The organism is Vescimonas sanitatis (assembly GCF_049060325.1).
Taxonomy (GTDB): domain Bacteria; phylum Bacillota; class Clostridia; order Oscillospirales; family Oscillospiraceae; genus Vescimonas; species Vescimonas sanitatis.
The window spans coordinates 1-54,613 of record NZ_JBMGPW010000009.1 but is presented as its reverse complement, the minus strand read 5'-3'; the positions used below and the strand labels follow the sequence as shown (position 1 = coordinate 54,613).

63 protein-coding genes and 1 tRNA gene (1 of these 64 cut by a window edge) are annotated in these 54,613 nt (G+C 56.2%); 26 read left to right on the top strand and 38 right to left on the bottom strand.

Features of this window, described 5'->3' with window-relative positions:
- From ACOMDU_RS11350 to ACOMDU_RS11335, 4 genes are all read right to left on the bottom strand, one after another.
- Positions 1-507 carry the 5' portion of a sodium-translocating pyrophosphatase gene (locus ACOMDU_RS11350; protein ID WP_421130417.1) on the bottom strand. Its footprint begins 1,581 nt before the window's first position, so only the first 507 of its 2,088 coding nucleotides appear in the window; it begins with the start codon at positions 505-507; the stop codon falls past the left edge of the window.
- Between the two features lie 773 nt (positions 508-1,280).
- The gene (locus ACOMDU_RS11345) at positions 1,281-1,901 is read right to left on the bottom strand and encodes a VanZ family protein (RefSeq protein WP_421130416.1); all 621 of its coding nucleotides are present in this window, start codon (positions 1,899-1,901) and stop codon (positions 1,281-1,283) included.
- A gap of 142 nt (positions 1,902-2,043) precedes the next feature.
- Positions 2,044-3,342, bottom strand: coding sequence for a tyrosine-type recombinase/integrase (locus tag ACOMDU_RS11340; RefSeq protein ID WP_117822224.1), 1,299 nt, complete (start codon positions 3,340-3,342; stop codon positions 2,044-2,046).
- 109 nt (positions 3,343-3,451) lie between these two features.
- Positions 3,452-4,126 (bottom strand): helix-turn-helix domain-containing protein, encoded by a 675-nt coding sequence (locus ACOMDU_RS11335; protein WP_242997298.1) that lies wholly within the window; start codon positions 4,124-4,126, stop codon positions 3,452-3,454.
- Between the two features lie 174 nt (positions 4,127-4,300).
- Here ACOMDU_RS11335 and ACOMDU_RS11330 point away from each other — a divergent pair, with 174 nt between their 5' ends.
- The 4 genes from ACOMDU_RS11330 to ACOMDU_RS11315 all read left to right on the top strand — a co-directional run bounded on the left by ACOMDU_RS11330 (position 4,301) and on the right by ACOMDU_RS11315 (position 7,734).
- Positions 4,301-4,516 (top strand): helix-turn-helix domain-containing protein, encoded by a 216-nt coding sequence (locus tag ACOMDU_RS11330; protein ID WP_117822226.1) that lies wholly within the window; start codon positions 4,301-4,303, stop codon positions 4,514-4,516.
- Positions 4,517-4,773: 257 nt separating this feature from the next.
- On the top strand, positions 4,774-6,195 hold the full coding sequence (locus ACOMDU_RS11325; protein WP_421130415.1) for a MobA/MobL family protein: 1,422 nt from the start codon (positions 4,774-4,776) through the stop codon (positions 6,193-6,195).
- 185 nt (positions 6,196-6,380) lie between these two features.
- Positions 6,381-6,656 (top strand): autorepressor SdpR family transcription factor, encoded by a 276-nt coding sequence (locus tag ACOMDU_RS11320; protein ID WP_117822228.1) that lies wholly within the window; start codon positions 6,381-6,383, stop codon positions 6,654-6,656.
- Positions 6,649-7,734, top strand: a complete 1,086-nt coding sequence (locus ACOMDU_RS11315) for an SdpI family protein (protein ID WP_181983873.1) — start codon at positions 6,649-6,651, stop codon at positions 7,732-7,734. Before ACOMDU_RS11320 ends, ACOMDU_RS11315 begins: the two co-directional genes overlap by 8 nt.
- A 252-nt stretch (positions 7,735-7,986) precedes the next feature.
- Here the strand turns inward: ACOMDU_RS11315 and ACOMDU_RS11310 are convergent, their stop codons facing one another.
- A complete protein-coding gene (locus ACOMDU_RS11310; RefSeq protein ID WP_117822230.1) occupies positions 7,987-8,367 on the bottom strand; it encodes a TnpV protein in 381 nt (126 codons plus the stop codon).
- Between the two features lie 407 nt (positions 8,368-8,774).
- On the opposite strand from ACOMDU_RS11310, the gene ACOMDU_RS11305 reads away from it, so the two are divergent.
- Positions 8,775-8,900: a hypothetical protein gene (locus tag ACOMDU_RS11305; RefSeq protein ID WP_421130414.1), complete on the top strand. Its 126-nt coding sequence runs from the start codon at positions 8,775-8,777 to the stop codon at positions 8,898-8,900.
- A gap of 72 nt (positions 8,901-8,972) precedes the next feature.
- Here ACOMDU_RS11305 and ACOMDU_RS11300 read toward each other — a convergent pair whose 3' ends face one another.
- The 5 genes from ACOMDU_RS11300 to mtaB form a co-directional block, all read right to left on the bottom strand.
- Positions 8,973-9,452: a GNAT family N-acetyltransferase gene (locus ACOMDU_RS11300; RefSeq protein ID WP_421130413.1), complete on the bottom strand. Its 480-nt coding sequence runs from the start codon at positions 9,450-9,452 to the stop codon at positions 8,973-8,975.
- Position 9,453: 1 nt separating this feature from the next.
- The gene (locus ACOMDU_RS11295; RefSeq protein WP_421130412.1) at positions 9,454-10,812 is read right to left on the bottom strand and encodes a PFL family protein; all 1,359 of its coding nucleotides are present in this window, start codon (positions 10,810-10,812) and stop codon (positions 9,454-9,456) included.
- Between the two features lie 11 nt (positions 10,813-10,823).
- On the bottom strand, positions 10,824-11,093 hold the full coding sequence (locus ACOMDU_RS11290; RefSeq protein WP_022136402.1) for an ACT domain-containing protein: 270 nt from the start codon (positions 11,091-11,093) through the stop codon (positions 10,824-10,826).
- Between the two features lie 160 nt (positions 11,094-11,253).
- Positions 11,254-11,826 carry a 5'-deoxynucleotidase gene (gene yfbR / locus ACOMDU_RS11285; RefSeq protein ID WP_421130411.1) on the bottom strand — a complete coding sequence of 191 codons (573 nt, stop codon included), beginning with the start codon at positions 11,824-11,826 and terminating at the stop codon, positions 11,254-11,256.
- Between the two features lies 1 nt (position 11,827).
- Positions 11,828-13,111, bottom strand: a complete 1,284-nt coding sequence (gene mtaB / locus ACOMDU_RS11280; RefSeq protein ID WP_421130410.1) for a tRNA (N(6)-L-threonylcarbamoyladenosine(37)-C(2))-methylthiotransferase MtaB — start codon at positions 13,109-13,111, stop codon at positions 11,828-11,830.
- Between the two features lie 136 nt (positions 13,112-13,247).
- Here mtaB and ACOMDU_RS11275 point away from each other — a divergent pair, with 136 nt between their 5' ends.
- The 4 genes from ACOMDU_RS11275 to ACOMDU_RS11260 are packed head-to-tail and all read left to right on the top strand — an operon-like array spanning position 13,248 to position 17,554.
- Positions 13,248-14,381 (top strand): cysteine desulfurase family protein, encoded by a 1,134-nt coding sequence (locus ACOMDU_RS11275; RefSeq protein WP_421130409.1) that lies wholly within the window; start codon positions 13,248-13,250, stop codon positions 14,379-14,381.
- A gap of 28 nt (positions 14,382-14,409) precedes the next feature.
- A complete protein-coding gene (locus tag ACOMDU_RS11270) occupies positions 14,410-15,801 on the top strand; it encodes an MATE family efflux transporter (protein ID WP_421130408.1) in 1,392 nt (463 codons plus the stop codon).
- Positions 15,798-16,625 carry a putative RNA methyltransferase gene (locus ACOMDU_RS11265; protein ID WP_421130407.1) on the top strand — a complete coding sequence of 276 codons (828 nt, stop codon included), beginning with the start codon at positions 15,798-15,800 and terminating at the stop codon, positions 16,623-16,625. Before ACOMDU_RS11270 ends, ACOMDU_RS11265 begins: the two co-directional genes overlap by 4 nt.
- A gap of 2 nt (positions 16,626-16,627) precedes the next feature.
- Entirely contained in the window at positions 16,628-17,554 is a 927-nt protein-coding gene (locus ACOMDU_RS11260; protein ID WP_421130406.1) for a GH25 family lysozyme, read from the top strand.
- Positions 17,555-17,587: 33 nt separating this feature from the next.
- Here ACOMDU_RS11260 and ACOMDU_RS11255 read toward each other — a convergent pair whose 3' ends face one another.
- Together ACOMDU_RS11255 and typA are read right to left on the bottom strand one after the other, a co-directional pair.
- Positions 17,588-17,761, bottom strand: a complete 174-nt coding sequence (locus ACOMDU_RS11255; RefSeq protein WP_421130405.1) for a hypothetical protein — start codon at positions 17,759-17,761, stop codon at positions 17,588-17,590.
- Between the two features lie 175 nt (positions 17,762-17,936).
- Complete coding sequence (typA, locus tag ACOMDU_RS11250; protein WP_421130404.1) at positions 17,937-19,766, bottom strand: translational GTPase TypA; 1,830 nt, start codon at positions 19,764-19,766, stop codon at positions 17,937-17,939.
- 239 nt (positions 19,767-20,005) lie between these two features.
- Between typA and ACOMDU_RS11245 the strand changes: the two genes are divergently transcribed.
- Positions 20,006-20,082 (top strand) — tRNA-Arg (locus ACOMDU_RS11245).
- Between the two features lie 189 nt (positions 20,083-20,271).
- Here the strand turns inward: ACOMDU_RS11245 and ACOMDU_RS11240 are convergent.
- A complete protein-coding gene (locus ACOMDU_RS11240; protein WP_421130403.1) occupies positions 20,272-20,613 on the bottom strand; it encodes a site-specific integrase in 342 nt (113 codons plus the stop codon).
- Between the two features lie 422 nt (positions 20,614-21,035).
- The gene (locus ACOMDU_RS11235) at positions 21,036-21,704 is read right to left on the bottom strand and encodes a Crp/Fnr family transcriptional regulator (RefSeq protein ID WP_421130402.1); all 669 of its coding nucleotides are present in this window, start codon (positions 21,702-21,704) and stop codon (positions 21,036-21,038) included.
- A 98-nt stretch (positions 21,705-21,802) separates the two neighbouring features.
- Between ACOMDU_RS11235 and ACOMDU_RS11230 the strand changes: the two genes are divergently transcribed.
- From ACOMDU_RS11230 to ACOMDU_RS11185, 10 genes are all read left to right on the top strand, one after another.
- Positions 21,803-22,516 (top strand): ATP-binding protein, encoded by a 714-nt coding sequence (locus ACOMDU_RS11230; RefSeq protein ID WP_421130401.1) that lies wholly within the window; start codon positions 21,803-21,805, stop codon positions 22,514-22,516.
- Positions 22,517-22,546: 30 nt separating this feature from the next.
- Entirely contained in the window at positions 22,547-22,702 is a 156-nt protein-coding gene (locus ACOMDU_RS11225; RefSeq protein ID WP_212818966.1) for a rubredoxin, read from the top strand.
- A 367-nt stretch (positions 22,703-23,069) separates the two neighbouring features.
- Positions 23,070-23,303: a hypothetical protein gene (locus ACOMDU_RS11220; protein WP_421130400.1), complete on the top strand. Its 234-nt coding sequence runs from the start codon at positions 23,070-23,072 to the stop codon at positions 23,301-23,303.
- Positions 23,304-23,333: 30 nt separating this feature from the next.
- Positions 23,334-24,452: a peptide-methionine (R)-S-oxide reductase MsrB gene (gene msrB, locus ACOMDU_RS11215; RefSeq protein WP_421130399.1), complete on the top strand. Its 1,119-nt coding sequence runs from the start codon at positions 23,334-23,336 to the stop codon at positions 24,450-24,452.
- Between the two features lie 390 nt (positions 24,453-24,842).
- A complete protein-coding gene (locus ACOMDU_RS11210) occupies positions 24,843-25,238 on the top strand; it encodes a Fur family transcriptional regulator (protein ID WP_421130398.1) in 396 nt (131 codons plus the stop codon).
- 21 nt (positions 25,239-25,259) lie between these two features.
- Positions 25,260-25,556, top strand: coding sequence for a hypothetical protein (locus ACOMDU_RS11205; RefSeq protein ID WP_421130397.1), 297 nt, complete (start codon positions 25,260-25,262; stop codon positions 25,554-25,556).
- Positions 25,557-25,681: 125 nt separating this feature from the next.
- On the top strand, positions 25,682-27,190 hold the full coding sequence (locus tag ACOMDU_RS11200; RefSeq protein ID WP_421130396.1) for a metal ABC transporter solute-binding protein, Zn/Mn family: 1,509 nt from the start codon (positions 25,682-25,684) through the stop codon (positions 27,188-27,190).
- Positions 27,191-27,202: 12 nt separating this feature from the next.
- The gene (locus ACOMDU_RS11195; RefSeq protein WP_421130394.1) at positions 27,203-27,916 is read left to right on the top strand and encodes a metal ABC transporter ATP-binding protein; all 714 of its coding nucleotides are present in this window, start codon (positions 27,203-27,205) and stop codon (positions 27,914-27,916) included.
- A complete protein-coding gene (locus ACOMDU_RS11190; RefSeq protein ID WP_421130392.1) occupies positions 27,913-28,767 on the top strand; it encodes a metal ABC transporter permease in 855 nt (284 codons plus the stop codon). The genes ACOMDU_RS11195 and ACOMDU_RS11190 overlap by 4 nt, the downstream gene beginning before the upstream one ends.
- Entirely contained in the window at positions 28,764-29,240 is a 477-nt protein-coding gene (locus ACOMDU_RS11185; RefSeq protein ID WP_421130391.1) for a hypothetical protein, read from the top strand. The genes ACOMDU_RS11190 and ACOMDU_RS11185 overlap by 4 nt, the downstream gene beginning before the upstream one ends.
- 104 nt (positions 29,241-29,344) lie before the next feature.
- On the opposite strand, the gene ACOMDU_RS11180 is transcribed toward ACOMDU_RS11185, so the two are convergent.
- The 12 genes from ACOMDU_RS11180 to ACOMDU_RS11125 form a co-directional block, all read right to left on the bottom strand.
- A complete protein-coding gene (locus ACOMDU_RS11180; protein WP_421130390.1) occupies positions 29,345-29,779 on the bottom strand; it encodes a hypothetical protein in 435 nt (144 codons plus the stop codon).
- Between the two features lie 136 nt (positions 29,780-29,915).
- The gene (locus tag ACOMDU_RS11175; RefSeq protein ID WP_421130389.1) at positions 29,916-30,770 is read right to left on the bottom strand and encodes a helix-turn-helix domain-containing protein; all 855 of its coding nucleotides are present in this window, start codon (positions 30,768-30,770) and stop codon (positions 29,916-29,918) included.
- A 281-nt stretch (positions 30,771-31,051) separates the two neighbouring features.
- Positions 31,052-31,474 (bottom strand): flavodoxin, encoded by a 423-nt coding sequence (locus ACOMDU_RS11170; RefSeq protein ID WP_421130482.1) that lies wholly within the window; start codon positions 31,472-31,474, stop codon positions 31,052-31,054.
- Positions 31,475-31,510: 36 nt separating this feature from the next.
- The gene (locus tag ACOMDU_RS11165) at positions 31,511-32,062 is read right to left on the bottom strand and encodes a DUF3793 family protein (RefSeq protein WP_421130388.1); all 552 of its coding nucleotides are present in this window, start codon (positions 32,060-32,062) and stop codon (positions 31,511-31,513) included.
- Between the two features lie 137 nt (positions 32,063-32,199).
- Positions 32,200-34,287, bottom strand: a complete 2,088-nt coding sequence (locus ACOMDU_RS11160; RefSeq protein WP_421130387.1) for a heavy metal translocating P-type ATPase — start codon at positions 34,285-34,287, stop codon at positions 32,200-32,202.
- Between the two features lie 3 nt (positions 34,288-34,290).
- A complete protein-coding gene (locus tag ACOMDU_RS11155; RefSeq protein WP_421130386.1) occupies positions 34,291-34,560 on the bottom strand; it encodes a DUF6110 family protein in 270 nt (89 codons plus the stop codon).
- Between the two features lie 94 nt (positions 34,561-34,654).
- Entirely contained in the window at positions 34,655-35,431 is a 777-nt protein-coding gene (locus ACOMDU_RS11150) for a ZIP family metal transporter (RefSeq protein ID WP_421130385.1), read from the bottom strand.
- Between the two features lie 27 nt (positions 35,432-35,458).
- The gene (locus tag ACOMDU_RS11145; protein WP_421130384.1) at positions 35,459-36,160 is read right to left on the bottom strand and encodes an L-2-amino-thiazoline-4-carboxylic acid hydrolase; all 702 of its coding nucleotides are present in this window, start codon (positions 36,158-36,160) and stop codon (positions 35,459-35,461) included.
- 15 nt (positions 36,161-36,175) lie between these two features.
- The gene (locus ACOMDU_RS11140; protein WP_421130383.1) at positions 36,176-36,781 is read right to left on the bottom strand and encodes a class I SAM-dependent methyltransferase; all 606 of its coding nucleotides are present in this window, start codon (positions 36,779-36,781) and stop codon (positions 36,176-36,178) included.
- Between the two features lie 4 nt (positions 36,782-36,785).
- Positions 36,786-37,400 carry a class I SAM-dependent methyltransferase gene (locus ACOMDU_RS11135; protein ID WP_421130382.1) on the bottom strand — a complete coding sequence of 205 codons (615 nt, stop codon included), beginning with the start codon at positions 37,398-37,400 and terminating at the stop codon, positions 36,786-36,788.
- A gap of 353 nt (positions 37,401-37,753) precedes the next feature.
- Entirely contained in the window at positions 37,754-38,263 is a 510-nt protein-coding gene (locus tag ACOMDU_RS11130) for a ferritin (RefSeq protein WP_421130381.1), read from the bottom strand.
- Positions 38,253-38,654, bottom strand: a complete 402-nt coding sequence (locus tag ACOMDU_RS11125) for a Fur family transcriptional regulator (protein ID WP_421130380.1) — start codon at positions 38,652-38,654, stop codon at positions 38,253-38,255. The genes ACOMDU_RS11130 and ACOMDU_RS11125 overlap by 11 nt, the downstream gene beginning before the upstream one ends.
- Positions 38,655-38,849: 195 nt before the next feature.
- Between ACOMDU_RS11125 and ACOMDU_RS11120 the strand changes: the two genes are divergently transcribed.
- From ACOMDU_RS11120 to ACOMDU_RS11105, 4 genes are read left to right on the top strand one after another with little or no spacing between them, the layout of a single operon-like run.
- The gene (locus ACOMDU_RS11120; RefSeq protein ID WP_421130379.1) at positions 38,850-39,266 is read left to right on the top strand and encodes an RrF2 family transcriptional regulator; all 417 of its coding nucleotides are present in this window, start codon (positions 38,850-38,852) and stop codon (positions 39,264-39,266) included.
- A 12-nt stretch (positions 39,267-39,278) separates the two neighbouring features.
- Positions 39,279-39,599, top strand: coding sequence for a thioredoxin family protein (locus tag ACOMDU_RS11115; RefSeq protein ID WP_421130378.1), 321 nt, complete (start codon positions 39,279-39,281; stop codon positions 39,597-39,599).
- A gap of 10 nt (positions 39,600-39,609) precedes the next feature.
- Positions 39,610-40,533, top strand: a complete 924-nt coding sequence (gene trxB, locus ACOMDU_RS11110) for a thioredoxin-disulfide reductase (protein WP_421130377.1) — start codon at positions 39,610-39,612, stop codon at positions 40,531-40,533.
- An 11-nt stretch (positions 40,534-40,544) separates the two neighbouring features.
- A complete protein-coding gene (locus ACOMDU_RS11105; RefSeq protein WP_421130376.1) occupies positions 40,545-41,063 on the top strand; it encodes a ClbS/DfsB family four-helix bundle protein in 519 nt (172 codons plus the stop codon).
- Positions 41,064-41,229: 166 nt separating this feature from the next.
- Here the strand turns inward: ACOMDU_RS11105 and ACOMDU_RS11100 are convergent, their stop codons facing one another.
- From ACOMDU_RS11100 to ACOMDU_RS11045, 12 genes are all read right to left on the bottom strand, one after another.
- Positions 41,230-42,411, bottom strand: coding sequence for an FprA family A-type flavoprotein (locus tag ACOMDU_RS11100; protein WP_421130375.1), 1,182 nt, complete (start codon positions 42,409-42,411; stop codon positions 41,230-41,232).
- Between the two features lie 95 nt (positions 42,412-42,506).
- The gene (locus tag ACOMDU_RS11095; RefSeq protein WP_421130374.1) at positions 42,507-43,370 is read right to left on the bottom strand and encodes a nitroreductase family protein; all 864 of its coding nucleotides are present in this window, start codon (positions 43,368-43,370) and stop codon (positions 42,507-42,509) included.
- Between the two features lie 169 nt (positions 43,371-43,539).
- Positions 43,540-44,751 carry an FprA family A-type flavoprotein gene (locus tag ACOMDU_RS11090; RefSeq protein ID WP_421130373.1) on the bottom strand — a complete coding sequence of 404 codons (1,212 nt, stop codon included), beginning with the start codon at positions 44,749-44,751 and terminating at the stop codon, positions 43,540-43,542.
- Positions 44,752-44,769: 18 nt separating this feature from the next.
- The gene (locus tag ACOMDU_RS11085) at positions 44,770-46,683 is read right to left on the bottom strand and encodes an acyl-CoA dehydrogenase family protein (RefSeq protein ID WP_421130372.1); all 1,914 of its coding nucleotides are present in this window, start codon (positions 46,681-46,683) and stop codon (positions 44,770-44,772) included.
- Positions 46,684-46,701: 18 nt separating this feature from the next.
- Positions 46,702-47,139: an RrF2 family transcriptional regulator gene (locus tag ACOMDU_RS11080; protein WP_421130371.1), complete on the bottom strand. Its 438-nt coding sequence runs from the start codon at positions 47,137-47,139 to the stop codon at positions 46,702-46,704.
- Between the two features lie 384 nt (positions 47,140-47,523).
- On the bottom strand, positions 47,524-48,207 hold the full coding sequence (locus ACOMDU_RS11075; RefSeq protein ID WP_421130370.1) for a zf-HC2 domain-containing protein: 684 nt from the start codon (positions 48,205-48,207) through the stop codon (positions 47,524-47,526).
- On the bottom strand, positions 48,204-48,689 hold the full coding sequence (locus tag ACOMDU_RS11070; RefSeq protein ID WP_421130369.1) for an RNA polymerase sigma factor: 486 nt from the start codon (positions 48,687-48,689) through the stop codon (positions 48,204-48,206). Before ACOMDU_RS11070 ends, ACOMDU_RS11075 begins: the two co-directional genes overlap by 4 nt.
- A gap of 243 nt (positions 48,690-48,932) precedes the next feature.
- Complete coding sequence (locus ACOMDU_RS11065; protein ID WP_421130368.1) at positions 48,933-49,457, bottom strand: YcxB family protein; 525 nt, start codon at positions 49,455-49,457, stop codon at positions 48,933-48,935.
- A gap of 85 nt (positions 49,458-49,542) precedes the next feature.
- Positions 49,543-50,109: a hypothetical protein gene (locus ACOMDU_RS11060; protein ID WP_421130367.1), complete on the bottom strand. Its 567-nt coding sequence runs from the start codon at positions 50,107-50,109 to the stop codon at positions 49,543-49,545.
- Positions 50,110-50,241: 132 nt separating this feature from the next.
- Complete coding sequence (locus ACOMDU_RS11055; protein ID WP_421130366.1) at positions 50,242-51,465, bottom strand: sensor histidine kinase; 1,224 nt, start codon at positions 51,463-51,465, stop codon at positions 50,242-50,244.
- Complete coding sequence (locus ACOMDU_RS11050) at positions 51,462-52,163, bottom strand: response regulator transcription factor (protein WP_421130365.1); 702 nt, start codon at positions 52,161-52,163, stop codon at positions 51,462-51,464. Before ACOMDU_RS11050 ends, ACOMDU_RS11055 begins: the two co-directional genes overlap by 4 nt.
- 91 nt (positions 52,164-52,254) lie before the next feature.
- A complete protein-coding gene (locus ACOMDU_RS11045) occupies positions 52,255-52,992 on the bottom strand; it encodes a hypothetical protein (protein WP_421130364.1) in 738 nt (245 codons plus the stop codon).
- Between the two features lie 295 nt (positions 52,993-53,287).
- On the opposite strand from ACOMDU_RS11045, the gene ACOMDU_RS11040 reads away from it, so the two are divergent.
- Together ACOMDU_RS11040 and ACOMDU_RS11035 are read left to right on the top strand one after the other, a co-directional pair.
- Positions 53,288-53,842, top strand: coding sequence for a hypothetical protein (locus tag ACOMDU_RS11040; protein WP_421130363.1), 555 nt, complete (start codon positions 53,288-53,290; stop codon positions 53,840-53,842).
- 486 nt (positions 53,843-54,328) lie between these two features.
- On the top strand, positions 54,329-54,613 hold a 285-nt coding region (locus tag ACOMDU_RS11035; RefSeq protein WP_421130362.1), incomplete at its 3' end, for a hypothetical protein.

Genomic DNA, 54,613 nt, shown 5'->3' with positions numbered 1-54,613 from the left:
CAGCATGGCACTGGTGATGTCAGCGGCCTCCAGCTTAAACACGAAGCGCAGAAGCATGAACCACACGCTGATATCCAGCAGGCCGAGGCCGACCACAGTAAAGCCCATAACGGAGCCGGCGGAGAAGGCCACGCGGAGGCCGCGGTTCAGGCCGTCGCGGCAGGCGTTGGCGGTGCGGCAGTTGGCCTTTGTGGCGATACGCATACCCACGAAGCCAGACAGGCCGGAGAAGAAACCGCCGGTCAGGAACGCGAAGGGCACGAACCAAGTCAGCAACTTTAAGGCCGCCATAATGCACAAAACCACGATCATACAGGCAAAAAACACACCTACAACGGTGTATTGCCGCTTCAGGTAGGCGTTGGCGCCCGCACGGATAGATTGCGAAATTTTGCTCATAAGCGGGGTGCCTTCGTCAAAACTCAGCACTTTTTTGCCGGTGGCGAAGGCGAAGATAAGTGCGATGACAGACCCCATAAAGGTTGCCAAAACAAGGTATTTTTCCATGTTTTTCTCTCTTTCCGTTCCGAATTGTTGTGAAATTCGAAATCTTCTTTTTGTTCCTGAAATATTATAAAGAAAAACAGCTCGCACGTCAAATTTTCACACTTTTTTTGGGTACGCCTGAAAAAGTGTCCGGTTCTTTTCGTTATTTTGCCCGCAACTTTTTTATGAAAAAACTTCCCATTTTGTGGCATTTACATCCGGTTTTTCCCCAGCCGTGGAAGATGTACCATACGTTTAGAATGTATTTTTCGCCACGATATCCCACGGTATTTCAGGTACAAAAATTTTTTTATGCAACTTTTTCACTTGTATTGGTACCATTTCCTTAAAAAATATAGCAGAAATCCTTTTTCGCACTTTTTGCTGCGTTTTTTTGCTTTTCCGAATTCGCACGCCGGGGGCGTTTGCTAAATTGCACAACGGCAATTTGCAACATTTTCCCCGCAAATGTCCACGGCGGGAGAACGCGAAAGCTATGAAGCTTTGCGTTCAAACTATATACATTTACTTTCCCTTTTTGATACCTCAGCGGTACATCTGGGTAAAAAAGAAAGCCCTTTCGGGCAATGTCATTAAGTTAAGCAAATCCGCGCACACGAAAAAAAGCCCACCTCGACTTTTCGAGGTGGGCTTTTTTTATGCTTTCGTTATGTGGATTGCTTGTGCTTACTTCGCGGGCAGGACAATGACCTGTCCCTCGTAAATGGTGTTGGCGTTCACAAGACGGTCGGCGTTGCGCTCGAAGATGGCCTTGTACTTCATCAAACTGGAAGTTATCTGTCTTTAGATTTAGCTTTCAAAATGGCATATGCAATCAAAGCACCGATAATTATACCGATAAAGTTACAAATCAAATCATCCACATCAAAACTTCTGCCAAAGAACAGTTGTGCCATTTCAAAACAAATCGGAATTACAATAGCAAGCAATACCAGCTTTCTTCTGTTCCTAATTTCTGTAACAAGCGGAAGAAAAAAGCCAAACGGAACAAACATCGCGATATTGCCAATCAACATTGTTTTATCCCAACTCCCCAGTGAAAGTTCTCCATTTAGGCATTTTATAACTGAAGGAACAAGATTTACTACACCGAATTGAAATACTTGTCTCATTTCATTCCACCATCCAAAAAATATGCCATCATAAAAAGATAACCAAAAGTTTGCAGGAAGGACAACAAGGCTTACAAGACCAGTGAGATAGCAAATGAAAACAGTTTGCAAAGCTTCCTTCTTCCACTTAATTTGTATTTTCTTTTTCTTCAGAATTATGGAACGAATTGCCAAGAACACCAAGCCTACAATACAAGCACTTGGTAGAGCTTGCAAAAAGTATCCCAAAACACTTCCGCTATTCATTTCCATTCTAAAAAAATTGTATATATCTAAAAACATTTCTTCCTCTCCAAATTCCGATTTTTCTATTTAACCCTCTGAAAACTCTGTATTTTCAAGGCTTTTCGCCAGTGTAATTCTCAAACCTTATGTATTTTCCCTTGTTTTTGCCCTTATGAGCGAAAACAAGGGAAACTTTTTGTTATTCGCCGCCGACTACCTTATCCAGCAGCCTTGCGGAAGTACGCTTCGCTTCCCTTGTAGCGTGAGCGTAGATATTCATTGTGGTACTGACATCAGCGTGTCCGAGAAGCTCCTGCACATCCTTTGGGGCAGCCCCATTTGAGAGCAGATTGCTTGTGAATGTGTGACGAAGCTGGTGGAAATGGAAGTCCTCCAACCCATCGACCTTTTTCCTTGCCGCCCTGCACATAATCCCTACCGTACTCGGCGATTCAAACGCCCCGTCCGGTCTGAGGCAGACAAAGGATATTTCCTTGTATCCCTCCGGGACTTCTTCCGTTCTCGGCAGACTGTAAACCTCGTAATAAGTACGGTCTTTTTCTTTGACCTCACTGTAATAGTTGAGGCTGTACAACTCTCCGTATCGGAAGCGGTTTTTATGCTGTTCGGCTTTGGCTGTTCTAAGAATTTCTGCCAGTGTGTCGCAGAAGTCCACAGTACGGATTTTCTTTCGCTTGGTCGCTCCGATTTCCGTCTTGTGCCTTGCCCCGTTGTAGCGCATACTGCGGCGTACTGTAAGGTACTGACCTTCAAGGTTAATATCCTGCCAGGTCAAGCCGCAAACCTCGCCGATTCGAAGCCCCGTGTAGTAGGCAATCTGAATGGGCAGCAACGCCGGATTGTCTTTCTTTTTCAGAAAGTCCTCCAGCTTCAGATACTGCTCATGGCTGATTGTGGGGGCGGAAGTCACATTCCCGTCCTCGTCTGAGAACAGTTCGTATTCTTCCTTTTTGCCCCTCCACACTACATACTGCATCGGGTTAAAGGAAATCAGCCTTTTCGGGAACACCGCAAAACGGAACGCCCCTTGCAGGACTGCCGAGAACAATCGCAGATACCCCTTGCTGAGAGCCTTTGCCTGTGTGCCATCGGGATTTGTGCCACCGAAACTGAGGAAGTCGATATATGCCTGTAAATGGTCAGCAGTTACAGTTTTCAGCTTGCGTTCCCCAATCGGGTACTGCTTGATACGGTTTACCGTACCCTGATATGCCATTACTGTACCATTGCTCAGATTGCCGGGCTTCAGTTCTTCTTCCACCCATTGATCCAGCAACGTTCCCACCGTAACATTTTCGGACTTGGCTACGAATTTCTTTTCCTCGTAGTCTTCCATTGCCTTTCGCATAAGGGCTTCTGTTTCAGCCTTGCTTTCAGTGCCGGGAAACTCCTTCTGCACACGGTTTCCGCTTTCATCTTCGATATAGAAGCGGTAGTACCACTTTTTGCCTTTCTTTCTTACAGAACCTTTTGCCATAGATAAAATCTCTCCTTTCTATCCGTGGCAATCGGAACTGTGACATATGGTGTGCGTAAAGTAAATAGTGTCACTTCTGCCGATTGGTTTCAATCGGCTTTTTTAATTGTCAAGGTGCCACGGAATTGTTCTTTTCGGATAGCCTTTTTTCAGCTTCCGTCACTATCTCGAAGAGATCGCCCATCTTTACAGCGGTACGACCTTCATCGTAGATATGTAAAATCCCGTCAAGAAATCGTTTCATATCTTCGATAGGTAATTCCATTTCGTTGCGATAGACCTTTTCGGTAATCGCTCCCGACTCGATAGCGTATCGCATAAGCGATTGCTTCAAGCCTTCATCGTTTGCCACACGGTCAACCTCTGTCATAGCATCGGAAAAGTAGTGGCAAAGCACAGAGTACAAATCAATTATCTTCCCGAGAAATGTAGTGAGCATCTGTTGGTGCGGCTCACCCTTTACGGTAGAGGACACCGTATCAAGATATTTCTTGATGTGCTGCTCAATGTCCTTTTGGCAGAGTGTATAGCTGTCATATTCCTTATCATCAGAAAGACCTGTCAGCCATTCGGGAGTGGTAAGAAGTGCTTCGGCAAGACCGTTGATAATCATTGTTCGCTTCGGATCAACGCCGTCAGCTTCATACCTTTGAATGGTAGACTTGTTCACGCCGATACGCTTGCCAAGTTCCGGCATAGAAAGTTTGAGTTCTATTCTACGCTCTTTAATGCGTTCCCCGACTTGTTTTGGGGTAAACATTGTTTCTTCTTCCAAGGTATTCACCTCCTGTTTGAGTACAGTATAGCACAAACAAGCTCAATTTGCAACCCCTATTTCCGAAAAATATTAAAAATAATCCTTAAAAGGTTGCAAAACAGGTTGACAAGTGATGGCAAAATAAGTATAATGATAATACCAAAGTTGCATTTTGAGTATTTAAGAAAGGAGAACAGCACTATGAACGCAATCAAAATGGGAATGACAATCGAAGAAGCGGCAGAAACCAGCGGCATCGGCAGAAACACAATGCGAAAGTTGGTGGACTGGGGCAAGCTGCCTGTTCTGAAGGTCGGACGTAAAACCATTATCCGCAGGGATACCTTAGAGCGTTTTATGACCGTCAATCAGGGCAGAAACCTACTGTGTCAGGATGATGTCCGTAAGGTAGAGTAAACCGTTCTCAAAGCCCTCGGCGTTTGAGAGCGAAATACACCCCTCGCACAAATCTACGATTTGTTCAAGTGATATTTCGCCCTTGCAGGGAGCCTGTATCACAGCTTGTCGGCATATACCGCCGCTATGATACAGAGAAAATTGCTGCCGCAATTTTCATTGGCTGTCTCGTCAGCACCCGCCGCCAAAACAGCCGCAACCGACAAGTCGGTTGCAAAATGAGAACGCACCTTTACAACACAGAACGGAGATGATTTATGACACGCCACAGCTTTATTCAGATGTCAAAGCTGTATAATGTCAAGGGAAGAATATCGTATATTACAAGCCATGCAAGACAGGAAAACCTCTATGCCACTTACCGCACCGCAGACAATTCCTTTTGGCGAAACCTTGCAAAAGAATGTCAGCAGGAATTTAAGCGAAGCAACTCGCCGGGGAAGTGTATCGAAGCAAGGGAATTGATAATTGCCCTGCCCGAAGTTTACACCACCTATGAGCCGCAACAGGTACTTGAAGATTTCACAGAGGAATTTCGCAGACGGTACAATGTGGAATGTGTATCGGCACTCCACCACAACAAGAGAAAGACCAATTACCACATCCACCTTATATTCAGTGAAAGGCGGCTACTTGCCGAGCCGGATATAAAGATCGCCACCCGAAGCGTATTCTATGATGAAACGGGCAAGCGGGTACGCACCAAGAAAGAGATCACCGATGAAAGCGGCAAAGTCCGTGAGGGCTGTACCGTTATCCCCAAAGGCGGCATATACGAACAGCACCTTTTCACCGTAAAGGATGACCGCTTCAAAAGCGACCCTTTTCTTCGGGAAGTAAAGGAAATCTATACCGCCCTTATCAATCGGCATATCTCAGACCTCGAACAGCACCTAAAGGTGTTCAATCCCGACAGTATCTATCTGCCAACCAAGAAGATTGGCAAGAACAATCCCAAAGCCGCAGAAATTGAAGCAGACAATGCCGCAAGGCAGGAATGGAACAGAACGGCGGATATGGCACTCATATCAGGGATTGAAGAAGCCAAGATACTGGAAATCAAGAAAGATGAGATCCACCAAAAAGCAAGTCAATCCATTAAAGCGAATGGATGGCTGCCAAATCTGTTCCGCAGTATTGTGGGCAAGGCAAAGGAATTTTTGCAGAACCTGATAAGGCAGACGGCACTACCGCCCAAACCGGTACTCAATATGGATATGGCAGAGTTCCGCACAATGCAGAAGCTGATGATACGGGTGCAGGACAGGGCAAGAGAAATCCGCAGCTTGCAGGATGAAGTACCCAAGTTAAAGGCACAGCTTGCCGAAACAAAGGGTATATTCAAGGGCAAGGAGCGAAAGGCGTTGGAAACGCAGATACAGCAGAGGGAAGAAAAAATCTCCGCTATGCTTGAAACAATACCCGATATTCTGAAAGATGACGGTTATCCCGACGTGCAAGCATTTATGGCAACCTACTGCAAGGCAGAAGTCATAGTTAATAACTACAACCGAGAGCTTGCAGAATGGGAACGCAAGGTCAAAGAAAAAAGCAGACCCGCCGAAAAAGAACGGTATGCACCGCCAGAAAAGCAAAGTGTCCGTGACCAGCTAAGACGGTTGCAGGCAGAGGGCAGACAGACCAAACCCAAGCATCGATCCCACGACAGAGAAAGATAGCTTTAACACCGAAAACAACACCGCAGGGCAGTTTCCCTGCCTTGCGGGATTACATATTACGGGCGGCAAAGAGAAAGCCGCCCCTTTCAATTTGTATGAAAATCTTAGCGAACCTATTGACAATTATAGTCTCTATGCGTATAATATAATTAACAATTTGGTTAAATGTTAAGGGAGGATGTCAAATGGGACTGCAACAGACATTAAAAGCTCTTGCTGACCCAATTCGCCGTGAAATACTAAATATGCTGAAAAAGGGGCGAATGTCTGCGGGAGAGATTACCAACCATTTCTCTGTAACAGCACCTTCGATTTCAAGACATCTATCGGTGTTGAAGGATGCTGACTTAATCAGAGATACAAGAGAAGGAAAGTTCATTTTCTATGAAATCAACACCTCTGTTTTGGAGGAAACTATGCTATGGATTGCAGATTTGAAAGGGGATAATGATAATGCTTAAAAAGAACAAGATTAAGGTTATAATATCGTCAATTATTATTTTACTTCCGGCTTTATTCGGGATCATTATGTGGAATGATTTGCCTGACATTATTACAACCCATTGGGGAGCTGACGGCAATGCGGACGGATTAAGCGGAAAGGTCTTTGCTGTCTTTGGTACACCTATCATACTTTTGATTTTCCATTTTGTTTGTTTGCTTTTTACTTCATTGGATAAAAAACAAAAAGATCAAAATCAAAAAGCATTGGGAATGGTTTTTTGGATTCTTCCGATTATATCCCTTTTCGCAAACGGAATAATGTATCGTGCAGCTTTTGGCAAAGAATTTGATTTAGCATTTTTTATGCCGGCTATGCTCGGAGTAATGTTCATCTTTATAGGCAATTACTTACCCAAAGTTAAACAAAACAGAACGCTGGGTATCAAGATTTCTTGGGCGTTGAATAACGAGGAGAATTGGAATAAAACGCATAGATTTGGCGGTAAGGTCTGGGTAGTTGGAGGACTTATTTTATTGCTCTCCATTTTTCTTCCTCTAAAAGTGATGGTATGGGTTGTAGTATGTGTGATTGCTGCTTTGGCGATTATTCCTATAGTTTACTCTTATTTCATTTACAAACAGCATCAAAAGGAAGGAATTGTATATGCTGAAGCGCCCAAAAGCGGTGCGGAAAAAATTGCGCTTAGAATAACCGCAGTTATAGTACCCATCATTTTATTAGGTGTTGCTCTTTTAATGTTTACTGGTAACATCGAGGTAAAGTGCGAAGATACAGCATTAACGATCAATGCAACCTATTGGACAGACCTGGAGATCGATTATTCCGAAATTGAGACCATTGAATACCGTAAGAATTTAGATGTAGGAGTGCGAACAAGCGGTTTTGGTTCTCCCAAACTATCTATGGGCATTTTCCAAAATGATGAATTTGGATCATACACCTTATATTCCTATACAGGTGCTAAAGAGCATATTATCTTGACTTCCGGCGAGAAAACTCTTGTCATTGGAATGAGCGATCCAAAAGAAACACAGGCAATTTATGATGCGATGTTAGAGAAAGTAGACAAGTAACGAAAATGGGATGAAAAGCCATATTTCAAGCTATTTTCTGACCGCAAAAACAGAGGGGTAAGGTGTTTGTACCTTACCCCTCGATTTTGTGTATTTTGGCGTTACAGTCTCATTTTGCGAACTTTATCATAACCTCGTCAACGGCATCCGTATATCTGCCTTGTGCTATCAGTCTGTTGCTGAAAGCAAGCAAAGCATTGAAGATATACCGCCGCTCTTCTGCTGTGAGGTAAAGGTAATACTTCCGTTTTCTCATACGAAGATCACCTCGGCATTGACAGTTTCCGTAACCGCAGACCGCAGATTGCTCATTCTGCCAACCCATTCCATTTGGTTGTCTGCTTTCAGTTTTTCGGTAATGCCCTCACGCTCTGCCCGTTGTTTCATAAGATGGTCAAACAGTTCCTGTGCCTGTTCTTCAACATCGGCAAGGTGGGATTGCAGTTTGCCGCTTGTCAACAGCTTGATGTAGAACACTTTTCTATGCTCACGGATATACCGCAAATGCCGCTGTCCCCATACTCCGATATGCCTTTCTTCTTTTTCGGCAGGTAATACCAAACAGGGGATGTAATAATCTCCCTGTAATTCATACCATAAGCCGTTGCTGTTATCGTAAATGTACTTGTCCATTATAAAATCCTCCAGTATAATATATTCGCACATATGTCACAGTTTCCTGATTACCACATTTTGTTATATTGTGTTACGAGTTTTTTCTTCCCTTGATTTTTCCCTTATGAGGTCACGAGGGAAGCATAAACAATAGTGAAATCGTATAAAGGGATAAGGCGAGCACACAGCGAAAAATCCTTTATTTCCAAGGCTTTTGGAGGATTTTATTGATAACCTATAACCTCTGTTAAGAGGTCATAATTTATAGAAATTCAAATTCCGATTTGCCGGTTTCTTTCACCGCTGCCAAATCCATCATATCATGCGTTTCCATACAGAGCAATAAAAAAGATGGACCGCAGAAAATCCGTGATGGAATTTTCAGAGCATTGGCAGGACTTGTTGACGGAGGGCGGCTTTGGTTGGTGGCGGTTGACGCCGCCGGGGAGTTTAAGACGCCGCCTGCGCGGCGGGACGAGGGCTTTACGCCGCTGCGCGGCTACACCTCATCCGTCAGCTTCGCTGACACCTGTCTCCCTGCGGGTCGGTAGGTTCGCGGGTCTGACAGGCCACCGGCCTGTCATTCAACACCGCGGACCCCCCAAGGGGAAGGCTAACGGGGGTCATATGCGCTCGTAGGCGCGGCGGGGGGTGCCGTCGGCGACGTGGATGGTGCCGGTGTACGCGAAGCCGGCGCGTTCCAGGCAGCGGCGCATGGGGTGGTTATCCTCGTGGGTGTCCGCCCGCAGATGGGGACACCGCGTCCACGCCCAGGCCACGGCCTCGGCCAGCACGCCGGTATGGGTACCGTCGCTGCCCAGGCGGTGGAGGGTGCCGTATGGCGTCTCGTCATCCAGCCACGCGCCGTCGATGACCTGATAGGTGGGGTCGTCGCCGATGATGAAGGCAAACACGGCGTACACGCCGCCCGCGTCCTCCATGACGAACAGCCGGCCGGCGGCCACGTCCGACCGGAGCAGGGCCTCGGAGGGGTAGCCGTTGACCCACTGGACGGTGTTGCCGCTGCGGCGCATGAACTGCCGGGCGCTGGCGTAGATCTCCAGCGCCCGGGGGATGTCGAGACTTGTCGCAGGTCGGATCATATCAGTTTTTCAGGCTTTGCAGCGGGGCGGGGATACGGCCGCCGCGGGCGATAAAGTCGGCGCTGGAGGCCTCGTGGACGGGCATCAGGGGCGCGCTGCCCAGCAGGCCGCCCATCTCCACGGTGTCGCCCACGTCCGCGCCCTCCACGGGGATGATGCGGACGGCGGTGGTCTTGCTGTTGACCATGCCCACGGCGGCCTCGTCGGCGATGATGGCAGAGATCGTCTCCGCCGTGGTACTGCCGGGCACGGCGATCATGTCCAGGCCCACAGAGCACACGCAGGTCATGGCCTCCAGCTTGTCGATGGTCAGGGTGCCGTCCAGGGCCGCGGCGATCATGCCCTCGTCCTCGGAGACGGGGATAAAGGCGCCGGACAGGCCGCCCACATGGCCGCTGGCCATGACGCCGCCCTTCTTCACGGCGTCGTTCAGCAGGGCCAGGGCGGCGGTGGTGCCGTGGGTGCCGCAGACGGACAGGCCCATCTCCTCCAGGATGCGGGCCACACTGTCGCCCACCGCCGGGGTGGGGGCCAGGGACAGGTCCACGATGCCGAAGGGCACATCCAGACGGCGGCTGGCCTCGGACGCCACCATCTGGCCCATGCGGGTGATCTGGAAGGCGGTCTTTTTGATAGTCTCGGCCACCACGTCGAAGGGCTGGCCCTTGCAGCCCTGCAGGGCGTGGTACACCACGCCGGGGCCGGACACGCCCACGTTGATGACGGTGTCGGCCTCACCCACGCCGTGGAAGGCGCCGGCCATGAAGGGGTTGTCCTCCACGGCGTTGCAGAACACCACCAGCTTGGCGCAGCCCAGGCCGTCACGGTCGCGGGTCAGGTGGGCCGTCTCCTTGATGACGCGGCCCATCTGGGCCACGGCGTCCATGTTGATGCCGGCCTTGGTGCTGCCCACGTTGACGCTGGAGCAGACCAGCTCCGTGCGGGCCAGCGCCTCGGGAATGGAGGCGATGAGCCGCCGGTCGCCGGAGGTAAAGCCCTTCTGCACCAGGGCGGAGTAGCCGCCGATGAAGTTGACGCCGCAGGTCTTGGCGGCGCGGTCCAGCGTCAGGGCCAGGGGGACAAAGTCCTCGCTTTTACAGGCCGCGCCGGCAATGGCGATGGGCGTGACGGAGATGCGCTTGTTGACGATGGGGATGCCGAACTCGCTCTCGATATCGCAGCCGGTTTGGACCAGCTTTTCGGCGCGGGAGCAGATCTTGTCGTAGATCTTGTCGCAGCAGCGGTCCATGTCCTCGTCGGCGCAGTCCAGCAGGGAGATGCCCATGGTGATGGTGCGGATGTCCAGGTGCTGCTTGTCCACCATGGCAATGGTGTCGAAGATGTTTTGCAGACTCAGCATATTCCCACCCCTTACAGCTTGTGCATGGCGTCGAAGATGTCCTCCCGCTGGATGCGGATGGACAGGCCGCGGCCCTCGCCGTAGGCCTTCAGATCGGCGCGCAGGGCGTCGAAGGGCGCCTGACACTCGGTCAGGTCCACCACCATCATCATGGTGAAGTAGCCCTCCATGATGGTCTGGCTGATATCCAGGACGTTGATGCGGCTGGCCGCCAGGGTGTTGCACACACCGGCGATGATGCCCACCTGGTCCTTGCCCACAACGGTAACGATCGCTTTCATAACTATAGACTCCTCTCGGATGGTTTTTTGTTTTGGCGCGGGAGGCGCGGTTTGCCGAAAACCGATGGATCCCGTGTCCTGTCGATGGCAGGCCGACGACGGCGTATCGGGTATACGTCGAGGAGACCTGACGATGGCAGGGCGCGGGAGGTGCGGTTTGCTATTCCAGTTCGTCTAATGTCAGCGAATAGCTGGGCAGGAAATGCTCGCGGAAATAGTCCAGCTCCGGCAGGGCCATGGCGTCCATGGCGGCGGCGGTCTGGGCGGCGGCCTGACGGAACTCGGTGTTGCCGGCCTTCAGCTCCTCGATGCACTTGATGTGGGCGGAGAGCTTATCCGCCGCCCTCACCAGCTGCTCGATCTCCGGGTCGGCGGGACGGAGGGCATCCTCGTAGGCGGGACGCAGGTCCTCCGGCAGCATGGAGAGGAGCTTGTCCTCCGCCACCTGCTCCACGGCCTTGTAGGCGTCGCGGATGCCGGGGTTGTAATACTTGATGGGGGTGGGCATATCGCCGGTGAGTATCTCGCCGGCGTCGTGATACAGCGCCGCCACGGCCACGGCGCCGACGTCCACCTGGCCGCCGAAGCGCTCGTTGCGCAGCACCGCCAGCGCGTGGGCCAGCACCGCCGTCTGGTGGCTGTGCTCCTGGATGTTCTCCGTGTAGCTGTTCCGCATGAGCGACCAGCGCTGGATGAAGCGCATACGGTTGATATAGGCGAAAAAGTGGTTCATGTTATGTCAACTCTCCTATCAGTACATCACCATCTATACCGACTATTTTTGTATCGATAATTTTATTATGTAAATCTTCGGCGCGGACGCACACCTCACAGTAGTTGGGGGCGTGGCCGGTGTAGAGGCCGTCCTTCTCCTGCTCATAGAGCACCGGGTAGGTCTGCCCCACGCAGCCCTCCAGATAGGCGCGGTGCATGGTCCGGGCCACGGCCACGGCGCGGCGGGTCCGTTCCTCCTTTACCGCGGCGCTGAACTGCACCAGCTCCGCCGCCTTGGTGCCGGGACGGACGGAATAGGGAAAGACGTGCATATCCGCGAAGGCGCACTTTTCGATAAAGGCCATGGTCTGTCCGAACTCCCTGTCCGTCTCGTCGGGGAAGCCGCAGATCAGATCGGTGGTGACGGCGGGCCGGTGGAAATACTGCCGCAGCAGTGTGACGGACTCGTAAAACCGTGCCGTGTCGTACTTCCGGTTCATGCGGCGCAGCGTCTCGTCACAGCCGGACTGCAGGGACAGGTGGAAGTGGGGGCACAGGTTGGGCAGCTTCGACGCCCGGCGGCAGAAGTCCTCGGTGATGGTACGGGGCTCCAGGCTCCCCAGCCGCAGACGCATATCCCCCGCGGCGGCGGATACCGCCTCCAGCAGGTCGATGAGGCTTTGGCCGTTTTTCAGATCGTGGCCCCAGGAGGATATCTCGATACCGGTGAGCACCAGCTCACGGTATCCCTCGCGCCGCAGCTGCTCCGTCTGGGCTACGGCCGTCGCCAGCGGCAGGGAGCGCACCGGACCGCGGGCGTAGGGGATGATGCAGTAGGTGCAGAAATTCACACAGCCGTCCTCTACCTTCAGCATGGCCCGGGTGCGCTCGGCCATGCCGCCGGCGGGCAGCACCTCGAATTCCCGGCGGCGCAGGGCGTCGTCCAACAGTCTCACCGGCTCCTTCTCGTGGGCTGCCTGCTCGAACAGGTCCAGAAACGCCATGCGGTCACCGGTACCGGCCAGCAGGTCCACGTCCAGTGCCGCCACCACCTCCGGGTGGGTCTGCACATAACAGCCGCAGGCGGCCACCACCGCGTTGGGGTTCAGCTTATGACACCGGCGGATCATCTGCCGGGATTTCTTGTCACTGATGGCGGTGACGGAGCAGGTGTTGACGATATAGCCGTCGGCCTCTGTCTCGGCGGGCACCAGCGTATGACCGCGGCGCAGCAGCTCCTGCTCCATGGCCTGTGTCTCGTATTGGTTCACCTTGCAGCCCAAGGTATAGATGGCAACACGCATCTTGCACTTTCCCCTATTCTATCGTATAATAAGGTTTCACGGGTGAAGGTGTTTTTCACTCCCGCTTTTTGATCGGTTTATTATACTGTATTTTACCGTGTCTTTCAAGACCCGTTCGTGAAACAGGAGGCTCTCTATGGTCTATTTTGATAACGCCGCCACCACGCCGGTGCCCAAAGCCGTGGCCGACGCCATGTACGAGGTGCTGACGGCGCACTTTGGCAATCCCTCCTCCCAATACCCCATAGGGGTGGAGATGAAAAAAGCCGTGGAGGGCTGGCGGGCCGTCATCGCCGGGGCGCTGGGCTGCCCCGCAGAGCGCCTGTACTTCACCTCCTGCGGCACGGAGAGCGACAACTGGGCCATACAGGCCGCCCTGTGGCAGAACCGGCACAGGGGCAGACACATCATCACCACCGCCGTGGAGCACAGCGCCGTTCTGGAGCCCTGCAAGCTGCTGGCCCAGCAGGGGTATGAGGTCACCTATCTGAAGCCAGGACGGGACGGCAATGTCACCGCCGAACAGGTGGCGGATGCCCTGCGGGAGGACACCGCCCTGGTGTCTGTGATGCTGGTGAACAACGAGACGGGCTGCGTATTTCCCGCGGCGGACATCGCTGCCCTGCTGCGGGAGAAGGGCTCCCCTGCCCTGCTGCACTGCGACGCGGTGCAGGGCTTTTTGAAGGTCCCCTGCGACCCGGAGGGCTGGGGCGTAGACCTGATGAGCCTGTCCGGTCACAAGGTCGGCGGGCCAAAGGGCGTGGGCGCGCTGTACATCGGTCCCCGGGTGCGGAACCCCCGCCCCCTGCTGCCCGGCGGCGGACAGGAGCGCGGCGCGCGCTCCGGCACCGAGGCCACGGCCCAGATCGCCGGCTTTGCCAAGGCGGTGGAGCTGCGGCTGGCCGATTATGACGCCAAGCTGGCCCACATGGCCGGACTGAAGGCCTATTGCCGGGAGAAGCTGCTGGCCATGGGCGGCGTGGTCCCCGTGGGCGAGGGTACGGCCCCCCACATTCTGGCGGTGTCGCTGGTAGGGTATCCCAGCGCCAACATCGTAACGGACCTGGGTGCGCAGGGCATCTGCATCTCCGCAGGCTCTGCCTGCCATCAGGGGAAGGCGAGCCATGTGGTCTCCGCTCTGGGGCTGGACAAAAAGACTGCCGCCGGCGTGATCCGTATCTCCTTCTCCCCTGACAATACACGGGAGGACGTGGATGTCCTGTGCCAGGCGCTGCTCGCCCACCGGGACAGCCGCTTCCCCATGCTTTGATAATCCAATTTTCTTAATGAGGTGAACCATGCTGCAAGCTCTGAAGCGCGACAAGGCCTTCTACGGATATCTGCTCCGGCTGACCGGGCCCATCGCCCTGCAAAACCTGATCACTTTCTCTCTGGGCCTGATCGACACACTGATGGTCAGCCAGCTGGGCAACAATGAGATGGCGGCGGTAACAGCGGCCAACGTGCCGGTATTCCTGCTGATCTCCATCGTGTTCGGCGTCCAGTCCGGCGTGGGCATCCTGATCAGCCAGTACTGGGGCAAAAAGGACCTGACCAGCATCAGCCGCGCCATCGGCGTGGCGGCGGGGCTGGGCGTGGCTCTGGCGCTGGTCATCGCGCTGGCGCTGTTCCTGTGGCCAGTACAGATCATGGACCTGATGAGCAACAAGCACCATCTGTCCCTGCTTGGCGCGCCGTACCTGCGGGTCATCGGCTTCTCCTATGTGTTCAATATGCTCTCGTCTATCTACGTCAGCGCGCAGCGCAGCGTGGAGAACGCCAGCTTCGGCATGAAGCTGTTTGGTATGTCCACAGTGCTGAATACCGGCATGAACTACCTGCTGATCTTCGGCAAGTGCGGCTTTCCCATGCTGGGCGTGGAGGGCGCGGCCATCGCCACGCTGCTCTCCCGCGTGGCGGAGTTCGCCGTATGCCTGTTCTGCGCCCTGCGGAGCCGGGTCATCCCCCTGGACCTGAAGGCGCTCCTCCGTCCGGGCTGGGAGATGCTGCGCCGGTTCGTGAAATACGCCTCGCCGGTGATGGCCAACGAGCTGTTCTGGGGGCTGGGCAACAGCCTGCTCACCGTCATTCTGGGACACATGGCCATCTCGGTAGAGTTTCTGGCGGCCAACGCCGTCATGGGCAACCTGAACCGCCTGTTCCTGGTGGTGTGCTTTGGTCTGGGCGCCGCCACCGCCGTGATGATCGGCAAGGCCATCGGTGAGGGACAGAGCCACGATGAGCTGATGGACCTGTCCAGGACGCTGTCCTGGGTGACGATACTGGTGGGCGCCGCACTGGCCGTCATCGCCCTGGCGCTGGTACCGCTGCTGTTCCAGCCGGTGGTCTTCCCACTGTTCAAGCTGTACGACCTCAGTGCCCATCTTGCCACCACCCTTGCGGTGACGGGCTTCGCCTGCATCCCCTTCCACGCCTACTCCATCTCCGCCGTCACCGGTATCCTGCGGGCAGGCGGCGATGTGTTCTGGTCCACGGCACTGGATCTGGGTCCCCAGTGGCTGGTGGCGCTGCCGCTGACGGCCCTGCTGGCGCTGGTGCTGGACGCGGATCCCTGGTTCGTGTCGCTGGCCATACAGGCGGAGAGCTTTATCAAGTGTCCCATCTGCCTGTGGCGCATCCGGTCCCGTAAATGGATACACGACGTGACACTGCCGGAGGGTGAGCGATGAACAGTCTGTTCGTCTGCCCCATGTGCGGCGGCGCGCTGACGCGGCGGGAGGGCAGCTATCTCTGCCCCGCCGGCCACTGCTTCGACATCGCCAGGGAGGGCTATACCTATCTGCTGCCGGTGAACCGGAAGCACTCCAAAACCCCCGGCGATGACAAGGCTATGGCCGCGGCGCGGCACGCCTTTCTGGAAAAGGGCTACTACGCCCCGCTATGCGAAGAATTATGTCAACTCGCTGTGGAGTTGACCGGCGATGCCCCGGCGGTGCTGGACAACGGCTGCGGCGAGGGCTACTACACCGCGGGCATCTATCGTGCCCTGTGTGAGGCTGGGAAGACGCCGGTGATGGCCGGGATCGATATCTCCAAGCCCATACTGCGTCTGGCAGCTAAGCGGGAGAAAAACGTGCAGTTCGCTGTGGCCTCCTCCTACCGCCTGCCGGCGGCAGACGGGTCCGTAGACCTGCTCATCAACTGCTTCTCGCCGCTGGCCATCGAGGAATTCCGCCGTGTGCTGCGGCCCGGCGGGCACTTTATCTATGTGGTGCCCGGAGAAATGCATCTGTGGGAGATGAAGCAGGTGCTCTATGACCACCCCTATGTCAATGAGGTGAAGGAGACGCCCTATGAGGGCTTCCGGTATGTGAGCATCCGACACGTACGGGACGTTATCCATCTGGAGGATCCGGCGGACATACAGGCGCTGTTCGGCATGACGCCCTACTGCTGGAAAACGCCGAAGGCCGGCGTTGAAAAATTATGTAAACTCACGCGGCTGGACTGCCGCATCGCCTTTGACATACACGTTTTCGAAAAGGAGGGATAACTATGGATCGAATTTCCCCGCCCCGCCGCCGGCCGCGGCGGCGTCTGCTGCCGGTGCTGCTGCTGGTCGCGGCGGTGCTGGTGGTTGGCGGACTGCTGACGGCGGTCGTTCTGTCCCTGCGGGGCGGCAGCGCCCGGCAGGAGCCGGAGGCCGATCCCCACGCGGGGCAAGTATATATCAACGACGGATTTAACATGGTGTGGATGACGCCCCATGAGGGTATCCCCGCCAGCGGCCTGGCGCAGGAGGACTTCCGCCGGGACACCAACGACGACGGCAGCGACGGCGTCCGCGTCCGCTATCTGGGCGCGGAATACGCCACCCGCTGGGGCGTGGACGTGTCTAACCACCAGGGCACCATCGACTGGGCGGCGCTGAAGCGGCAGGGCGTCGACTTTGCCTATCTGCGCCTGGGTCTGCGGGGCTACGGCGAGAAGGGCTCCCTGTACCCGGACCGGTCCTTCGACAGCTATTACAGCGGGGCCAGGGCCGCCGGCATCGACGTGGGCGTGTATTTCTTCTCCCAGGCCGCCACCGTGCAGGAGGCCGCCCAGGAGGCCCTGTACGCCCTGCAGCTGCTGGATGGCCGCGACCTGGACCTGCCGGTGTACTACGACTGGGAGCCGGTACAGCAGGAGGACTCCCGCACACTGCACAACAACGAATTCCTGCTGACCTCCCAGGCCCGGACTTTCTGCGCCTTGATCGAACAGGGCGGCTATGAGGCCGGGGTGTACATGAACCGCCAGCAGGGCTACTACCGCTATGATCTGCCCTCTATGGGGAACATCGCCCTGTGGATCGCTGATCCCGGCGACTATCCGGACTTCTACTACCGCTTCGATGTGTGGCAGTATGACCACGGCGCACGGCTGGACGGCGTCAACGAGATCGTGGACCTGAACGTGGAGTTCGTGCCGGTAATGTAAGCAAGAGCGCTCCCCCGGCGGGGGAGCGCTCTTTTATTCGAACAGCTTTCCGCAGGCCCAGTTGGTAAAGGGTGCGGCGGCAAACATATTCCAGAAAAACGCCATGGGGAAGTTCTTGATAAGCGTCCCCGCCCAGATGGCGGGCAGCTGCCACACCGGCGCACCGCCTAAGATCATGCTGAAAATAATGGTGGCCGCCAGACTCATGGTTGGGCACATAATGTTTATATTATGTAAACTTGTTTTTGTGTCCACGACCTTACCGTACCAGAATTTCCGCACCGGGTCATACAGCACTGCTTACAATCGCCGCAGCCAGACATTACATCCTCCCCACATAAACCAAAAGACCGGCTTTCGCCGGTCTTTTGGTTTACATAATTTAGTTTTTCTTCCCGTGCTGCGCCTTCATGCGCCGCTCGTGGTTCAGGATGGTCTTGCGGATGCGGAGGTTCTTGGGGGTGACCTCCAGCAGCTCGTCATCCGCCAGGAATTCCAGGCACTGCTCCAGGCTCATCTTCCGGGGCGGCACCAGACGCAGGGCGTCATCGCTGCCGGCGGCACGGGTGTTGGTCAGCTGCTTCTTCTTGCAGACGTTGACCACGATGTCCTCCTGCTTGGGGCTGATGCCCACTACCATGCCCTCGTACACGCCCACGTTGGGGCCGATGAACAGCACGCCGCGCTCCTGCGCGTTGAACAGACCGTAGGTGATGGACTCACCGGTCTCGCTGGCCACCAGAGAGCCGGTATTGCGGCGGGTCAGCTCACCCTTATAGGGGGCGTAGCTGTCAAACACGCTGGCCATAATGCCCTCGCCCCGGGTATCCGTCAGGAACTCGTTGCGGTAGCCGAACAGACCGCGGCTGGGCACCAGAAACTCTACCTTCATGCGGCTTCCGATGGGGGTCATTTCCTGCATATCCGCCTTGCGGGCGCCCAGCTTCTCGATGACCGCGCCCACACTCTCGGCGGGCACGTCCACCACCAGGCGCTCGATAGGCTCGCACTTTTTGCCGTCGATGGTCTGGTACAGTACACGGGGGGGCGACACCTGGAACTCGTAGCCCTCGCGGCGCATGGTCTCAATGAGGATGGACAGGCTCATCTCGCCGCGGCCCGCCACGTTGAAGGCGTCCATAACGCCCTCGATCTCGCTGACGCGGAGGGACACGTCCTTCAGCGTCTCGCGGAACAGGCGGTCACGCAGCTGGCGGCTGGTGACGAACTTGCCCTCCCGCCCGGCGAAGGGACTGTCGTTGACGGAGAAGGTCATCTCCACCGTGGGGGCGCTGATCTTCACAAAGGGCAGCGGCTCCACGCAGTCGGGTGCGCAGATGGTATCGCCGATGGTGATATCGCCGATGCCGCTGAGGGCGATGATGTTGCCCGCCGTCGCTTCGGTGATGGGCACCTTGCCCAGACCGGCGAACTCGTACATACTGACAGCCTTGGCCTTCTTGGCCGGGGCGTCGGGGTCGTGGTAGTTGCACACGGCGATCTCCTGGTTCTGCTTCAGCACGCCGCGCTCGATACGGCCGATGGCGATACGGCCCACGAACTCGTTATAGTCGATGGAGCTGACCAGCATCTGGAAGGGCTGGTCCAGGTCGGCCTCCGGCGCGGGGATGTAGTCCAGAATGGTATCGAACAGCGGCTTCAGGTCCGTGCCCACCACGTCGGGGGAATAGCTGGCGGTACCGTTGCGGGCGGAGCAGAACAGCATAGGGCTGTCCAACTGCTCGTCGGTGGCGTCCAGGTCCAGCAACAGCTCCAGCACCTCGTCGATGACCTCGTGGATACGCTGGTCGGGACGGTCGATCTTGTTGATAACCACAATAACACGATGGCCAAGCTCCAGCGCGCGGCTGAGCACGAAACGGGTCTGGGGCATAGGGCCCTCGGCGGCGTCCACCAGCAGGATGACGCCGTTGACCATCTTCAGGATACGCTCCACCTCGCCGCCGAAGTCGGCGTGGCCCGGGGTATCCACGATGTTGATCTTGGTGTCGCCGTACTGGATGGCGGTGTTCTTGGCCAGAATGGTGATGCCGCGCTCACGCTCCAGGTCGTTGGAGTCCATGACGCGCTCCACCGTCTCCTGGTTCTCGCGGTACACGCCGCCCTGCTTGAGCATCTGGTCCACCAGCGTGGTCTTGCCGTGGTCGACGTGGGCGATAATGGCCACGTTTCTCAGTTTTTCGTTCTGCAAAGGTAAAAACCCCTTTCTCTCGGGTAAATTCACTAACCTTTGTATTATATGCCTGCAAAGGACCGATTGCAAGCCCTTTCGTCAACTTTTTCGCCGCGCCGCCGTTGACAAATGCCGCCGCCTACGGTACAATACCAGTTGCACACGCCTCCGTAGCTCAGTTGGATAGAGCGACCGCCTCCTAAAAATCGAATCGTTCGAATCCTGGAGCCCTGTAAAATTGAATATTTGTTGTATAAGCCCCCGTAGCTCAGTTGGATAGAGCGGTCGCCTCCTAAGCGACAGGCCACTGGTTCGAACCCAGCCGGGGGTGCCAAAAATGACCGCTGTAAGCCGTTTTTCGATGGTTTACAGCGGTTTTTTGTTATCGTTTCTTCGGAGCATTCTTGCCGCTCCGCCGGAACGATTTTATACATTTTCCGCTGTATGCCTGCTAATTGGCTTCGAACTATTTTTCCGGCCTTGCTAATAAAAAACGCCGATTTGCTAATACGATTTTCCCGCCCTATTTTTCGGATGGGGCCGACACCAGCAATGCAGCCAGTGTGTTGGCCAGTTCCGGCGACTTGCGAAGCTGTTCCACCAGGGCCTCCAAATCCAATGTGGCGGGAGCCGATTCCTTTGGTTCTTCCGGGGGACGAACCGAACGCAGATCAGGATTGGCATAGAAGGCGCTCTCAAACTTCTGGGTGTTGATCTTCCGATCCTCGTCCAGAATGTGGGCATACACGCTGGTGATCATGTCGATCTGAGCGTGTCCAGTATCGCCCTGAGTGGCCTTCAGGTCGCCGTGGTTCAGCTTCAGCTTATAGGTGGTGCTGGAATGGCGGAGGGAGTGAAAGACCACTTTTGGCTGTCGTACATGGGCACGCCCCACCGCTTTTCGCCGTAGAGGGAAACAAAGTCGGACAGGAACTCCGCAATATCGACTGGTCAAAGCCGGCACACTGGCGGCCATAACCGTGTTCAGAACTGTGCATACCAGCAGTCCCGGAAGTAGGGTAGAAACGCCGGTTTTTCTCTTTCTAATCAGCCAGAATCCAGACCAAAGTAATGTAATGGCCGGAAATAGAATGTTTCCCCAGAACATGAGTTTGGCAGGGATAGCAAAACGGCCATCATAGTAGAATACTATTATTTGCCTAATTAAGTCAAATTTTTTCGTTGAAAGGTCAACAAATCTCAAAAAGCCGGTTCGCAGCACACTTATAGCGCACACGCCGACAAAAGCGAACCATCCTACCACGCCGCACGCTTCCCTGTTTTTCTTCACCGCTGCCCCAGTTGTTCCGTCACGGCAAAGTGGTTTTTCTCATACCGGATCAGCCCGTCCCGCTGCATGAGGGACAGCTCATTGCTCAGCGCGCTGCGCTCCACGTTCAGGTAGTCCGCCAGCTGCTGGCGGTTGTAGGGTATGTCGAATTCATAGCTGCCGGTGCGCTTGATGCACTCCGAGAAATAGGACAGCAGCCGCTTGCGGATGGACTTGGGCGAGGTGTGCAGCACCCGGCGTGAGAGCTGCAAATTCTTCCCGGCGGAGAGGGTCAGCAGGTTCCGCAGCAGCCGGAAATGGCGGGGACACACCTTGGCGCAGGGCTCCAGCACCTGCCCGATGTGCAATAGCAGCACCTCCGTGTCCTCGGCGGCGGTGACGTTGACCATCAGCGGCTCACCCGGCGCGCAGGCATACGCCTCCGCAAAGATGCCGCCCGCGCCCACGCTGCTGAGGACGCTGTTGTTGCCCCACACATCCCCCATCTCGATGATGACACGGCCGGACAGCACCACACCCAGCTGCTCCGTAGGCGTCCCCTCCGGCAGGATGACCGCGCCCTTTTTATAGGTGCGCTCTGCGGCGCGCAGGCAGCATAGTATTTCCTCGATGTCCGGCGGTGTCATGCCGCGAAAAAGCGGGGTGTTCCCCAAATTGATCCGCATATTTTTCTCCTTTTCGTTGGCGTGCCAACAGACTTTCATAAATTATGATAGTAAAATGAAGCCACAAAGTCAAGAAGAACCGCAAGGAGGACAAAAATATGGTACGGAGAATCATTGAGATCGACAGGGACAAGTGCAACGGCTGCGGCGCCTGCGCCGAGGCCTGCCACGAGGGTGCCATCGCCATGGTGGACGGCAAGGCGCAGCTGATGCGGGACGACTACTGCGACGGGCTGGGAGACTGCCTGCCCACCTGTCCCACCGGGGCCATCACCTTTGTGGAGCGGGAGGCCGCCGCCTACGATGAAAAAGCCGTCATGGAGAACAAGCAGCGGAAAATGCGGGAGCAGGGCATGACGCTACCCTGCGGCTGCCCCGGCAGCCAGTCCCGGAACATTCAGCGCGAGACCGCGCCCGCCGCGGAAGCCCCCCGCGCTGAGCAGACGAGCCGTCTGTCCCAGTGGCCGGTGCAGATCAAGCTGGTGCCGGTGAACGCGCCGTATTTTGACGGAGCGCGGCTGCTGATCGCCGCCGACTGCACCGCCTACGCCTACGCCGCCTTCCACGAGCGGTTCATCAAGGGCCACATCACGCTGGTGGGCTGTCCCAAGCTGGACAGCGTGGACTATGCCGAAAAGCTGACGGAGATCATCCGCAGCAACGACATCAAGAGCGCCACCGTCGTCCGCATGGAGGTGCCCTGCTGCGGCGGGCTGGAGCTGGCGGCGAAAAAGGCACTCCAGCAGAGCGGGAAGTTCATCCCGTGGCAGGTGGTCACCGTCACGGTGGACGGTCGGCTGGTGGAGGAGTAAAACACAGGAGAACACAAAAGGAGAAATATTATGAAATACGTTTGCACCGTTTGCGGTTGGGAGTACGACGAGAGCGCAGGGTACCCGGAGGGCGGCATCGCGCCGGGAACGCCATGGAGCGAGGTGCCGGAGGATTTTGAATGCCCCCTGTGCGGCGTGGGTAAGGACAGCTTTGAGGAGGCGTGAACTTTCTGAAGGGCAGGAGCCAAGCGACAAGCGATAAAGCCCGAAAACGGCTGCGCGGCTGCGGGGAGAACGCTCTCCGCAGCCGCGCAGCTTTTAGGCTTGGTTCTTTTTCGCAGAGACTTTCTTCTTGCTGCCCCTGCCTTTTGCCATAATCGCTTTATTTTCAGCGAATATAAGATATATTCCCATTAAATCCCCGTTCTTAACAAAGATTTTAACCCATTCGCTTTATTATGGTAATAGAATGCAGCGTGTCTGTCCCACCAGCGCCGCCCTCTTCCGCTGCGGCCGTGGAGACAGTAAAAATAAACAGTCCTTGCGGCAGAAACGCCGCAGAAGAACGACGACAAAGATCAAGGAGGCTATTATGAAGAAAAAGAACTGTAAGCTGACGGGCATTCTGCGCGTCATTGCCCTGCCCCTGGTGGGCAGTGCCGGAGGGTTTCTGTACTACCGCTATGTGGGCTGCGCCACCGGCACCTGCGCCGTTACATCCAGCCCGTGGCTCTCCACCGGCTTCGGCTGCGTCCTTGGGTCGCTGCTGTATACCGTCCTGCGGCCCGGCCGCGGCAGGAGGCAGGACGGCGACAGGGCGGAGTGACCCTTGCTCCCCCTGAAAGGAGGAAACGCCATGTATCGAAGCATATTGGTCCTTCTTTTCGCCTCGGTACTGCTGCTCAGCGGCTGTGCCGCAGAACGGCAGCATATACCGCGGGAAAAGGACACGCAGGAAGCGGAGAAAACCGGACAGTCCTCGGATATGTCCGGCGAGGAGGGTATGTATATGGACACCACGGAAAATGTCATCTATCTGGCAGGCGGCTGCTTCTGGGGCATGGAGCAGCTCATGCAATCCATCCCCGGCGTCATCGACGCCCAGAGCGGCTACGCCAACGGCACCTGCGAGGCGGATGCCACCTACCAGACCGTCTGCAAGGGCGACACCGGCTTTCGGGAGACCGTTCGGGTGGAGTATGACCCCGAGCAGGTAAGCCTGGATGCCCTGCTGCTGGCTTACTTCTATGTGATCGACCCCACGGTGCAGAACCGGCAGGGCAACGACCGGGGCAGCCAGTACCAGACCGGCGTGTACTACACCAACGAAAGCGCAAGAGAAACAGTGAAGCGCATCGCGGACATCGAGCGGGGCCGCAGCGAGAAATTCTTTGTGGAGATCGGTCCGCTGAAGAATTACTATCCCGCCGAGGAATATCACCAGAACTACCTGGAAAAGACCCCCAACGGCTACTGCCACATCCCCCGGGCGGAGATGGAGCTGTTCTCCATGCTTCGCATCGATCCGGGCGACTACCGGAAGCCCGCGGCGGAGACCATCCGGGACACGCTGACGGCGGAGCAGTACCGCGTCACGCAGGAGAGCGGCACGGAGCGCGCCTTTACGGGCGAGCTCTGGGACAAGTTCGAAAAGGGCATCTATGTGGACATCGTCACCGGCGAGCCGCTGTTCTCCTCTACGGATAAGTTTGAAAGCGGCTGCGGCTGGCCTGCCTTTACAAAGCCCATCGAGAGTCCTGCTGTGGTGGAACGGGAAGACTTGAGCCACGGCATGCGCCGCACAGAGGTGCGCAGCCGCGCCGGCGACTCCCATCTGGGTCATGTGTTCACCGGCGATCCGGAGTCTCCCAACGGTGTGCGCTACTGCATCAACAGCGCCGCCCTCCGCTTCGTGCCTTACGCGAGGATGGAGGCCGAGGGCTACGGATACCTTCTGAATTTGTTTGAGGGATAGGCCGGGCACGGATATGTTGACGCAGCAGAAAAGAAAGCCCCCGCTCGACTGAGCATGCCACACAAGCCAGCTGACCCTCCGTATGCTTCAGTACATACGGAGGGTCAGCTGCTGTTCGTAATGAAATCCTGTTGCTCTGAAGGAGCTTTTTCGGTTTGATAAGCGGGAAATCTTTTTGCTTTTTTCTATCGCTTTTTCACCTGGCATTTGCCGCTGCCTTTTCGCCGCCGAAAACAGAGCGCGGATCATTCAGCTCTGCCGCAGCCCATTTCAGCGGAGCAGACACTATCCGCGCTGACGGTTAATTTGCGACGAATTTGCATATTGACATCGGGGCGACATCATGTTATGCTGAATTGCAAATGAATTGCAAATTGGAGGCGTGGTGACTTGTCCAGTTACAGCACGCGGCAGAGGAAGGCTCTGCTTGCCTATTTGAGCCGGCACCCGGATGAGCTGCTGTCCGCACGGCAAATTGCGGACGCGCTGTCGGATGAAAAGATCAGCCTCAGCGCCGTATACCGGAACCTTGCACAGTTAGAGGCGGAAGAAAAAGTGCGGCGCAGCAGCAAGAGCGGCACGCGGGAGGTCTACTTTCAGTACCTTGACGCCGAGAGCTGCAAGGGTGCGCTGCACATGAGCTGTGTAAAATGCGGCAGGACCTTTCACATGGCAAGCGGCAACGCCGCCCTGTTTGCAAAGCACCTGGCGCAGAGCGAGCAATTCACGCTGGACGCCGCCGACACGGTTCTCTATGGCACCTGCGCGGATTGCAGGGAAGAATAATATTTGGAAGGAGGACAGGCTATGACAAAGAAATCTCGTTTGATCACAGGCTTGCTGGCAGCCGTGCTGGCGGCTGTCATGCTGTCCTCTGCTATCTACATTACGGTCGAAGCCAACCACAACTGCTCCGGCGAGGACTGCGCCATCTGCCACCAGCTGCAGATCTGTGAAAATCTGCTCAAGAGCATTGGACTTGCCGGTGCTGCCGCGGTTTTCGCCGCGGCGGTCAGGTATGCCCCGTGCAGAGTCATTCCCTCCTGCGCGGAGCTTGTCCGCACGTTTACTTTGGTTTCGCTCAAGGTCAAGCTTTCAGATTAAATAAGAACTATTTACAAGGGTGTAGTCTATCCGTTTTCGGATAGGCTTTCGCGGCGTTGCCGTTACCCTTGTATTTTTGCGCCCATTTTTACGTTCTTATCATAATCTGGAGGTACATATAGCCTATGAAAAAGATAACTGCGCTGCTGCTTGCGCTAATGCTGCTGGCCGGCATCCTTGCCGGCTGCGGAAAGCCGAAGGATACCGGAAAAGCCGGCAAATTGAAGGTCGTCACGACCATCTTCCCCGAATACGATTGGGTCAGGGCGATCCTTGGCGACAAGGCGGATAACGCCGAGGTCACCATGCTGCTGGATAACGGCGTTGACCTGCACAGCTATCAGCCCACCGCCGATGATATTGTCAAGATCTCCGATTGCGACCTCTTCGTCTATGTGGGCGGCGAGTCCGACGGCTGGGTGGAAAATGCTCTGAAAAACGCCGCCAACAAGAATATGAAGGTCATCAATCTGCTGGAGGTACTGGGTGATTCCGTGAAAACGGAGGAGACCGTTGAGGGTATGCAGGAGGACGACCACGGTCACGGTCACAGCCACGATGAACAGCTCACGGAGAATGACATCGAGGATCGCACCCTCTCGGATTTCGCCGGTGCGTGGAAGTCCCTGCACCCCTATCTGCTGAACGGCGACCTGGACAAATTCTGCCAACACAGGGCGGAGGAGGACGAGGACAGCTCGACCACAAAGGATACCTACTTGGAGAAGTACAAAACCTCGTGGCAATGCGACGCCGAGAAGATCTCTATCAACGGGAACACGATCACCTTCACTTATGGAGACGGAAAAACCGTTTCCGCTGAATACACCTATGCCGGTTATCAGCCGAAGCTGAATGACGAGGGTAAGATCCGCAGCGTCCGCTATCAGTTCGAAACCACCAGTGCCGATGCGCCCAAATATGTGCAGTTCAACGACCACGGCCACGAGCCGGGCCAGGCGGAGCATTTCCATATCTACTTCGGCAACGACGGCTTCGATGCCTTGATGAACGCCAAGACCAATCCGTTTTTTGTGAAGGATGCGCTTTCCGTAGAGGACATCCTTGACGAGCTGATGGGGCATGACCATGGGGAGGAAATGGACGAGCACGTCTGGCTGTCCCTGAAGAACGCCCAAGCACTCTGCGTGACGATCGCGGATGCACTGTGTGCCATCGACCCGGACAACAAGAATACCTATATAGCCAACGCCGCGGCGTATAGGGACAAGCTGGCCGCCCTTGACGCAGACTATAAGGCGGCCGTGGACGGTGCGACCCATAAGACCGTTTTGTTTGGCGACCGTTTCCCGTTCCGTTATCTGGTGGACGATTACGGTCTGCGCTACTACGCCGCCTTTGCGGGCTGCTCCGCCGAGACCGAGGCCAGCTTTGAAACCGTTTCGTTCCTTGCTAAGAAGGTGGATGAGCTGGGACTTCCCTGCGTGCTGACCATCGAGGGCGCACAGCACAGGATCGCGGAAACCATCGTTCAGAACACCGCTGGGAAGAATCAGAAGGTGCTGACCATGGATTCCATGCAGTCCACCACCTCCAAGGACGTGGCAAACGGCACCACCTACCTTTCCGTTATGGAGAAGAATCTCTCCGTGCTGAAGGAAGCGTTGGGGTAAGGAGGTAGGTTTATGGCTCAGCTCACTTGTCAAAATCTCTGTGCCGGCTACGATGGACGACCCGTTCTCCAAGACCTCACCTTTGAGCTCCTGGCAGGCGACTATCTCTGCATCGTAGGGGAAAACGGCTCCGGCAAAAGTACCCTTATGAAAACGATCCTCGGCTTGCAGGCCCCCATCAGCGGCAGAATTTTGACGGGCGATGGGCTGAGGAAAAACGAGATCGGCTATCTGCCGCAGCAGACAGTGGTACAAAAGGACTTCCCGGCATCCGTGAGAGAGATCGTTCTCTCCGGGTGCCAGGGACGCTGCGGCAGCCGTCCTTTCTATAACAAAGGAGAAAAGAAACTTGCGGTGGACGCCATGGAGAAAATGCAGATTACACAGCTCACAAGGCGGTGCTATCGGGAGCTGTCCGGCGGACAGCAGCAGCGGGTGCTGCTTGCCCGCGCACTGTGCGCCACACAAAAAATGCTGCTTCTGGATGAGCCTGTTTCGGGACTTGACCCCAAGGTGACGGCGGAAATGTATACGCTCATCGAAAAGCTCAACCGTGAGGACGGCATCACCGTGATCATGATTTCTCACGATGTGGCCGCCGCCGTCCGATACGCCAGCCATATTCTGCATATTGGCGACACCGTTTTCTTTGGGACAAGGGCGGACTATCTCCAAAGCCCGCAAGGGCGGCTGTTTGACGCGCAGAAGGGTGGTGACAGCCAATGACCGCTATCTTGGAAAAGCTGGCTCTCTATTGGGCATATCCCTTTGTCCGCTATGCCCTCATTGTCGGTGTGCTGATCGCGCTTTGCTCCTCCCTGCTGGGCGTGACGCTGGTGCTGAAACGGTTTTCCTTCATCGGTGACGGTCTGTCCCATGTGGCGTTCGGCGCAATGGCGATTGCCGCCGTGCTGCAGATCACCAACAAAATGCCCCTTGTAATGGTCATTACCATCCTCAGCGCCGTGCTGCTCCTGCGCACCGGGCAGAACACGAAAATCAAGGGCGACGCCGCTATCGCCATGATCTCGGTGGGAGCACTTGCTATTGGGTATCTTCTGATGAATATTTTTTCCACCTCGTCCAATCTTTCGGGCGATGTGTGCAGCACGCTGTTCGGCTCCACCTCCATCCTGACGCTGTCCCCCGTAGAGGTATGGCTGTGCGTGGGGATGTCGGTGCTGGTCGTGGCGGTGTTCATCCTGTTTTACAACAAGATCTTCGCCGTGACCTTTGACGAGAGCTTTGCAAGGGCGGCCGGCACGAGGGCGGGGCTTTACAACCTGCTGATCGCCGTCGTCGTTGCGGTCATCATTGTGCTGGCGATGAACCTTGTGGGTTCCCTGCTGATCTCCGCACTGGTGATCTTCCCGGCACTGTCCGCCATGCGGATGTTCAAGAGCTTTCGCAGCGTGACCGTCTGCGCGGCAGTCCTTTCGGTTTTCTGTGCGCTGCTCGGTATTCTGGCGTCCATTCTCGCCGGTACGCCGGTAGGCTCCACCATCGTCGCCGTTCAGATCGGCGCTTTCGGTCTGTCGTGGCTGGCAGGCACGGTATTGGGAGGTGTTCGCAGATGAAAAAACTATTTTGCTTTCTGTTGGCAGCCCTGCTGCTCTGCACTCTCGCTGCCTGCGGCCATGAGAATACCGCACAGAAGCCCGCTGCGGGGGATGCGGAAGGCACCGCCGCGGTCGACGTAGACCTGACTGTGCTCAGCGGCATCATGGTCTATTCTGAGGTCAACAGCATCATATCCTTTCCGGATAACTACATCGGAAAAACCGTCAAAATGCAGGGGCAGTTCACCATATACCAGGCCACCGACGAAAACGGTGCTTTTATCCCGGGCAAAATGTTCTTCGCCTGCATGATCGCCGATGCCACCGCCTGCTGCGCACAAGGGCTGGAGTTTGCCCTCGCCGGAGAGCCCGTCTATCCCGATGAGTATCCGGAGCTGGGGGCGGAGATCACCGTGGTGGGTACGTTTGAATGGTACGAGGAGGACGGCTGCCGGTACTACCGGCTGGGTAACGCATCGTTTGTGAACTGAGGCAGCGTGGGCTGCATCAACCGGAAATTCCGTGCCGCGTTTCGATCACGATATAAGCAGCAGTCCCCCGGACAATGAAACGTCCGGGGGACTGCTGCTTATCGTTAGATGTCCATTGTCAAGAGGTATGCGGCACCCGTTGCCCCATCGTATACGCACAGGGAAACATTTGTGTATGCGCTTGTCCCCGGGTTTCGATCTACCATTTTCCAGTAGCCGTCCGCGATTGAGGGCAGCTCCGCATAGGCGGAAAGGCTCTCCAAAAAGCACTCAGCCTCTTCGGAGAAGGGAAAGCGTTCCCATTGTAGGAACGCCTGACGCACGTCCTCCCCAATGGTCAGCTTATATAGTGCTATTCCCTCATAAGGAAACCCTTCGTAGTTATTGAAGAGTTCCTCAAGCACACAGTCTTTCTTTTCAATATGCAAGCCAAAATCCCGCATAAGCTGCGCCTTGGGATCACCAAGGCGATTTGACCCGCACGACACCAGAAGCATTCCGATACACACGAGAGCCATAACGCATATTAGCTTTTTCATGATTTGCTCCTTGTGTATCACTCCTTAATTGGAGGGTATAAGAATCGCTGCGGGCCCATATACGGCCTGTTGCGGTCTGTCTGCACCTCACCTGTAGAAGTCATAAATACCGCTTGTGTCGTTCACCAAGCACGAACTATTCCTTTCGATTGGCTACAGCTTGCAGGCAGATCGACAAGAGGATTGCACAAGAAACCGCATAACTTGCAACCGTCATTCCAACCGTTCCGAACAGGAATAGCGGAACAATCGAAAACAGTAATGAGATAATGCTGCAAACAAAAATAGTTTTTCTGATGCTGGCAGCTCTATCAAACCTGAACAAGGCGATTGCACCCAGCAAGATAATCAAAATTGTCAGGATTCCTGTCAACAGCGGCGTGAAATTCGCATACCCTACGGGGAGCAGACTGAAATATGAATACACTTCAATAGTTTGTTTGGTTGGACTTGTCGCGAACACCATGACCACACCAATCGGCAGTACCTCTAACACTAACGCGATACCTTGTAACGCAAGAGCCGCCAAATAATACACTCTATCCGTTGCTTTCATCGAATACCCCCGCTTTCGTGTGTAGATGTAAAGAATTGCTATTGCAACAATGATAAGACCCAGTGTCCAGATATAACTTTTACTTGCTAAAAATAGCGGTGAAATTATGAAAGCGATGCCAATAATGAAAATGGTTACACTTATTACACTTGCAAGCATACGCTTTGAATAATTCAGCGCCTCCAAAATAATATTGTCAGCCCGCTCTTTCATATCTACCTCCTCTATCTTTTTTCCAGACAGCAATTCAGTGACGGAAACGCCTAAAACATCTCCAAGGGGTTTTAACAACGAAGTGTCAGGAAGTCCTTTTCCTGTTTCCCATCGTGAAATTGCTTTATCTGTTACCATAAGATTTTCGGCCAATTCCTTTTGTGTAAAGCCCTTTTGTTTTCTGAGTTCGGCAATAAAGCGGCCTGTTGTGTTCTTATCCACATGCTCACCTCCTGCTGAAAACATTTTAACAAATCACCACTTAGAATTGAAGCCTATGAATCGTAGAGTTGGCACTTTTTCAGTCTTCAAAGGGGATATTCTTATAAACATTATACCTTAAAGAAGCAAATCCTTCTATCGCCATCTATTACAGCTAAATAACTGCCGCCCATCATAGCGGCACACGAAGCAGCAAGTCTTGAAAAGGATTGGCTGCTTTTGAATTACATCTACGTGGCATATCCGCCGCTGAAGCAACCGTCAGCGGCGGGCATCATTTCTCACTCCGCCAATGCCTTGCCCAAGGCGCGGCAGGCTTCAAGTGCCGCGTCATCGGGCGTCTCCATGCAGATCACGCTCTCGCAAACGAGATTCACCCCTGCGTTGTCGCAGTCACTCTCCCAGGTGCGCATCCACTCGCCGTCGCCCCAGCCGTAGGAGCCGAACAGTGCCACGCGTTTGCCGCCGAGGCTGCGCTTGCACGCATCGAACATGGGCTGGAACTCCATTTCCTCCAGCACCTCGCTGCCCATGGCGGGGCAGCCGAAGGCGATGGCGCCGTAGGTGTTCAGATTGCCGGGCTGTACCTCGGCGGGTGTGAACAGAACAGCCTCCGCGCCCGCGGCGGTCATGCCCTCGGCAACAGCCCGCGCCATGGCCTCCGTATTGCCTGTGCCGCTCCAATAAACAACAGCAGTTTTGATTTTCGTAAATTCCTTTCTTTTGATGATTTTATATGATCAAACTGCAACGGCAAGCTGCTCAAGCTTCAAGCCGCTTTGCCAGAGCGCGCAGTAGATCTCCGTGCATTTTTTGTATTTCTCGAATAGCGAGCGTGCTTTTTCCTCGTCGCCATAGACCTTCCAAAGCCCCGCGCATTTGAAGCCGCCCGCACGGTGGTTGATGAAACCCTTCACGTCCTCCGGCGGATAGCTGAGAAACAGCCCCACCTCATGGGGGAACTCTTTGCCCTCACGGAAGCGGCAGGCAAGCCGCGCCACACAGCGCGCACAGCTCTCATCGCCATAACCCGCCTGCCGCAGCAGCTTGGATGCCTGCGCGTCCCGCAGATCCCGCCGCAGTCCAGCGGGGCGATAGAGGTAAAGAAGTGCCTGCCCCGGCAGAAAGCAGAGCGGCAGCAGGCAAAGCCCCTTGGGCGACAGCCGCCGATTCAGCCGCCGGATATCCGTCATCAGTGCCTCGTGATCCTCGCAGGGGAAGGGAAACAAGCTCCCCGTCTTGATTCCCGCCAGTGTCGGCGCACCTTGACGGATCAGTATTTCTTCAGACATTCGCTCTCAACTCCTGCGGTAGTCTTGTGCATCAATATCGCTCCGTTTCCTTGGCTCATTTCGCAGTTAGTCTCCTCTAACCGCCATGCTTTGGAGTGGGGCAGGGATACAGCTTTCAGTTTCCCTGCCCCGATTCCTTATAATTTGTTTTCGTCCAGCAGGTCGGTCATATTCCGCAGGCTGATGCCCAGCGTGGAGCCATTGTGCAGCAATGCCGAGGTGGTGGGCGGCAGTACCCCCGCCACACCCAGTACGATCAGCGTCAGGTTGAAGCCCACGATGAAGCGGTAGCTGCCGTGGATACGCTCCATCAGTGCCTCACCGAGCCTGCGCAGTGTTACCAGCGCAAACAGATCCTCCGAGGAAACGGTGATGTCTGCGATCTCCCGGGCGATGGCCGCACCGGTGGAGATGGCGATGCCCGCGTCCGCCTCCGACAGAGCAGGGGAGTCGTTGACGCCGTCGCCCACCATGATAACGGTGTGGCCCTTCGCCTTTTCCTGCCGGATAAACGCGGCCTTGTCCTCCGGCAGCACCTCGGCATACACGGCGTCCACGCCCACCTCGGCAGCCACAGCCTCCGCCGTGCGGCGGTTGTCGCCGGTCATCATCACCACGTTGGCAAAGCCGCTCTCGTGCAGTGCCCTTATCGCCTCCCGCGCCTCCCGGCGCAGGGGATCGTGGATGCAGATCACCGCCGCCAGCTCCCCGTCTATGCTGAGGTACAAGTGGGAATACGCGGCGGGCAGCGCGTCAAATTTCGGCTGCTCTCCCTCCGGGATGCGGCAGCCCTCGTCCTCAAAGACGAAGTGGGCGCTGCCGATAATGACCTTCTTGCCCTCCACCATACTGGAGATGCCGTGGGCCACCACATACTGCACCTGCGAATGGTACTCCTCGTGGGTGAGCCCGTGCCGCTTTGCCTCCGCTACCACGGCGTTTGCCATGGAATGTGGGTAATGCTCCTCCAGACAGGCGGCAAGGCGCAGCATTTCCGCCTCGTTGTGTCCGCCGAAGGGGATGACCGCCGCCACGGTGGGCGTCGCATAGGTCAGCGTGCCGGTCTTGTCGAACACAATGGTGTCCGCCTTGGCCACCGCCTCCAAAAAGCGTCCGCCCTTGACGGAGATGTGATAGCCGCTGCTCTCCCGCATGGCGGACAGCACCGCGATGGGGATGGCCAGCTTCAGGGCGCAGGAGAAGTCCACCATCAGCACCGAGAGCATTTTCGTCACGTTCCGGGTCAGAAGATACGTCAGTGCCGTGCCGCCCAGCGTATAGGGCACCAGCCTGTCCGCCATCCGGGACGCCTTGTCCTCGGCGGTGGATTTCAGCTTCTCCGACTCCTCGATCATGTGAACCACCCGGTCATACCGCCCGCTGCCGGAGGATCTCTCCACGGAGATGACGCACTCGCCCTCCTCCGCCACCGTCCCGGCATAGACGGGACTGCCGGGGTGCTTGGCCACAGGCATGGACTCGCCGGTGAGGGAGGACTGGTTCACCATGGCCTCGCCCTCCACCACCCGGCCGTCCAGCGGGATCATGCCGCCGGTGCGGATCACGATACGGTCGCCCGGCTTCACATCGGTGATCTTCGTCAGCACCTCGGCGCCGTTTACCTGCTGCCAGACACTGTCCACCCGCAGGCTCATAGCGGAGGCGAGGTCGGCCACGGACTTTTTGTGGGTCCACTCCTCCAGAATTTCGCCCAGATGCAGCATGAACATGACGGAGCCGGCGGTGGCAAAATCGCCCCGTGCCATGGACACCGTAACGGCGGTGGCATCCAGCACGGCGACGGACAGCTTGCCGTGCCACAGTGCCGAAAGCCCCTCCCGGATGTACTTTACGGAGCGGAGCAGTGCCAGCGACGTGGTGATGGGCGCAGGCAGGAACAGTTTGGAGATACACCGCCGTATGACGGCAACTGCCAGCTTGTCCTCAAACTCCCGGTTCAGCGCCCGGGAGGTATGCTCCGGCACCAGCTCCATGGTCTCCGCCTTGGCGAAGGAGAAACGTGCCAGCGCGGAGACAACGTTCTCCCGTTTCCCGCCGTACACCACCACCGCGTCCTGCGTCCGGTCGTAGACCCTGACGGAGCGCACGCCGTTCTGGGCACGCAGATAATATTCCAGCACATCCGCTTGGGGTAATGTCATCCGCCCGCAGCACAGGTGTACCCGCAGTCGTCCGGTCGTTTCGTGTAGGATCTTGCACTTCATGGCTCACTCCGCCTTGCTTTCCTCCGCAGAAGCGTCCTCCACCACAGCGGCAGCCTCCGCCTCCGCGCGGCATTCGTTGATGGCCTTCGCATCGGCGTAAACATCCTCCGCACCCTCACGCACCGCCGTGACCGTTTTCATCACGCTCTCCTTGGCACGCAGTGCGGCAGCAGTGGTGTGGGCGTAGACCTTCTTGGCGTCCTTGCTGCCCAGCAGCTTGATACCCGCCGTGCCGAACAGCACGCCTGCTGCAAATAAACCGATTTTTTTCATGATGATTGTCCTCCTATATAAAATATATATATGTCAAACCGATGGCCGCGATGGCGGCATCGGAATGAGTTTCGTGTTTTTTCTTCCCGAAATCCTATCCCAGTGCCACATCCAGCGTCATCATGACGCTAAAGCCCACGGCAAAGAAAATCGTGCCGATGTTGGAGTGCTTTCCCTGTGACATCTCCGGGATAAGCTCCTCCACCACCACATAGAGCATGGCGCCTGCAGCAAAGCTCAGAAAATACGGCAGCGCCGGGATCACGAGCTGCGCCGCAAGAATCGTCAGCATCGCGCCGATAGGCTCGACAACGCCGGAAAGCACACCGCCGAAAAACGCCTTGCCCTTGCTCTCACCCTCCGCCCGCAGCGGCATGGAGATGATCGCTCCCTCCGGGAAATTCTGAATGGCAATACCCAGCGACAGGACAAGCGCACTCGCCGCCGTGATCTGCGCGTTCCCCGCAAGGAAACCCGCATACATGACACCCACCGCCATTCCCTCCGGAATGTTATGTAGAGTCACCGCCAGCACCATCATGGTGCTGCGGCCCAGCCTGCTTTTCGGGCCCTCCGCCTGGTTGCTGCCCACGTGAAGGTGAGGGATCAGATGGTCGAGCAGGAGCAAAAACAGTACGCCGACCCAGAAGCCGATAAAGGCGGGAAGGAAAGACAGCTTGCCCATGCCCTCTGACTGCTCGATGGCTGGAATCAGCAGGCTCCAGATGGACGCCGCCACCATCACCCCGGCGGCAAAGCCCGCAAGGGCGCGCTGCACCAGATCGCCAAGGGATCTTTTCATAAAGAACACGCAGGCCGCGCCCAGTGTTGTGCCCAAGAAGGGAATCATGATTCCAAGAAAGGTTTCCATTTGCTTCACCGCCTTTGCGTTGCAGTATTATTTGTTCTTTCTGAATCCCGCCTCGTCCCGGTATTCGGGATGTTCTTTTAAGTATGGGTCTTTGTCGCCGCAGATGGTATAGTCGCATTTGCAGCCGTCCACACAGGTAGTCGTCCTTACCAGTCTTGCGTGGAGCAGCTCCATGGAAGCAAAGTCCACATTGCACAAGGCGGGCATGATGTCCGTAAGACCGTGCCGGATGGCAAATTCCGCTGCCGGACACGATGTAAATTCATAATAGATGGGCTTGCCGTTTTCATAAGGTGCAACCGTCATCTCGTAATCGTGCCATTTGTCGCAGCCGCCTTTCGCCCGCACAAACGCCCTGTACATCTGCTTCCTCCAGAACGGCTTGTTGCAGTCCACAAAGTGCAGCCTGCGGAAGATCGGCAGGATCAGATTTTCCTCCATCTCCTCGATCTCGTGGAAGGATGCGACGGCTTTGCAGACTGTGTAATAGCTCATGATGGCGATGCAGTCGTAGGTGCCGCCTACGCCGTTGTGGAAGTTCCGCTTGCCGCCCAAATCGGTGCGCCAGTCGGAGAGGAAGTCCGCATACTGCCGCTGTACCTTTTCCCATATCGCCTCCCGCTCCGCTTCCGGGTAGTGCAGGCCGATCTTCGCCCGTATCTCCTTCTTGCAGGGCTTGGAATACAGCACATGGCATTTGCGGTCAAATAGGAGCTTCTTGTCCTTCACCTGTCTGCTTCTCCCTCATTTCCGCGCCGTGATGCAGAGCCAGCTTTTCTTTTTGTGTATCCGCACCTCGTGAAAACCCGCCTGCTCCAGATACGCCTTTAACTCTACGTCCTTATAGATGGTCATGCCGCCGATGATCTCCGTCCACTTTTCGTCCCTGTCTGTGTCGCCGTTGCTCTCGTTGCAGATGAGAAATGTCGCACCGGGCTTCAGCACCCGGTAAACCTCCCGGAAGCACTGCGGCAGGTCAGGCCAGAAATAGACGGTTTCAAAGGCTGTGACCGCATCGAACCAGTTGTCCGCAAGCATCATATCCGCCACACTGCCTTGCAGAACGGCGCAGCGACCCTCCGCTATGGCGGCCTCGTTGACCTTTTTGGATTTCTCCACACTGACAGGCGAATAGTCAATGCCCTTGACGATCCCCTGCGGGCATTTTTTCAGCAGCCGCCGGATATTCGCACCGCCGCCGCAGCCGCAGTCCAGCACCCTGGCGTCCAGAGTAAGCTCCAAAAAGTGAAGTCCCCACCGTGCCACAGGACTGTGCCCCAGGTTCATCATGGCGACCATGATTTTCCCGCTAAGCCCCACAGGCTTTCTGGTGTTCTCAAAAAATGACATCTTATCACACCTCCGATTTCACACATTCCGCATAGGTCAGCGGGAAGGACGCCTTTAGAACAGCGCTTTTCCGCACCGTCCAGCCATTCTGCCTTAGGAAGCGCAGGTATTCCTCGCCCGTCCACCTGCCGTGGAGGGGGAAGCCTGCCATCTTCATGAAAAATGCCCTGACCTTGCCGAAAATAGAATTCTCCGCGTGGGTGAAGGTGGGCGCGATGAGCACGCCGTCATCCTTCAGAACCCGGCAGATCTCGGTAAGGGCCTTCTCCGGCTGCGGCACAATGTGCAGTGCGTTGGACACGATCACCACGTCGAAGGACTTGTCTGCATAGGGCAGGCGGAACATATCCTGCACCGAAAAGTGCAGCTTTGCCGAGCGGTTATCCCGCTTTGCTTCAAGAATCATCTCCGGGGAGGCGTCCGTCGCCTCGATGTGCGCCGCCGCGTTCACGATATGCTTTGTGATCAGCCCTGTACCAGTGGCAAGCTCCAGCACCGTTTTTGCTTTCACGACCGGCCGGATCAGCGCATACATCTCTTCATACGCCGCCCGATCCTTTCGCATAAAGCGGTCGTAACGACCGGCATTTCTGTCCCAAAAATTCTTTCGTTCTTTCATAGCCGTTGCCCTTATCACTTCTTTGTTTCTTTGCCGCCTTGTACCTCTCAGAAAGGATTCAAAGTACCGCTAGATTTTCCCGTGCGGGCATCTGTCCCGCCGCTGCCTGGCGTATTCCAGCAGGGCGGCACATGCCGGGCAAAGCGCCTCGCCCCTTGTCCCATGCACCCCCCCGGCAATACCGGCGCACCATGAGGGTAACAGTTTCGATCTTCTTTTCCTTGTTCAAGCTCCGAATTCCTTTCTGTCCTATATGCAGTTAGCCATCTCTAACTTTATGGTGGAAGAAAAGGCAGGCCACCTGTATGCAGTCTGCCTTTTATCTGATGCGAAAGCCCGCAGCCGCGCGGGGCTTACAGCACCAGCGAGGGCGCGGTGTAGACCCGTGCCTTTAGCTCGCTGTTGAGCATATACAGCCCCTTGCTGTCACCGCCGAACAGCTCCATCTTGGTGATGAGGTCGGCGGCGTTCTTCTCCTCCTCGCCCTGCTCCTTGATGAACCAGTCCAGCATCTGCATGGCGCGGAAGTCCTTTGCCTCGTATGCAGCGGCGTAGATGGTGTCGATGCTGGCAGTGACCAGCTTCTCATGCGCCAGTGCCTTTTTCAGCGGGGTCATGTGGTCGCCCCGTTCCCACTCCGGCCTTGCGATGGCCTCAAAGGTGACGCCCTCGCCGTTGTTCTGCAAATACTGATAGAACAGCATGGCGTGATCCCGCTCCTCCTGCGCCTGCACCCGGTACCAGTTCTCAAAGCCGTCTAATCCCACGGAGGCGTAGTAATTGGCAAAATCCAGATACAGATAGGCGGAGTAGAACTCCTTGTTGATCTGCTCGTTGAGCAGCTTAGATACGTTAGCGTTCATGGTGCTTCTCCTTCATAATAACATTGTCTTTTTCCTGCTCCCGGCAAGCGGGACAGATATACCGGATCCGGAGGTCGTAGGAGAGGATCTCCTGCCCCAGTGCCTCCCGGATCCGCTCCTGCATATTCGGCAGCCGAACGTCCGTGATTTTCCCGCACCGGCTGCAAATCAGGTGATCATGTCGTTCCGTCCGGTCGTACCGGTCCGGCGAACCCGGCTCGGTGATGCGGAGCAAAAGCCCCTCCTCCGCCAAACCGTTCAGGTGCTTATATACCGTACCCAGAGCGATGCTGGGATGCTCCCTCTTCATCTCCAGGAACACCTGCTCCGCCGTGGGATGCTGCTGCAGCTCCGTGACGGCGGCCAATATCTCCTCTGCGTATTTCGGCATACTGCGCCCCTCCAAAATAAGAACTATTCTTGTTCTTGTTTTCCATTATACGCATATTCGCCCTGTTGTCAACAGCTATGGAGGGCTTCCGCTGAAAAAATTGACGAAAAAGCTTGACATGCCAAACTGTATCTGCTATAGTTACAGTATAAACTGTGCTTTTCACAAGCACAGTTTATCGCAGGAGGGATAACCATGGACAGTTCCTTTAATCTGGCCGTTCACGCGCTGGTCTGCCTGAGCCACAGCGGACACTCCCTCAGCAGCGAGACGCTGGCGGAGAACATCTGCACCAACCCCACCCGCGTTCGCCGCGTCATGGTGGGGCTGAAAAAGGCGGGAATGGTGGAGACCCGGGAGGGCTTGGACGGCGGCTACCGCCTGACGGCAGACCCGGCGATGCTGACCCTGCGGCAGGTGGCAGAGGCGGTAAACACCCGCTTCGTGGACTGTGCGTGGCACAGCGGGGACATCGACCGTGACTGCGCCATCTGCTCCGGCATGGCGGGGGTCATGGACGCGCTGTACCGGAACATGAACGAGGAATGTGCCGCCTATCTCTCGCGCATTACGATCACAGATATTGAAACACGACTCTTTACACAGAAATAGGAGGATTTTACGATGCTTACCATTACGACCAACCGCTTTGAAAACGACGTTCTCCGCGCGGACAAGCCCGTGCTGGTGGATTTCTGGGCCCAGTGGTGCCCCTACTGCCGCCGTATTGCTCCGGCCTTCGACAAGGTCGGCGAGCAGTACGCAGACACCCTCATCGCCGGGAAGATCAACTACGACGAGGAGCCGCAGCTCATCCAGCGCTTCGGTATTGACACCATCCCCACGCTGCTGCTCTTTAAGAACGGTGAGGTGCTCGGCTCCATTGTCGCCCCCGGCTCCAAGGCGGCCATAGATGCATTCATCAAGGAAACTCTTTCTCAGTAAGGAGACGGCCATGGAAAAAATCCACGATATAATCATCATCGGCGGCGGCCCCGCCGGATACACCGCCGCCCTGTACGCCGCCCGTGCCGGACTTTCCACGCTGGTGCTGGAAAAGCTCTCCGCAGGCGGGCAGATGGCGCTGACAGAGCTGATCGACAACTATCCCGGCTTTGAAAGCGGCATCGACGGCTTTACGCTGGGCGAAAAAATGCAGCAGAGTGCCGAGCGCTTCGGTGCGGTGACGGAGCTGGCGGAGGTGTACAAGGCAAGCCTTTCCGGGAAGATCAAGACGTTGGAGACCAGCGAGGGCGTCTTTCAGGGGCGCACGGTAGTTATCGCCACCGGCGCGTCGCCCCGTCCCTTGGGCGTTCCCGGCGAGGAAACGCTTGTTGGAAAGGGCGTTCACTACTGCGCCGCCTGCGACGGCGCGCCCTATCGGGGCAGGACCGTGGCGGTGGTAGGCGGCGGCAACTCCGCCGCAGCGGACGCCCTGACCCTGTCCCGTATTGCAAAAAAGGTCTACCTCATCCACCGCCGGGACAGCCTGCGGGCAACGAAGGTCTATCATGAGCCGTTGATGAACGCGCCCAATGTAGAATTCTGCTGGAACAGCACCGTCTCTGCTCTGCTGCACGAGAACCGCCTGACAGGGCTTCGGCTGAAGGATGTCAACACCGGCGCGGAGCACGACCTTGCCTGCGACGGTGTGTTCATCAGCGTGGGCAGAGCTCCGGCAACGGAGCTGTTTCAAAGCGAGCTGGCGCTGGACAAGGCCGGCTATATCATCGCCGACGAATCCACCCGCACGAACCTCCCCGGCGTGTTTACCGTTGGCGACGTGCGCACCAAGGCGCTGCGGCAGGTGGTCACCGCCGTGGCCGACGGCGCGGTGGCCGTCCACTACGCGGAGGAATATCTAGCGGAGAACCGGTAAAGGAGACTGTCTTGAGAACATACAGGGATAAAGAGGATCTCAAAAACGAGATCCGTCAGAGCTTTGAAAAGTACATTTCTGAGTTTGATACGGTCCCGGAAGCCCTGAAGGATAAAAAAGTACCCGGTGTGGACAGGACACCGGCAGAGAATCTTGCGTATCAGGTGGGATGGACAACGCTGCTTTTGAGCTGGGAGGCTGATGAGAAGCGCGGAATGGACGTGGAAACACCGTCGGAGCAATTCAAGTGGAACCAGCTGGGCGACCTGTACCAATGGTTCACGGACACCTACGCCCATTTGTCCCTGGCGGAATTGAAGGGCAAATTAAATGAAAATATCGCCGCGATCCAGACCATGATCGATTCTATGAGCGAGGAGGAGCTGTTCCAGCCGCACATGAGAAGGTGGACAGATGACGCCACCAAAACAGCGGTGTGGGAGGTGTACAAATTCATCCATGTCAATACCGTCGCGCCCTTCGGAACGTTTCGGACGAAGATCAGGACGTGGAAAAAGGCAGCGCTGTAAATTGCAAGGAAGTGCAGCAAAAAGCGCAGCCGCAGATGTTCTCTGCGGCTGCGCTTTTATCCATTCTCAAGGCTTCGGCCTCACGCAGCACCATATTGCCGTCTAAATCAGCAACGCCGTTTCACTTTTGATGCATCGGGCGGCCGGATGAAACCAAACTCGGTGCCTACTCCGCGCAGAGCTCAGCCACCAGAGCATCCATCTGTGCCTCACTGGTTTGGTTCAGTGCGCCGCGTAGCGATACCTCCGTTTCGCACAGTCGGAGATCCTTCATGTTCTCCAGATCAGCGCGCATCAGCCGTGCGGCGGCAGGGGCCCAGGAGCCGTTTTCCATCAAGCCGACCCGGCGGCTCCGGAAGCCCTTGGCCTGTAAATGCTCCAAAAACGCTCTCATGGGTGGAAACAGCCCACCGTCATAAGTGGAGCACGCCAATACCAGCTTCCCGCAGTAAAATGCGCTGGTCCCGGCATAGGAGAGGTCTGTCACCGTCAAATCGCACAAGGTAACTCGCACGCCTTTTCCCTCCAGCTTGCCCTTGAGGATCTCCGACGCATGGGCGGTGTTTCCGTGGATGGACGCATGAGCGATCAGTATGCTCTCCGGTTCCTCCGGCTTCCACTGTGACCACAGGTCATACAGCCGCAGATACTCCTCCAACCCCTCTGTGAGCATCGGGCCATGGAGCGGGCAGATCGTTTTGACCTCCAGCGCGGAGACCTTTTTCAGCAGAGCCTGCACCTGCGCGCCGTATTTGCCGACGATATTGTAATAATACCGCCGCGCCTGTGGTGCCCACGGGGCGCGGGCAGTCCGCTCCAGTGCGCCGAAGCGGCCAAAGGCATCCGCTGAAAACAGGATCTTTTCTGTTTCCTCATACGCTGTCATTACCTCCGGCCAGTGTACCATCGGCGCCAGCAAAAAGCGCAGCCGGTGCGTACCCAAGGAAAGCGTATCTCCTTCGCCAACCTCCAGCATACGGTCCTCTGTCAACGCACCTGTGCCGAAAAACTGCTTGATCATGGTAAATGTTTTCGCATTTCCCACGAGCTTCATCTCCGGGTACCTTTGCGCCAAATGCATGAGGCTGCCGGAATGATCCGGCTCCATGTGTGTGACCACAAGATAGTCGGGGCTGCGCCCCTCCAGCACCTGCGCCACATTGGAAAGCCATTCCTCCGCCGCCCGTGCGTCCACGCTGTCCATCACAGCGATCTTCTCATCCAAAATGATATAGGAGTTGTAGCTCACACCCATAGGCTGGACGGGGTACTGGTTTTCAAAGAGTGTCAATGTGTTGTCGTCCGCCCCTACATAGCGGATCGCATCCGTTACCGTTCGGATGGCCATCGGAAAAACACCTCCTGATTTTCTGCTTGGAACCGGCATTAGCCGGTTTTTCTATCTGAATCAAATGCTCCCAATAGGGGACGAAAACAGCGCCGCTACACCCGGCACACGGCCGCCGCGCGATGCCCTGCGGGCAGGCCGTCCGGCGCATCCGGGGAAAGCTCCCAGCGCACCCTTCCCGCCCACTGGGAGGCGACGGCGGAGAAGTGGAGCAGCACGATGCCCAGATCCAGCGCGGCGTCGAGGTTGTCGGTGTAGGCGTCCTCCTGCTGCACCAGATAGATGCTGTGGCCACGGACAAGGAAGCCGTAGGGCTGGCGGTTGAGGTAGCTGGGGGACAGGGAGGCGGCGTAGAAGGCCTGCCAGAGCATATCGTCATAGAAGTCCATCATTTCATCAAGCCCGGACTTGTTGCTCCAGCTTTCCATGTGGACCAGCTCATGCACGCTCTTTTTCGGCGCGTAGTACTGCTGTTCGGCCTGCACATCGATCTGCGACATGCTCTGAATGTTCATCCGCAGCTTTTTCGCCGTCTTTTCTCCGTAGCCGAAGGCCACGATGGCCGCCACCTCCAGCGGGGTGGTGAGGGACAGAGCCTTTTTGATCTTGTCGCTGTCGGTAAAGGTCAGCCAGCAGGTGTCGATGTCCAGCTCCGTCAGCTTGAGGACAAGATCCTCCATCATGTACCCGGCGTTGACGCCCGCGTGGATGTGCCGGGCGGACATAAGGAGCAGATAGTGCGGCGCACCGATGAGGAACTGCTGGTAGCCCGCGGAGCTTTCCAGTGCCGGCTGCGCGTCCTTGTCCAGCACGATCAGCTCCGTGGCGATCTCCGGAACAAGGCGGGGGCAGGTCTTTTCATAGTAGGTGCGAAGCTGGGCAAGCACCTCGTTCGGCACCTCCTTTCCGCGAAAGGCGCGAACGGACTTGCGGTTTTGGATCATAGCACTGTAATTCATAGTAGCATCTCCTTTCCGAAACTCGTTTTGTTACGTTCTGACTCGCTGTGCCTCTTTTGGAAAAAGGGCGGACAAGCGCGGGATCGTGCTTGTCCGCCCTCTCTCGCGGAATACGGTCTCCCCGGCAGGGAGGCGGCAGCCTATTTCTTTCTTCCGCTCCCCGCGCCGGTCACTGCACGGACTCCAAAATCGCGTCCGCCAGCGTTTCCAGCTCAACGGCCTTGTCCTCCCCCAGCGAGGAGGCGAGACTGAGCCGCTCGTTGAGCACCGTCATGTTCTTCAGCTCGTCGTTGACGAATTTTTGCATGAGGTCGCCGGACTTCACCGCCCATGAGCCGTTTTCAATGAGGGCGAAGGTGCGGTTTTGCAGGTTCAGCGCCTTCATGTCCATAAGGAAGTCGTGCATGGCGGGGTAGATGCCCAGATTGTAGGTCACCGAGGCCAGCACGATGTGGCTGTACTTGAACGCCTCGGAGATCAGCTGGGACACGTGGGTGGAGGACACGTCGTACAGTGCCACACGGCTCATTCCCTTGTCGCAGAGCCTTGCCGCAAGTGCCTGCGCCGCGTTCTCCGTGTTGCCGTACATGGAGGCGTAGACGATCAGCACGCCCTTTTCCTCCGGCGCGTACCGGCTCCATGTGTCGTACTTCCCGATGAACCAGCCCAGATTCTCCCGCCACACCGGGCCGTGGAGGGGGCAGATATACTTGATCTGATCCAGGATCCCACCGGCCTTTTTCAGCAGGAGCTGGATGTGGGGGCCGTACTTGCCCACGATGTTGGTGAGGTAGCGGCGGGCATCGTCCAGCCAGTCCCGCTCAAAGTCCACCTCGTCGGCAAACAGCTTGCCGTCCAGCGCGCCGAAGGTGCCGAAGGCGTCGGCGGAGAACAGCACGCCGTCGGTGAGGTCGAAGGTCACCATGGCCTCCGGCCAATGCACCATAGGTGCGCCCACAAAGGTGACGGTGTGCCGGCCGAAGGAGAAGGTGTCCCCCTCCTTCACCTCGATGCACTCGTGGTCGTCCACGTGGAAGCCGAACTGCCGCATGAGCATAAAGGCTTTTTCGTTGGAGATGACCTTCACCTTGGGATGCCGCAGTAAAATCTCCTCGATGCAGGCGGCGTGATCCGGCTCTAAGTGGTTGATGAGCAGATAGTCCAGCTCCCGCCCGTTCAGGACGTGGTTCAGGTTCTCCAGCAGCTGGCGGCAGGCGGACCAGTCCACGGTGTCGAACAGCACCGTTTTCTCGTCCAGCAGACAGTAGGCGTTGTAGCTGACGCCACGGGGAATGGGGAAGCAGTTTTCAAACAGGGCAAGGCGGTGGTCGTTGGCGCCCACCCAGTAGAGGTCGCTGGTCACATTACGCACACAATACATATCTCATACCCTCCCGGCTCAAGCCTTCACAAATTGATCCTTGCCCTCCGCGCACTCCGGGCACACCCAGTCGGCGGGAAGCTGCTCAAACAACGTACCCGGCGCGATCTCGCCGTCCTCGTCGCCCAGCTCCGGCACATATTCGTAGCCGCAGCCGCCGCACACATAGGTGTCGCCGATGGGCGTGGGCTTGGGCGGCGTGGGACGCTTCATCTTCACCATCGGCGGTGCGGGCTGCTTCTCGCCGCTATCCAGCGCGGCGGTGAGCAGGGGCAAAATCTCCATCACGTCGCCCACGATGCCGTAGTCGCAGTTCTTGAAGATGGGTGCGTTGCCGTTTTTGTTGATAGCCACGATGGTGGAGGCGTCCTTAATGCCCTTGAGGTGCTGGGTAGCGCCGGAGATGCCGCAGGCGATATAGAGGTTGCCGGTGAACTTCTGTCCGGACATACCCACATAGCGGTCAAGGGGCAGGTATTTGAGAGTCTCCGCCACAGGGCGGGAAGAACCGATGGCCGCGCCGGCGGCCTTGGCCAGACCCTCTACCAGCTTCATGTTCTTCTTCTCGCCGATGCCCTTACCGGCGGAGACCACACGCTCCGCCTTGGGAATGGGCGTATCCATGGGGATACCCACGGAGAAGTCGTGGCCGTCCTTTTTCAGTGCCGCCACCAGATCGTTGACCTGCTGGGCGGCGTCGCCCTCCCGGAAGATGGTGCGCTTGCGGATACCGGTGATGGGCGCGGGCTTCTTGGCCGTTGAGCGGCTTTCGCCGCCGCTGCTCTTGCCCAGCCTGCCGATGAGATGGGAGGCGATGACCACCCGCTGGATCTCGTTGGTACCCTCATAGATGGTGGTGATCTTGGCGTCGCGGTAGGCGCGCTCCACCTCCATGCCCTTGAGGAAGCCGGTGCCGCCGTGGATCTGCATGGCGTCGTTGGTGACCTCCAGCGCGATGTCCGAGGCGTACATCTTCGCCATGGCGGACTCCATGCCGTAGGGGGCGTGCTGCTCCTTCAGCTCCGCCGCGGAGTAGACCAGGAAGCGGGCGCAGCGCAGCTTGGTGGCCATATCCGCCAGCTTGAAGGAAACAGCCTGCTGTGCCGCGATGGGCTTTCCAAACTGAACGCGCTCCTTGGCGTAGGCCAGCGCGTGCTCAAAGGCCCCCTGGGCGATGCCCAGTGCCTGCGCCGCGATACCGATGCGGCCGCCGTCCAGCGTGGACATGGCGATCTTGAAGCCGTCGCCCTCCTTGCCCAGCAGGTTCTCCTTGGGTACCTTCACGTCGTTGAAGATCAACTCCGCCGTGGAGGAGGAACGAATGCCCATCTTGTCGTAGTGGTCGCCGAATTCAAAGCCCTTCCAGCCCTTCTCCACGATGAAGGCGGAGATGCCCCGGGTACCGATGTCCGGCGTGGTGACGGCGAATACCACATAGGTGTCCGCCTTGGGCGCGTTGGTGATAAAGATCTTGCCGCCGTTGAGCAGGTAGTGGTCGCCCTTGTCCAGTGCCGTGGTCTCCGTGCCGCCGGCGTCCGACCCTGCGTTAGGCTCGGTAAGGCCGAAGGCACCCAACTTCTCGCCTCTTGCCAGCGGTACGAGATACTTCCGCTTCTGCTCCTCCGTGCCGTAGGCGAAGATGGGCCACGCGCCCAGCGACACGTGGGCGGAGAGGATCACGCCCGCGCCGCCGTCCACACGGGCCAGCTCCTCCACGGCGATGGCATAGCTGAGAATGTCAAGCCCCGCGCCGCCGTATTCCTTGGGGAACGGCAGCCCCAGCCAGCCCAGCTGTCCCATCTTTTGAACAGCCTCATCGGGAAACTCGTTGTTCTGATCCAGCAGGAAAGCAAGAGGCTTGATCTCCTCCTCCGCAAAGGCTCGGATCTTGGCGCGCAGCTCCTCGTGCGCGGGTGTGGTCTGAAACAGCATACGGTGTACCTCCTTATGTCACGTTTGTTGGGTCACTTCTTCTTTTTTAATTGCTTCACCGGTCAGCAGCCGGTGCAGGCTCACGGCGCGGAACGCCTCGTCCTGCTTTCGCTGCAGCTCCGTTAGCTGGCAGTGGATGGCGCATTTCCCGTGTTCACTTTGCCAGCGGCAGTTATACCCCGGCTCCATGCAGGCGCACAGGACGTCATGCTCTCCCATCACGACCATAAGGTCGTAGAGATTGACGTTACGCAGGTCGCAGGACAGCCGGCAGCCGCCGGACGCGCCCCGGCTCACCTGCACCAGTTCCCCAGTGGAGAGCTTTCGCAGGATCTGATAGGCGAACTGCATGGGGATCAGCTCCGTCTCCGCCATCTCGGCGGCGGAGTGCTTCTCTCCGTCCAGCAGTACCCGCAGCATCCGCAGTGCATAGTCTGTTTCCCTTGTGATGAGCATATTCCTGCATCCCCTTTTCCCTTGGTTGTATTTTCATTCTATCAATCTTGATAATATTTGTCAAGATTGATTTCGGAAGAAATTTCCCTCCTTTCCGCTCGTATTCGGAAAAAATGCCCCGCCTTGTGCCGCAAAACACCGACAACGTCAGCCTCGGCGTGGGGCTCCATTATGCACGAGCACGACCATGCCCGCTGAAAATCAGAGCGGCGGGACAGTTTACTGTCCCGCCGCCCATGGTTCAAGCTTCTGTTAGACTGATAGATTGAAATGGATCGAGCTGCTTCGGCAATTCGTTTTCTTCAGCTGGAGCCGCCTGCTCTTGCACGGCGTCCGCTGTTGGCTTTGCGGGTCTCCGCGCCCCATACCCCGGCCTCAAAGCGCTTATTCATTTTGCAATGCCTGAGAAAGTGCTTCCCAAAATGTAAGACGACTACTGACAGATATGCTTATATCGGGCGTATCGTCTACCGTGATCGCATAGCGGTTCCGGCTGGTTAGATGCGTAAAGGTGCAGATTTTCTGTTTTTTGTCAAGGCGGGCCAACAGAATGTTCTCGCTCATGTTTTCTGTATTCCAAAGACGAACCGTCACCGTCTCATCTAAGGGAGCGTCGGTTCTAATAATGATTCTCGTTGTGTTGGTGAAAAAGCTGTGAGCACCTATATCTTGGGCGGAACAGGAGAAATCGCCCTCAGAGAGATTTACCGCGCTTTCCAGACTGCCAAGAGATACCGGTGAACCCTGCCCTCTCATTATCATGATCGCCTTGCCTACAAAGAAGAGAGAGAGCATTGCAAACACAAAGAATATTACCGCAAACACCGCAGCCGCCGCTTTGCGTTTCCTGATTCTTTTTGAAAGGGAACGCGCAATTTCCTCGGAGCGCATATCGGTCGTTTCATTTGCGATGGTGGGCAAATCACTCTGCAAATGGCGATACGTTTCCCTGCATTTTTCGCAGGTTTTCATATGTTCGGCAACCGCCTGCTGGCTATCCTTAGAGCAGCAGCCGTCCATATAAAGAGGAAGCAGATCCTCTACAATACTGCAAGTGACATTATTCATATAGATGCCTCCCTCTTTTCTACTACTTTGATCTTTGCTCTGAAAAAAGTGACCTTTGCCCATGATTCAGACTTCCCAAAAATATGTGATATTTCCTTGAAGCTGAGTTCCCCTAAGACGCGAAGCAGAAAAACCTCTTTATACGGCTCAGCCATGCTGTGAACTGTTTTGTATATGGAAATCGCCTGATCCCTATCCAGCAGGCGGTCAACCAAGTCTGTCTGTTCTGCGGCTCGGTCTATTTCTTCCGTAGCGGTTACCTTTTCTCTTCTTTTACAATCCTTACGATACTCATTTTTCGCGATTGCACAGAGCCAAGTTTCAATTTTACTCTCTCCCTTATATTTGTCGAAATTGATATACGCTCGATAAAAGGTTTCTGCTGTTAGTTCTTCAGCACTCAGAAAATCCGCGCCAAGGGAAAGCAGATATCGAAAAACCAGAGGGCTGTATTTAGAATAGATGATCTCAAATCCGTCCACACAGTTCCCTCCCATCTCTTCAAATCTATATATTAGATTCCCAGCAAGCCAAAAAGTTACAAAGATCGAAGAATATTTCTTTCAACTATTTTTCCGTCTGAGGTTCGCCGGCTCCTTTTTTGAAAAACCACAGTCAGCGAAACGCCCTTTGCGTATACAACTGCAATTGTTCGACCTTGAGCGTATTCGTAAGCAAAAGCAGAAGCAAATGCGGCCCGCGAAAGGGCGTTATAGAAAATCCGTTCATTTCACATGCCGGAAGTCCTTTCCGGTCTTCTTCTCAAGAAATCGTTTGAATTCCTCCACCGTCCCGCCGGTGAGGGTGCGCTTGTCCAGAGGCTGCGCATAGCGTTTTTTCATCAGAAAGATGATGTAGTCCTGCGACTCCGCCATGGCGTCGATCAGTTCATAGCGAAACGTGGAGGTGGTGACCTCCGTAACGACGGTATAGGACTCCTCGCCGAACGCAATATGATAGTCCTTCGTGCCTGCCAGCGTGTTTTTACAGGCGATCATGCCATTGAATCGGTCCTGAAACAGCAGAACGGACAGCAGCATCACCTCTACCAGCAGGGAAGTCACCGTACTGGCATCAAGCGTAAAAGGCTCTCCGTCGAATGGGATCAGCAGCAATGCGTTGATGAAAAAGACGCTCCAGCCGAAAATGGCCCAAAGGATGCTGCGTTTTCGCCGCAGCACCTTGCGCATCGCGCGGGCAGCTACGGTCATAGATCGATTTGTGATATCACTGTGAATTTCAAAAGTCATGTGTATTCTCCGTTGTAAGTAATTCTGCACCCGCAGGGCGTTGGGGGCCTTGCAGCTGCCGCCGGGCAGCGCGGCTGGCGCTTGTTCATCGCATCAGCCGCATCTCATTCTCAAACTGCTCCATTGCCTCCTGTCGGCTGGGGACTTGTGCAAGCGTACAGGAAAACGGCTGGCCGAACAGGGGTTGGGACAGTGTCTCCGCCCAATGCGTCAGCACCTCCGGAGTGAGGGGGCGCTCCTCCCGGAGAAAGATCACCCCGTAATAGGGCGGTACAGACGGGGAAAGCAACTGTGTCAGCGGGACGCCGCTCCGGACGGAGGCGTTGCAGAAATGCATCTCCGGTGAAAAAAGCGGATAGTACAGCGCCCCGACGAACCAGTCCTGTTCACCGCTTCTAAGCCGCCTTGCCTGCTCCAGAAAGTGCGGATGATCCGGGTTATCCGGCTCCACAAACTCACCGTCCCGAATGGTCTGGTGAAGTGCGGAGAGGTTATGGAAATCAAAGTGGAAAAAGGGCGCCTCTCCCGCCTCGTCCTCGGAAAGAGAAAACTCAGCCGCGTCGAAAGGGTCCCAGTCCTTGCCGCAGCGGTAGTACCCCCACCAGTAGTTCCAGTCATAAATATGCAGATATTTTTTTGTTTTGCAGTCCATAGATGTACTCCATTCTGACAATGTGGGCACAAGAGGAAATCACGGGAAACTCTCCGCCCGGCACCAGCAAAGATTCTTTCCAGGCCCGTCCTTTTTGCAAGAGGGACGCTCGAAGGCGGCGCGGTGATCTTCTTATCTGCTCACCGGAAAGGATATCTCGAAAACGGCGCCGGTGTCCCCGTTGTAGGCGCGGATCGTACCTTTATGCAGGTGAATGATCTCCTTCGTCAAGGCAAGGCCGATGCCGGATTTGCCGCTTTTCCCCATGTAGAAGCGCTCAAAGATGTGGGGCAGGTCTCCCTCGGCAATGCCATCCCCATCGTCCTGTATCCGGATTATCACATTCCGTTTGTCGGGCCGGCAGGTCAGGCGCAGCTCGCTGCGGGCATACCGCAATCCGTTGGTCAGGATATTCGTGACCGCCCTGCGGATCTGCGTGTCATCGCATTTGACCATGACGGGTTCTTCAGGGAAGTCCGGCGCGATGGTAATGCCGCTGGCAGCGGCTGCCGGTTCCACGGCGCGTATGCTGTCGTAGAGCAGCTCCCGAATATCCGTTTCGGAAAGGGCAAGCTGCTGCCGCCCCATATCGATTTTCGAGATGTCCAAGAGTTCCTCCACCAGCTCCGTCATGCGGTCGCTTTCCTCCAGGATCACCTCCGCCGCGCTGGCCGTGTCCATCACGCCCGCCTGTATGCCCTCCGCATAGCCCTGTATCGCCATAAGCGGCGTTTTCAGCTCGTGGGAGGCATTCTGGAAGAAGGTCTGCTGCCGCTCCGCCTCCTTCTCAATATCACGGCCAAACCGGAACCCCAGCAGGCACATGACGGAGGAAATTGCCAGCAGCACCCCAAAGAACGCCCAGTTCAGCGTCACGATATAGCGGGTGATGGGCCCGATATCTATGTACATGATATAGGAATACGGTTTTTCCGAATTACCGTAGTCCTCCTGCACAGGCATGAAGATCAGGTGGTGCTTGTCTGCCTTGAAGTCGTGGCATCGATTGGGCGCAACAGACCGTTCACTGCAATACGCCAGCAGCTTTTTCTCCAGCCGATAGGTGTCCTGGCTCCATGTGTTGGGCTGGTAGCCGTTCTCCAGCTCAAGAAACACAATGCTGGGCGTGAAGAAATGCTCCTCCGCCCCGTCGTCCCAATCGTCATCATACACCTCGCCCTCATAGGTGTAAGGAATGGTGCGATTCTCATACTGCGCCTCGTTGCGCAGCGCCTTTTCCGCCTCGCTTACAAAGTGGGCGGGGATCACTACGTTCACCGCCAGCATGAAAAGGGCAAAGAGCAGCAGTGCCGCACCGAGGATCAGATACACGATCCGCAGCTTGATGTTTTTCATGTGCGCTCCGCCTCCTTCAGCTTATACCCAAAGCCCCATATGGTGCTTACGCTGACAGTGCTGCCCGCTTGCAGCAGCTTTTTTCGGATGCGGCGCAGGGTTTCATCGGTCACGCGGGTCTCCACCTCCGAGTCGAAGCCCCATACTGCATTAAGTAACTCCTCGCGGGAATAGGCTTTCTCCGGCTGCTTCAGCATATAGCTAAGCAGCCGCAGCTCGGTTTGGGTCAGCGCAACAGGTGTATTCCCGCAAAGGACGGCATTTTCCGTGGCGGAATAGCGGAGATCTCCATAGCGCAATTCATCTACTGCCGCCGCTGTTTTCCCCCTGTCCATCTCCACCCGGCGCAGCAGGGCTCTCACCTTCATGAGCAGTATGGTGGGACGGAAGGGCTTGGTGAGATAATCGTCGCTGCCTTGGCTGATGCCCATGACGTAGTCCAGCTCGCTGTCCTTGGCCGTAAGCAGGATGATGGGAATATCGGAAACAGACCGTAGCTCCCGGCAAACGGCAAGGCCGTCCGTGCCGGGCATCATAATGTCCAGTATGACCAGCTCCGCAGGCTCCTGACGGAATGCCTCCAGCAGCGCGTCGCCGTTTTCAAAGGAGCGCACGGTATATCCGTCACTTGCCAAAAAGCTATGGAGCAGTTCCCGAATGCTCTTTTCATCGTCCGCCAAATAGATGGAATGTCCCATGGTGACCTCCTTGAAAGCAGCGCCAAATGCTGCGCACAGGCGCAGCATCGGCGTCGTATTTAGTTCATCATATCAGAAAAACTCTTTGCCGTCAAAAGGGGCAGATGCCGCTTTCGCAGCCGGTATTGCCCCAAATGGTGTCGTACAGCTTGCACAGCTGGTTATCAAGCTCTACCAGACGGTTGTAGTCGGCGATCAGCGCGTCCTTTTCCGCGTCGGTCAGGAAGCTCAGGCTGCGGATGAAGGCGGCCTCATCGTAGTTGTCGAAGTCGTAGTCGTCTGGCAGGTTGAAGTACGCCTCGTCCACCTTGTCCCACAGATCGGCGTTCTTCTCGCAGAGGCGGTCATACTCCTGCTCCAGGGTGTCGATCTCATCCAGTACCTTGGGGTCGGCCTTTTCCAGTGCCTTCTCGTAAAGCGGCATATTGTCGCACTCGGGCAGCTGTCCATACAGCTTCTCCATCTGGGCATCCAGCTCGTTCAGCTCCTTGATGTCATTCAGAAGGGTCTCCTTCTCCGCCTCCGTCAGCGTAGTCATGCCGCGGATGAACGCCGCCTCGTCAAAGTTCTCGAAATCGTAGTCATCAGGCAGGGCATTGCAGGCCTCGTCCACCTTGTCCCACAGTGCTTCATTTCTCTGGAATACGGCATCGCTTTTTTCCTCCAGTGCCTCGATCTGATCCCAAATGGCATCCTCGTTTTCGGTAGCTATGAGGGTCTGCGGCTCTGCCTGATTGGGCGCAGCGGCAAATGCCGCAGTCGATGCTCCGATGGCTGTAACCGTCATTGCCAGTGCCAGTAAAAGGCTCCAAACTGTTTTCTTTTTCATGGTATGTTACGCTCCTTTTTTGAAGTATTTGTGGTTGTGTATCAACCTTGTCTGTATCATATCAGAAGAAGTCTCTGACTTCCCCCGCAAAAGTGCGGGGGAAGTGTCACAAAACTGTCACAAAGTCGGTATGCCGGCACTTTTCAAGGTAGCCTTGACATAGAACCGCCTTGACATCCATAGCTGTGATTGATAAGATAGACGCACCTTTCTGACGGGAGAGCCGTCGGAATGAACCGCAAATGACCCACTCATCGCGGCGGCGCACAGGCCGTCCGGCATGCGAAGGAGCCTTATGAACGGGACGCACAAGCAGATTTTTATCGTCATCACACAAACGGGTACGATGCTGTCCCGTATTCTGAAGCGTATCACCGGCGCGGAGTACAACCACGCCTCCCTCAGCCTGTCCCAGGACCTGACGAGGATGTATTCCTTCGGGCGCAGGCATCCCTATAACCCCTTTTGGGGTGGCTTCGTCATCGAATCCCCCCACGCGGGGACGTTCCGCCGCTTCTCCGATACCACCGCCATCATCCTTGCGGTGGAGATCACCGAGGAGCGGTACGCGGCGCTGGAGGCGACGCTGGAGGCCATGTGGGCGCGGCGGGAGCAGTTTTCCTATAATTTGGGCGGCCTGCTCCTGGCGTATTTCCACATCCTCTGGAAGCGGTCGAACTGCTACTACTGCTCGGAATTTGTGGAGGATATGCTGCTGCACGCAGAGGTGCGCGGCGCGTGTGAGCTGCGCACCCGTGTCGTCCAACCCATCCACTTCCTGAAGCTGCCCCACACCCGGCTGTACACCGGACGGCTGCGGGACTATCCGCATTGCACGGCGCCAAGGTAAGGGGGCTTTCACCGTGTCTGATGCGATCTACAAATAGAAGAGATCTTCGCTGCGAATGGACATTTCAGCGCATACACCGGTTGCGGAAGCGAAAAAGTGCCAACGCCCTTTGCGCTGCGAACACTGTTTGCAGGCAAGAAGTGTCTGTCTTATCATTTGCCTGAGACAACGCTCGCATATATTCAACATGGACTATACCGGAGCCAGACCATGAAACAAAAGACGCAGGGACGAGAGCTATCAACACTCGTCCCTGCATCTTTTGTCTTTAGTGACTATGATGAATATGCGGCCGTTTCCTATAGTTTTGCCTTGCGTATCTTGGGGCAATACATACCGAGCACAATGAATTCGCAGCCGCATCCGTTTTAATGCCGGTTTGAGGGCATTGCGCTCATGCCGTGTTGTCAGCTATTTGCTGCTGGCAGTGATACATATACCTCATACGGGTACTGTGAAACCATAACGCCCGACAGCGGCTATCAGATGGCAGAAGGCTCTCTGACCTACTCGCTGGCTGTGGCAGGTGGTGAAACGGTGAAGATCACCGGTAACCGCTTTACTATGCCTGCAGGCAATGTGACCATCACCTGCAAGTGGGAGACGGCCACAACGACTGTCAAGGGCATCACCAGCTTCTCCATCAACGGTGTGGCCGGCGCGGTGAACAACAGCACCAATACTATTACCATCACCATGCCCCGCGGCACAGATGTGACGAAGCTGACCCCGGTTATCGCCACCAACGGCGTCAAGTCCCTAACGCCCGGT

Bases quoted from the DNA above. Each gene is read 5' to 3' on its own strand.
- ACOMDU_RS11345 (WP_421130416.1), bottom strand. From the start codon at position 1,901: ATGTTTTTAGATATATACAATTTTTTTAGAATGGAAATGAATAGCGGA.
- ACOMDU_RS11340 (WP_117822224.1), bottom strand. From the start codon at position 3,342: ATGGCAAAAGGTTCTGTAAGAAAGAAAGGCAAAAAGTGGTACTACCGC.
- ACOMDU_RS11330 (WP_117822226.1), top strand. From the start codon at position 4,301: ATGAACGCAATCAAAATGGGAATGACAATCGAAGAAGCGGCAGAAACC.
- ACOMDU_RS11325 (WP_421130415.1), top strand. From the start codon at position 4,774: ATGACACGCCACAGCTTTATTCAGATGTCAAAGCTGTATAATGTCAAG.
- ACOMDU_RS11320 (WP_117822228.1), top strand. From the start codon at position 6,381: ATGGGACTGCAACAGACATTAAAAGCTCTTGCTGACCCAATTCGCCGT.
- ACOMDU_RS11315 (WP_181983873.1), top strand. From the start codon at position 6,649: ATGCTTAAAAAGAACAAGATTAAGGTTATAATATCGTCAATTATTATT.
- ACOMDU_RS11310 (WP_117822230.1), bottom strand. From the start codon at position 8,367: ATGGACAAGTACATTTACGATAACAGCAACGGCTTATGGTATGAATTA.
- ACOMDU_RS11300 (WP_421130413.1), bottom strand. From the start codon at position 9,452: ATGATCCGACCTGCGACAAGTCTCGACATCCCCCGGGCGCTGGAGATC.
- ACOMDU_RS11295 (WP_421130412.1), bottom strand. From the start codon at position 10,812: ATGCTGAGTCTGCAAAACATCTTCGACACCATTGCCATGGTGGACAAG.
- ACOMDU_RS11290 (WP_022136402.1), bottom strand. From the start codon at position 11,093: ATGAAAGCGATCGTTACCGTTGTGGGCAAGGACCAGGTGGGCATCATC.
- yfbR (WP_421130411.1), bottom strand. From the start codon at position 11,826: ATGAACCACTTTTTCGCCTATATCAACCGTATGCGCTTCATCCAGCGC.
- mtaB (WP_421130410.1), bottom strand. From the start codon at position 13,111: ATGCGTGTTGCCATCTATACCTTGGGCTGCAAGGTGAACCAATACGAG.
- ACOMDU_RS11275 (WP_421130409.1), top strand. From the start codon at position 13,248: ATGGTCTATTTTGATAACGCCGCCACCACGCCGGTGCCCAAAGCCGTG.
- ACOMDU_RS11270 (WP_421130408.1), top strand. From the start codon at position 14,410: ATGCTGCAAGCTCTGAAGCGCGACAAGGCCTTCTACGGATATCTGCTC.
- ACOMDU_RS11265 (WP_421130407.1), top strand. From the start codon at position 15,798: ATGAACAGTCTGTTCGTCTGCCCCATGTGCGGCGGCGCGCTGACGCGG.
- ACOMDU_RS11260 (WP_421130406.1), top strand. From the start codon at position 16,628: ATGGATCGAATTTCCCCGCCCCGCCGCCGGCCGCGGCGGCGTCTGCTG.
- ACOMDU_RS11255 (WP_421130405.1), bottom strand. From the start codon at position 17,761: ATGAGTCTGGCGGCCACCATTATTTTCAGCATGATCTTAGGCGGTGCG.
- ACOMDU_RS11235 (WP_421130402.1), bottom strand. From the start codon at position 21,704: ATGCGGATCAATTTGGGGAACACCCCGCTTTTTCGCGGCATGACACCG.
- ACOMDU_RS11230 (WP_421130401.1), top strand. From the start codon at position 21,803: ATGGTACGGAGAATCATTGAGATCGACAGGGACAAGTGCAACGGCTGC.
- ACOMDU_RS11225 (WP_212818966.1), top strand. From the start codon at position 22,547: ATGAAATACGTTTGCACCGTTTGCGGTTGGGAGTACGACGAGAGCGCA.
- ACOMDU_RS11220 (WP_421130400.1), top strand. From the start codon at position 23,070: ATGAAGAAAAAGAACTGTAAGCTGACGGGCATTCTGCGCGTCATTGCC.
- msrB (WP_421130399.1), top strand. From the start codon at position 23,334: ATGTATCGAAGCATATTGGTCCTTCTTTTCGCCTCGGTACTGCTGCTC.
- ACOMDU_RS11205 (WP_421130397.1), top strand. From the start codon at position 25,260: ATGACAAAGAAATCTCGTTTGATCACAGGCTTGCTGGCAGCCGTGCTG.
- ACOMDU_RS11200 (WP_421130396.1), top strand. From the start codon at position 25,682: ATGAAAAAGATAACTGCGCTGCTGCTTGCGCTAATGCTGCTGGCCGGC.
- ACOMDU_RS11195 (WP_421130394.1), top strand. From the start codon at position 27,203: ATGGCTCAGCTCACTTGTCAAAATCTCTGTGCCGGCTACGATGGACGA.
- ACOMDU_RS11190 (WP_421130392.1), top strand. From the start codon at position 27,913: ATGACCGCTATCTTGGAAAAGCTGGCTCTCTATTGGGCATATCCCTTT.
- ACOMDU_RS11185 (WP_421130391.1), top strand. From the start codon at position 28,764: ATGAAAAAACTATTTTGCTTTCTGTTGGCAGCCCTGCTGCTCTGCACT.
- ACOMDU_RS11180 (WP_421130390.1), bottom strand. From the start codon at position 29,779: ATGAAAAAGCTAATATGCGTTATGGCTCTCGTGTGTATCGGAATGCTT.
- ACOMDU_RS11165 (WP_421130388.1), bottom strand. From the start codon at position 32,062: ATGTCTGAAGAAATACTGATCCGTCAAGGTGCGCCGACACTGGCGGGA.
- ACOMDU_RS11160 (WP_421130387.1), bottom strand. From the start codon at position 34,287: ATGAAGTGCAAGATCCTACACGAAACGACCGGACGACTGCGGGTACAC.
- ACOMDU_RS11155 (WP_421130386.1), bottom strand. From the start codon at position 34,560: ATGAAAAAAATCGGTTTATTTGCAGCAGGCGTGCTGTTCGGCACGGCG.
- ACOMDU_RS11150 (WP_421130385.1), bottom strand. From the start codon at position 35,431: ATGGAAACCTTTCTTGGAATCATGATTCCCTTCTTGGGCACAACACTG.
- ACOMDU_RS11140 (WP_421130383.1), bottom strand. From the start codon at position 36,781: ATGTCATTTTTTGAGAACACCAGAAAGCCTGTGGGGCTTAGCGGGAAA.
- ACOMDU_RS11135 (WP_421130382.1), bottom strand. From the start codon at position 37,400: ATGAAAGAACGAAAGAATTTTTGGGACAGAAATGCCGGTCGTTACGAC.
- ACOMDU_RS11130 (WP_421130381.1), bottom strand. From the start codon at position 38,263: ATGAACGCTAACGTATCTAAGCTGCTCAACGAGCAGATCAACAAGGAG.
- ACOMDU_RS11125 (WP_421130380.1), bottom strand. From the start codon at position 38,654: ATGCCGAAATACGCAGAGGAGATATTGGCCGCCGTCACGGAGCTGCAG.
- ACOMDU_RS11120 (WP_421130379.1), top strand. From the start codon at position 38,850: ATGGACAGTTCCTTTAATCTGGCCGTTCACGCGCTGGTCTGCCTGAGC.
- ACOMDU_RS11115 (WP_421130378.1), top strand. From the start codon at position 39,279: ATGCTTACCATTACGACCAACCGCTTTGAAAACGACGTTCTCCGCGCG.
- trxB (WP_421130377.1), top strand. From the start codon at position 39,610: ATGGAAAAAATCCACGATATAATCATCATCGGCGGCGGCCCCGCCGGA.
- ACOMDU_RS11100 (WP_421130375.1), bottom strand. From the start codon at position 42,411: ATGGCCATCCGAACGGTAACGGATGCGATCCGCTATGTAGGGGCGGAC.
- ACOMDU_RS11095 (WP_421130374.1), bottom strand. From the start codon at position 43,370: ATGAATTACAGTGCTATGATCCAAAACCGCAAGTCCGTTCGCGCCTTT.
- ACOMDU_RS11090 (WP_421130373.1), bottom strand. From the start codon at position 44,751: ATGTATTGTGTGCGTAATGTGACCAGCGACCTCTACTGGGTGGGCGCC.
- ACOMDU_RS11085 (WP_421130372.1), bottom strand. From the start codon at position 46,683: ATGCTGTTTCAGACCACACCCGCGCACGAGGAGCTGCGCGCCAAGATC.
- ACOMDU_RS11080 (WP_421130371.1), bottom strand. From the start codon at position 47,139: ATGCTCATCACAAGGGAAACAGACTATGCACTGCGGATGCTGCGGGTA.
- ACOMDU_RS11075 (WP_421130370.1), bottom strand. From the start codon at position 48,207: ATGAATAATGTCACTTGCAGTATTGTAGAGGATCTGCTTCCTCTTTAT.
- ACOMDU_RS11065 (WP_421130368.1), bottom strand. From the start codon at position 49,457: ATGACTTTTGAAATTCACAGTGATATCACAAATCGATCTATGACCGTA.
- ACOMDU_RS11060 (WP_421130367.1), bottom strand. From the start codon at position 50,109: ATGGACTGCAAAACAAAAAAATATCTGCATATTTATGACTGGAACTAC.
- ACOMDU_RS11055 (WP_421130366.1), bottom strand. From the start codon at position 51,465: ATGAAAAACATCAAGCTGCGGATCGTGTATCTGATCCTCGGTGCGGCA.
- ACOMDU_RS11050 (WP_421130365.1), bottom strand. From the start codon at position 52,163: ATGGGACATTCCATCTATTTGGCGGACGATGAAAAGAGCATTCGGGAA.
- ACOMDU_RS11045 (WP_421130364.1), bottom strand. From the start codon at position 52,992: ATGAAAAAGAAAACAGTTTGGAGCCTTTTACTGGCACTGGCAATGACG.
- ACOMDU_RS11040 (WP_421130363.1), top strand. From the start codon at position 53,288: ATGAACGGGACGCACAAGCAGATTTTTATCGTCATCACACAAACGGGT.